At 68.4% G+C, this 56,874-nt stretch carries 50 protein-coding genes and 6 tRNA genes (1 of these 56 only partly in view); 17 read left to right on the top strand and 39 right to left on the bottom strand.

Translation table 11 applies throughout. The features are described from left to right. The 26 genes from tgl to D7V80_RS07690 form a co-directional block, all read right to left on the bottom strand. On the bottom strand, window positions 1-600 hold the 5' portion of the coding sequence (gene tgl, locus D7V80_RS07815) for a social motility TPR repeat lipoprotein Tgl (RefSeq protein WP_120587551.1). It extends 159 nt beyond the left edge of the window; the window shows 600 of its 759 coding nt (coding positions 1-600); its start codon is at window positions 598-600; the stop codon falls past the left edge of the window. A gap of 23 nt (window positions 601-623) precedes the next feature. After that, window positions 624-1,088, bottom strand: a complete 465-nt coding sequence (locus tag D7V80_RS07810) for a hypothetical protein (RefSeq protein WP_014397761.1) — start codon at window positions 1,086-1,088, stop codon at window positions 624-626. A gap of 23 nt (window positions 1,089-1,111) precedes the next feature. Continuing rightward, a complete protein-coding gene (locus D7V80_RS07805) occupies window positions 1,112-1,795 on the bottom strand; it encodes a hypothetical protein (protein WP_120587550.1) in 684 nt (227 codons plus the stop codon). Between the two features lie 161 nt (window positions 1,796-1,956). After that, complete coding sequence (locus D7V80_RS07800; RefSeq protein WP_120587549.1) at window positions 1,957-2,718, bottom strand: lytic transglycosylase domain-containing protein; 762 nt, start codon at window positions 2,716-2,718, stop codon at window positions 1,957-1,959. After that, entirely contained in the window at window positions 2,715-3,065 is a 351-nt protein-coding gene (locus tag D7V80_RS07795; RefSeq protein ID WP_120587548.1) for a phasin family protein, read from the bottom strand. The genes D7V80_RS07800 and D7V80_RS07795 overlap by 4 nt, the downstream gene beginning before the upstream one ends. A 104-nt stretch (window positions 3,066-3,169) precedes the next feature. Then, a complete protein-coding gene (locus D7V80_RS07790) occupies window positions 3,170-3,631 on the bottom strand; it encodes a hypothetical protein (RefSeq protein WP_120587547.1) in 462 nt (153 codons plus the stop codon). A gap of 176 nt (window positions 3,632-3,807) precedes the next feature. After that, the gene (gene rpoC / locus D7V80_RS07785) at window positions 3,808-8,019 is read right to left on the bottom strand and encodes a DNA-directed RNA polymerase subunit beta' (RefSeq protein ID WP_014397766.1); all 4,212 of its coding nucleotides are present in this window, start codon (window positions 8,017-8,019) and stop codon (window positions 3,808-3,810) included. Window positions 8,020-8,151: 132 nt separating this feature from the next. Next, a complete protein-coding gene (gene rpoB / locus D7V80_RS07780) occupies window positions 8,152-12,378 on the bottom strand; it encodes a DNA-directed RNA polymerase subunit beta (RefSeq protein ID WP_120587546.1) in 4,227 nt (1,408 codons plus the stop codon). A 181-nt stretch (window positions 12,379-12,559) separates the two neighbouring features. Next, window positions 12,560-12,931, bottom strand: a complete 372-nt coding sequence (rplL, locus tag D7V80_RS07775) for a 50S ribosomal protein L7/L12 (RefSeq protein WP_120587545.1) — start codon at window positions 12,929-12,931, stop codon at window positions 12,560-12,562. Window positions 12,932-13,020: 89 nt separating this feature from the next. Continuing rightward, complete coding sequence (rplJ, locus tag D7V80_RS07770; RefSeq protein WP_120587544.1) at window positions 13,021-13,542, bottom strand: 50S ribosomal protein L10; 522 nt, start codon at window positions 13,540-13,542, stop codon at window positions 13,021-13,023. Window positions 13,543-13,938: 396 nt separating this feature from the next. Continuing rightward, window positions 13,939-14,652, bottom strand: a complete 714-nt coding sequence (gene rplA, locus D7V80_RS07765; RefSeq protein ID WP_120587543.1) for a 50S ribosomal protein L1 — start codon at window positions 14,650-14,652, stop codon at window positions 13,939-13,941. A gap of 28 nt (window positions 14,653-14,680) precedes the next feature. Beyond that, the gene (rplK, locus tag D7V80_RS07760; RefSeq protein ID WP_120577859.1) at window positions 14,681-15,127 is read right to left on the bottom strand and encodes a 50S ribosomal protein L11; all 447 of its coding nucleotides are present in this window, start codon (window positions 15,125-15,127) and stop codon (window positions 14,681-14,683) included. A 108-nt stretch (window positions 15,128-15,235) separates the two neighbouring features. Further along, window positions 15,236-15,784 (bottom strand): transcription termination/antitermination protein NusG, encoded by a 549-nt coding sequence (gene nusG, locus D7V80_RS07755; protein WP_014397772.1) that lies wholly within the window; start codon window positions 15,782-15,784, stop codon window positions 15,236-15,238. Then, window positions 15,784-16,227 (bottom strand): preprotein translocase subunit SecE, encoded by a 444-nt coding sequence (secE, locus tag D7V80_RS07750; RefSeq protein ID WP_120587542.1) that lies wholly within the window; start codon window positions 16,225-16,227, stop codon window positions 15,784-15,786. The genes nusG and secE overlap by 1 nt, the downstream gene beginning before the upstream one ends. Window positions 16,228-16,315: 88 nt before the next feature. After that, window positions 16,316-16,391: transfer RNA gene (locus tag D7V80_RS07745), tRNA-Trp, on the bottom strand. Window positions 16,392-16,413: 22 nt separating this feature from the next. Continuing rightward, window positions 16,414-16,578 (bottom strand): 50S ribosomal protein L33, encoded by a 165-nt coding sequence (rpmG, locus tag D7V80_RS07740; RefSeq protein WP_002617522.1) that lies wholly within the window; start codon window positions 16,576-16,578, stop codon window positions 16,414-16,416. Between the two features lie 94 nt (window positions 16,579-16,672). Next, window positions 16,673-17,863 (bottom strand): elongation factor Tu, encoded by a 1,191-nt coding sequence (gene tuf, locus D7V80_RS07735; RefSeq protein WP_120587541.1) that lies wholly within the window; start codon window positions 17,861-17,863, stop codon window positions 16,673-16,675. Window positions 17,864-17,879: 16 nt separating this feature from the next. Beyond that, window positions 17,880-17,955: transfer RNA gene (locus tag D7V80_RS07730), tRNA-Thr, on the bottom strand. Window positions 17,956-17,976: 21 nt separating this feature from the next. After that, window positions 17,977-18,052, bottom strand: a tRNA-Gly gene (locus D7V80_RS07725). A gap of 9 nt (window positions 18,053-18,061) precedes the next feature. Next, window positions 18,062-18,145, bottom strand: a tRNA-Tyr gene (locus D7V80_RS07720). A gap of 82 nt (window positions 18,146-18,227) precedes the next feature. Continuing rightward, window positions 18,228-18,300: transfer RNA gene (locus D7V80_RS07715), tRNA-Thr, on the bottom strand. 126 nt (window positions 18,301-18,426) lie between these two features. Then, a complete protein-coding gene (gene rlmB, locus D7V80_RS07710; protein ID WP_120587540.1) occupies window positions 18,427-19,227 on the bottom strand; it encodes a 23S rRNA (guanosine(2251)-2'-O)-methyltransferase RlmB in 801 nt (266 codons plus the stop codon). Window positions 19,228-19,232: 5 nt separating this feature from the next. Beyond that, window positions 19,233-19,679, bottom strand: a complete 447-nt coding sequence (locus tag D7V80_RS07705) for a hypothetical protein (protein WP_014397775.1) — start codon at window positions 19,677-19,679, stop codon at window positions 19,233-19,235. Between the two features lie 65 nt (window positions 19,680-19,744). Beyond that, window positions 19,745-20,722 carry a RimK family alpha-L-glutamate ligase gene (locus D7V80_RS07700; protein WP_120587539.1) on the bottom strand — a complete coding sequence of 326 codons (978 nt, stop codon included), beginning with the start codon at window positions 20,720-20,722 and terminating at the stop codon, window positions 19,745-19,747. Between the two features lie 77 nt (window positions 20,723-20,799). Continuing rightward, the gene (cglB, locus tag D7V80_RS07695) at window positions 20,800-22,125 is read right to left on the bottom strand and encodes an adventurous gliding motility lipoprotein CglB (RefSeq protein WP_120587538.1); all 1,326 of its coding nucleotides are present in this window, start codon (window positions 22,123-22,125) and stop codon (window positions 20,800-20,802) included. Between the two features lie 218 nt (window positions 22,126-22,343). Continuing rightward, window positions 22,344-22,736 carry a DsrE family protein gene (locus D7V80_RS07690; protein WP_120587537.1) on the bottom strand — a complete coding sequence of 131 codons (393 nt, stop codon included), beginning with the start codon at window positions 22,734-22,736 and terminating at the stop codon, window positions 22,344-22,346. Between the two features lie 198 nt (window positions 22,737-22,934). On the opposite strand from D7V80_RS07690, the gene D7V80_RS07685 reads away from it, so the two are divergent. The 4 genes from D7V80_RS07685 to hrpB all read left to right on the top strand — a co-directional run bounded on the left by D7V80_RS07685 (window position 22,935) and on the right by hrpB (window position 28,024). After that, window positions 22,935-23,474, top strand: coding sequence for a HEAT repeat domain-containing protein (locus D7V80_RS07685; RefSeq protein ID WP_120587565.1), 540 nt, complete (start codon window positions 22,935-22,937; stop codon window positions 23,472-23,474). Between the two features lie 80 nt (window positions 23,475-23,554). Then, a complete protein-coding gene (locus D7V80_RS07680) occupies window positions 23,555-24,250 on the top strand; it encodes an HAD family hydrolase (protein WP_120587536.1) in 696 nt (231 codons plus the stop codon). A gap of 42 nt (window positions 24,251-24,292) precedes the next feature. After that, window positions 24,293-25,414, top strand: a complete 1,122-nt coding sequence (locus tag D7V80_RS07675) for a hypothetical protein (protein WP_120587535.1) — start codon at window positions 24,293-24,295, stop codon at window positions 25,412-25,414. Window positions 25,415-25,459: 45 nt separating this feature from the next. Beyond that, entirely contained in the window at window positions 25,460-28,024 is a 2,565-nt protein-coding gene (gene hrpB / locus D7V80_RS07670) for an ATP-dependent helicase HrpB (protein WP_120587534.1), read from the top strand. 17 nt (window positions 28,025-28,041) lie between these two features. On the opposite strand, the gene D7V80_RS07665 is transcribed toward hrpB, so the two are convergent. Next, window positions 28,042-28,521, bottom strand: a complete 480-nt coding sequence (locus tag D7V80_RS07665; RefSeq protein ID WP_120587533.1) for a GNAT family N-acetyltransferase — start codon at window positions 28,519-28,521, stop codon at window positions 28,042-28,044. Between the two features lie 263 nt (window positions 28,522-28,784). Here D7V80_RS07665 and D7V80_RS07660 point away from each other — a divergent pair, with 263 nt between their 5' ends. Continuing rightward, complete coding sequence (locus tag D7V80_RS07660) at window positions 28,785-29,834, top strand: hypothetical protein (protein ID WP_120587532.1); 1,050 nt, start codon at window positions 28,785-28,787, stop codon at window positions 29,832-29,834. Window positions 29,835-29,983: 149 nt separating this feature from the next. Further along, window positions 29,984-30,808: a hypothetical protein gene (locus D7V80_RS07655; protein ID WP_120587531.1), complete on the top strand. Its 825-nt coding sequence runs from the start codon at window positions 29,984-29,986 to the stop codon at window positions 30,806-30,808. A 112-nt stretch (window positions 30,809-30,920) separates the two neighbouring features. Here D7V80_RS07655 and fdxA read toward each other — a convergent pair whose 3' ends face one another. From fdxA to D7V80_RS07635, 4 genes are all read right to left on the bottom strand, one after another. Beyond that, window positions 30,921-31,256 (bottom strand): ferredoxin FdxA, encoded by a 336-nt coding sequence (fdxA, locus tag D7V80_RS07650; protein WP_014397786.1) that lies wholly within the window; start codon window positions 31,254-31,256, stop codon window positions 30,921-30,923. Window positions 31,257-31,367: 111 nt separating this feature from the next. Then, complete coding sequence (gene asd, locus D7V80_RS07645) at window positions 31,368-32,456, bottom strand: aspartate-semialdehyde dehydrogenase (protein ID WP_120587530.1); 1,089 nt, start codon at window positions 32,454-32,456, stop codon at window positions 31,368-31,370. A gap of 69 nt (window positions 32,457-32,525) precedes the next feature. Further along, a complete protein-coding gene (locus D7V80_RS07640; RefSeq protein ID WP_120587529.1) occupies window positions 32,526-32,876 on the bottom strand; it encodes a rhodanese-like domain-containing protein in 351 nt (116 codons plus the stop codon). 102 nt (window positions 32,877-32,978) lie between these two features. After that, window positions 32,979-34,130, bottom strand: a complete 1,152-nt coding sequence (locus tag D7V80_RS07635; RefSeq protein WP_120587528.1) for an acyl-CoA dehydrogenase family protein — start codon at window positions 34,128-34,130, stop codon at window positions 32,979-32,981. A gap of 132 nt (window positions 34,131-34,262) precedes the next feature. Here D7V80_RS07635 and D7V80_RS07630 point away from each other — a divergent pair. Continuing rightward, window positions 34,263-34,334, top strand: a tRNA-Cys gene (locus tag D7V80_RS07630). A gap of 79 nt (window positions 34,335-34,413) precedes the next feature. Here D7V80_RS07630 and D7V80_RS07625 read toward each other — a convergent pair. Further along, a complete protein-coding gene (locus D7V80_RS07625; protein WP_120587564.1) occupies window positions 34,414-36,093 on the bottom strand; it encodes a nitrous oxide reductase family maturation protein NosD in 1,680 nt (559 codons plus the stop codon). Here D7V80_RS07625 and D7V80_RS07620 point away from each other — a divergent pair. From D7V80_RS07620 to D7V80_RS07610, 3 genes are all read left to right on the top strand, one after another. Continuing rightward, window positions 36,092-37,957 carry a SpoIID/LytB domain-containing protein gene (locus D7V80_RS07620; RefSeq protein ID WP_233585204.1) on the top strand — a complete coding sequence of 622 codons (1,866 nt, stop codon included), beginning with the start codon at window positions 36,092-36,094 and terminating at the stop codon, window positions 37,955-37,957. The genes D7V80_RS07625 and D7V80_RS07620 overlap by 2 nt on opposite strands. Window positions 37,958-38,076: 119 nt before the next feature. Further along, entirely contained in the window at window positions 38,077-39,321 is a 1,245-nt protein-coding gene (locus tag D7V80_RS07615; RefSeq protein ID WP_120587527.1) for an energy transducer TonB, read from the top strand. Between the two features lie 52 nt (window positions 39,322-39,373). After that, window positions 39,374-40,273, top strand: coding sequence for a cation diffusion facilitator family transporter (locus D7V80_RS07610; RefSeq protein ID WP_120587526.1), 900 nt, complete (start codon window positions 39,374-39,376; stop codon window positions 40,271-40,273). A 67-nt stretch (window positions 40,274-40,340) separates the two neighbouring features. Here the strand turns inward: D7V80_RS07610 and gcvP are convergent, their stop codons facing one another. The 3 genes from gcvP to gcvT form a co-directional block, all read right to left on the bottom strand. Then, window positions 40,341-43,244 (bottom strand): aminomethyl-transferring glycine dehydrogenase, encoded by a 2,904-nt coding sequence (gene gcvP / locus D7V80_RS07605; RefSeq protein ID WP_120587525.1) that lies wholly within the window; start codon window positions 43,242-43,244, stop codon window positions 40,341-40,343. A 111-nt stretch (window positions 43,245-43,355) separates the two neighbouring features. Beyond that, window positions 43,356-43,739, bottom strand: coding sequence for a glycine cleavage system protein GcvH (gene gcvH / locus D7V80_RS07600; RefSeq protein WP_014397795.1), 384 nt, complete (start codon window positions 43,737-43,739; stop codon window positions 43,356-43,358). Between the two features lie 38 nt (window positions 43,740-43,777). Further along, window positions 43,778-44,863, bottom strand: a complete 1,086-nt coding sequence (gene gcvT, locus D7V80_RS07595; protein WP_120587524.1) for a glycine cleavage system aminomethyltransferase GcvT — start codon at window positions 44,861-44,863, stop codon at window positions 43,778-43,780. A gap of 102 nt (window positions 44,864-44,965) precedes the next feature. Here gcvT and metF point away from each other — a divergent pair, with 102 nt between their 5' ends. Genes metF through D7V80_RS07580 form a run of 3 tightly spaced genes read left to right on the top strand, consistent with a single transcriptional unit; the run spans window position 44,966 to window position 47,309 of the window. Continuing rightward, window positions 44,966-45,838, top strand: a complete 873-nt coding sequence (gene metF / locus D7V80_RS07590; RefSeq protein WP_120587523.1) for a methylenetetrahydrofolate reductase [NAD(P)H] — start codon at window positions 44,966-44,968, stop codon at window positions 45,836-45,838. Next, window positions 45,835-46,257 (top strand): hypothetical protein, encoded by a 423-nt coding sequence (locus D7V80_RS07585; protein ID WP_014397798.1) that lies wholly within the window; start codon window positions 45,835-45,837, stop codon window positions 46,255-46,257. Before metF ends, D7V80_RS07585 begins: the two co-directional genes overlap by 4 nt. Next, window positions 46,254-47,309 carry a homoserine dehydrogenase gene (locus tag D7V80_RS07580; RefSeq protein WP_120587522.1) on the top strand — a complete coding sequence of 352 codons (1,056 nt, stop codon included), beginning with the start codon at window positions 46,254-46,256 and terminating at the stop codon, window positions 47,307-47,309. The genes D7V80_RS07585 and D7V80_RS07580 overlap by 4 nt, the downstream gene beginning before the upstream one ends. A 3-nt stretch (window positions 47,310-47,312) precedes the next feature. Here D7V80_RS07580 and D7V80_RS07575 read toward each other — a convergent pair whose 3' ends face one another. Next, on the bottom strand, window positions 47,313-48,248 hold the full coding sequence (locus tag D7V80_RS07575; protein WP_120587562.1) for an ADP-ribosylglycohydrolase family protein: 936 nt from the start codon (window positions 48,246-48,248) through the stop codon (window positions 47,313-47,315). A gap of 275 nt (window positions 48,249-48,523) precedes the next feature. Between D7V80_RS07575 and D7V80_RS07570 the strand changes: the two genes are divergently transcribed. Beyond that, window positions 48,524-51,541, top strand: a complete 3,018-nt coding sequence (locus D7V80_RS07570; RefSeq protein ID WP_158616574.1) for a choice-of-anchor D domain-containing protein — start codon at window positions 48,524-48,526, stop codon at window positions 51,539-51,541. Between the two features lie 120 nt (window positions 51,542-51,661). Here the strand turns inward: D7V80_RS07570 and D7V80_RS07565 are convergent, their stop codons facing one another. Beyond that, complete coding sequence (locus D7V80_RS07565) at window positions 51,662-53,173, bottom strand: OmpA family protein (protein ID WP_158616573.1); 1,512 nt, start codon at window positions 53,171-53,173, stop codon at window positions 51,662-51,664. A gap of 277 nt (window positions 53,174-53,450) precedes the next feature. Here D7V80_RS07565 and D7V80_RS41315 point away from each other — a divergent pair, with 277 nt between their 5' ends. Both D7V80_RS41315 and D7V80_RS07555 read left to right on the top strand, forming a co-directional pair. Then, window positions 53,451-53,885 carry a hypothetical protein gene (locus D7V80_RS41315; protein ID WP_147447011.1) on the top strand — a complete coding sequence of 145 codons (435 nt, stop codon included), beginning with the start codon at window positions 53,451-53,453 and terminating at the stop codon, window positions 53,883-53,885. Window positions 53,886-53,890: 5 nt separating this feature from the next. Continuing rightward, entirely contained in the window at window positions 53,891-54,184 is a 294-nt protein-coding gene (locus D7V80_RS07555; protein ID WP_147447010.1) for a hypothetical protein, read from the top strand. 370 nt (window positions 54,185-54,554) lie between these two features. On the opposite strand, the gene D7V80_RS07550 is transcribed toward D7V80_RS07555, so the two are convergent. Continuing rightward, on the bottom strand, window positions 54,555-55,421 hold the full coding sequence (locus D7V80_RS07550) for an HNH endonuclease (protein ID WP_120587561.1): 867 nt from the start codon (window positions 55,419-55,421) through the stop codon (window positions 54,555-54,557). Between the two features lie 109 nt (window positions 55,422-55,530). Next, a complete protein-coding gene (gene folD / locus D7V80_RS07545) occupies window positions 55,531-56,382 on the bottom strand; it encodes a bifunctional methylenetetrahydrofolate dehydrogenase/methenyltetrahydrofolate cyclohydrolase FolD (RefSeq protein ID WP_120587517.1) in 852 nt (283 codons plus the stop codon). Between the two features lie 90 nt (window positions 56,383-56,472). Between folD and D7V80_RS07540 the strand changes: the two genes are divergently transcribed. Further along, the coding region (locus tag D7V80_RS07540) for a TerB family tellurite resistance protein (RefSeq protein ID WP_233585203.1) at window positions 56,473-56,874 on the top strand (402 nt) is incomplete at its 3' end.

Below are 56,874 nucleotides of genomic sequence, written 5' to 3'. Positions count from 1 at the left end.
GCACTTCTCACGGTAGTTCCCGAACTGCCGGCACGCCTCCTCCGTCTTGCCCGTCTCGTCGTAGATGATGCCCAGGTTCTTGTAGCCCAGGCAGAAGTCCGGGTTGGTGGTGACGGCGGACTTGATGTTCTGCAGCGCGTTCGCCGTGTCGCCCTTCTTGTAGAGCGCCCAGCCCAGGTTCCCCTGCGCGGAGTAGCCGTTGCGGTACTGCATGTCGTTGAGCGACTCTTCGTACAGCTTGATGGCCTCGTCGTAGCGGCCCTGATCCAGGCGCAGGTTGCCCAGGTTGGTGCGCGCGTCGGAGAAGGACGGCCGCAGCGTCAGCGCCTTCTCGTAGTGGGCCGACGCCTCGTCGAGCCGACGGAAGGACAGGTGCAGCAGCACGCCCACCGCGTTGTGGGCCTCCGGGTTGCCCGGGTTCTGCTCCAGCGCCTTCTGGTACTCCTGGAGCGCGTCCTGCACGTGGCCGTGCTGCTGCGCCTGGATGCCCAGGTCGTAGTGGATCTCCGAGCTCTGGCGCTCCTTCTCCGTGGGGACGTGCGCACAGCCCGCCGACGCGAGCGCGAACGCGAGGAAGCAGGAGGAATTGATGCGGGACATGGGTGCCAATCCAGGTTGGAGGGTCAGAACGCGGCCAGGAAGCGGCCCAGGGTGGTGGCGACGTTGCGCTTCTCTTCGGCGCGGGCCTTCACGGCGGGCACGAGCGTGGGCTCCCGGAAGAACACGGGCAGCGTCTTCAGCCACTCGTCCTGCTGCTCGGGGGCCGCGGCGCGCCAGTTCGCGTTGTCCATCATGAAGCCCAGCGACTCCACGAACGCGAGCGCGTCATCCTCGTCCTCGCGCAGCTCATCCGCGGACTGGATGCGCCGGCCGGACACGTACACCGCGCAGTCCCCCGCCTCCACGAGGTACAGGTACACGAAGACGCCCGCGCCCTGCCCGCCGCGCAGCCCCACCACGAAGGCCTGCGCCGGCCCGGCCTGCTTGCCCGGGATGGCCACGTGCGGCGTGTTGAGGGCCAGGTGCAGCGCGAGCACCTGGTCGCGGTTGGCGGGAAGGCCCCGGTAGCGCTCGTCGATGGTGAACACCGTCGTCTCCCTTCCCGCGCACCCTAACGGGTGGTGAGCGTGAACTCCTCGGTCGCGTCCTGCACGTCCGCAGCCGTCTTCTGGAAGCGGATGAGGGGCGTGTCAATCATCACGTTGCCGCCGCCCTCGTTCCCCTCGCCGATGATCACCTTGAAGACGTTCCCAGGCGACGTGCTGCGGCGGCTGCCCGTGTTCTGCTTGCGGGCAATCAGCGTCACCGCGTTCGCGCCAGGACGCAACTGGCTGGTGATGTCCACCACCACCTGGTCCTCGTTGTTGCGCAAACGGCGCAGCCAGCGCGAGTTCACGTACACGTCGATGTCGAAGTCCGTCATGCCCGGCGTCGTCTGCTCCGTCACCAGCCAGTAGCGCTGGGTGATGCGTCCCGGCACGGTCGGGGAAGCCGCGGGAGCGGCCGGCGCGGGCGCCTGCGCGACGACACCCGCGTCCACCGGCGCGGCGGCCGGAGGCGTGGCGGTGGGAGGCGTCGCGGGCGTGGGCGTCACGTTCGTCACGCGGGCGGCGTACCCCGGCGCGTCGATGTGGACGTTCCCTTCCGCATCAATGCGGACGGTGGCCTTCTCGAAGCGCGTGTTCGTCACTCCGTCGATCTTCACGCCGTTCAGGAAGACCGAGCCGGCCAGGGCCAGCATGGGGACGAGCGAGGCCGCGACGGTGATGGCAATGCGGGCGGACGGACGGGGCATGGGGGCATTCCTCCTCAGGAATCCTCAACAGTCCCGGGAGCTTGCGAACGACTTAGCGCACCCGGGGGAGCGGGACAAGGCGGGGACGGCCCTCCTTGGAGCGCTCCGCCGCCCCGAACATTCACCCGGGGGCCCGTCTTCCAGTCCGGCCGCGAAGCCCCTCAGGGCGTCGCGGTCGGCGTCTCGTTGGGCGCCGGTGGCGGCAGCTCGCGCTGCGCGAGCGCCCAGTCCCCGCCCAGGCCATGGCCCTCGCGGAAGCGGCGGAAGTCGCGCCGCACGGCCCGGGGGTAGCGGCGGAACTTCTCCAGCTCCCCGGCCTTCATGGCGTCCCGGATGCGCGTGGGGCCCGCGTTGTAGGCCATCAGCGCCAGGTCCAGGTCGCCGCCGAAGCGGCCCTGCAGGTTGCGCAGGTAGCGAATGCCCAGGCGCACGCAGACGGCGGGATCCGCCACCACCTCCTCGCGCGACAGCTTCAGGCCTTCCTTCTCCGCCAGGAAATGCAGCGTGCTGGGCTTGATCTGCATCAGGCCCCGGGCGCCCTTCTCGGAGACGGACTCCTCCTCGAAGTCGGACTCCACGTCGATGAGGGCCAGCACCAGCAGCGGGTCATACCCCGTGCGGCGCGACTCCTCGTCGATGGCCTGCCCCAGCCGCCGGCGCAGCGTGAGCCCCAGGTCCGGGGCGCGCTTGGCCAGCACGGCGTCGATGAGGGCCGCCTCCTCGGAGACGACCTCCTGCGCCACCATCTCGGGGACCACGGACTGGGGGGCGGACTCCTCCAGGAGGGGCACCACCCGAGCGGACACCACGAGCGCCACGCCCGCGAGCAGCGGGAGCCGGGAGCACCCACTGCTCAGGGCATGAAGCCCCGCGAAGAACCGCGTTCCCAACGACCTGCCGCCCGAGGCGGCGGGTCCACTCACTTCCGGTGCTCCAGGGCCTGGATGCGTTCGCTCAGACGCTCCAGGCGGGCACCGAATGCCTGCAGCTCCTCGCGGCGCGGCAGCTTCAGGAGGGACAGGGCCGTGCGGACCCGCTCCTCCACGTTGTGCTCCAGGTCCTTGCGGTGCCCCGTCAGCCGCTCCGCGAACTCACGGGCCTGGCGCTTCACCTCGTCCTGGCTCCAGCCCGCGACGGACGCCACGCGCTGCACGGCGCGGGAAGCCTCCTCCTCCGCCGTGTTCACCGCCAGGAGCGCCTGGCTCCAGATCCGCTCGAATGCCTCCGCCACGGAGGTCTTCTCTCGGGGGGCCTCGGTGTTGTTGTCCATGAAGTCGCTCCGGGAGTTACCCCGGGCCCTTCCCGTGGAAGGAACCCTGGGCATTCAAAGGGGTTTGCGACCTAAGCACACCCCATGGGTGATGAAAACGCTGCTCAGGCCCGCGGAGAAGACGCCGCGCCGCCTGAATTCTTGGTCGAAGCGTGGGCGCGCCGGGTGGGCTTCAGGAGCACATCCAGCTTCTTCGACAGGCGGCCCAGCTCCTGGGTGATCTGCTGCACCTGGGACTGGCTGGCAACTCCCACCGCCTCCACGACCTTCGTCTGGAGCCCATCCAGCCGCTTGCGAAGCTCCACGCCCGCCTCGTCCACCTTCTTGGTCAGCTCCTGGACGCGGGGGTCGGCGCGCAGCTCACCGGCCTGCACCTTCGTCCACAGGGCCTGGACCTCCTTCGCCGCCACCTGGCTTCGCGTCTCCAGTGCACGGAAGGCCTTGTTCGCCTCCCCTTCCAGGCCCTGGAACCGCTTCTGCGCCTCGGAGAACCGCCCCTTCAGGTAGGCCTCCACGTTCTGCGTCATGCCCGTCTTCGCGTCAGCCTTCTCAGTCGTCGTCGCCATGTCGCGCTCCCCCCCGGGTGTTCCGGGTCTCACAACGTGATGCGTCAAAATAACGCACCGCGACATACTGTCAAGCGAACAGGTAGCGGAGTGTGCAAAACGAGAAAGCCGCCGCCCCGGTATGACACCAGGACGGCGGCTGACTCACGGAGCGTCAGGGACGCTCCGGGGAAGCACTAGGCGACGTCGGTGGACCGGGTGTCCGGCCGCGACGGCGGAGGGGCCAGCGGGCCGGTGTCGCCGTGGGTGGCGGCCAGGGCGGCCTCCATCTCGTTGACCTCGTCCGTGGGGCTCTCCACCTCGATGTCGAGGTGCTTGTAGTTCGGCAGGCCCGTGCCGGCGGGGATGAGCCGGCCCATGATGACGTTCTCCTTGAGGCCGCGCAGGTAGTCCACCTTGCCGTTGATGGCGGCCTCGGTGAGCACCTTCGTGGTCTCCTGGAACGACGCCGAGGAGATGAACGACTCGGTGGAGAGCGACGCCTTGGTGATGCCGAGCAGCAGGGGCTCGCCCACGGCCGGGCGCTTCCCTTCGGACATGACCTTCTCGTTCTCCTCCTCGAACACCCACTTCTCGACCTGCTCGTCGACCAGGAAGTTGGTGTCGCCCACGTCGGTGACGCGCACCCGGCGCAGCATCTGCCGGACGATCGTCTCGATGTGCTTGTCGTTGATCTTCACGCCCTGCAGTCGGTAGACCTCCTGCACTTCGTCCACCAGGTAGCGCGCGAGTTCCTTCTCGCCCAGCACCTTGAGGATGTCGTGCGGGTTGGCCGCGCCGTCCATCATCGCCTCGCCGGCCTTCACGCGGTCGCCGGAGTGGACGTTGATGCTCTTGCCCTTGGAGATCAGGTACTCCTTGGCCAGGTCCGCGCGCTGCTCGCCGCTCACCTCGGGGGTGATGATGAGCTTGCGCTTGCCCTTGGTGTCCTTGCCGAAGGACACCACGCCGTCGATCTCCGCGATCGCCGCCGCGTCCTTGGGCTTGCGCGCCTCGAAGAGCTCGGCCACGCGGGGCAGACCGCCCGTGATGTCCTTGGTCTTCGTCGTCTCGCGCGGCACCTTGGCGATGACCTCACCCGCGGAGATCTCATCCTGGTCGTTGACCGTGATGATCGCGCCCTGGGGCAGGAAGTAGCTCGCCTGGTTCTTGGAGGACGGCAGATCCTTCACGTTGCCGGCCGCGTCGCGGATGGTGACGCGCGGACGCGCCTCCGGGTCCTTGGACTCGATGACCGTCTTGCGCGACAGGCCCGTGACCTCGTCGAGCGTCTCGGACATCGTCACGCCTTCGATGATGTCCTCGTAGCGCACGACACCGCCCACTTCCGTGAGCAGCGGGATGGCGAACGGGTCCCACTCGGCCACCAGCACGCCTGGCTCCAGCTTCTGGCCTTCCTTCACCAGGATGCGGGCGCCGTAGATGATCTGGTAGCGCTCACGCTCGCGGCCGGACTCGTCGACGATGACGATCTCGCCGTTGCGGTTCATGGCCACCAGCGTGCCGTCCGCCTTCTGCACCGTGTTCAGGCCCGCGAACTTCACGGAACCCGCGTAGCGGTTCTCCAGGCTGGACTGCTCCGCGCGACGGGTCGCCGCGCCACCGATGTGGAAGGTGCGCATGGTCAGCTGCGTACCCGGCTCACCGATGGACTGCGCCGCGATGACGCCCACGGCCTCGCCCACGGACACCTTGCGGCCACGCGCCAGGTCACGGCCGTAGCACTCCACGCAGATGCCGCGCTTGGCCTGGCAGGTGAGCACCGAGCGGATCTTCACCTTGTCCAGACCGCTGTTCTCGATGCGGCGGACGCGCTCCTCGTCGATCTCCTCGTTGGCGCGCACCAGCACCTCGCCCGTCACCGGGTCGAGGATGTCGTCCAGGGCCACGCGGCCCAGGATGCGCTCACCCAGCGGCTCGATGATCTCGCCGCCCTCGACCAGGGCGCCGATGAACAGACCGTCCATGGTGCCGCAGTCGTACTCGTTGATGATGGCGTCCTGCGCCACGTCCACGAGACGGCGGGTGAGGTAACCGGAGTTGGCCGTCTTGAGCGCCGTGTCCGCCAGGCCCTTGCGGGCGCCGTGCGTGGAGATGAAGTACTGGAGCACGGAGAGGCCTTCACGGAAGTTGGCCGTGATGGGCGTCTCGATGATTTCGCCGGAGGGCTTCGCCATCAGGCCGCGCATACCCGCCAGCTGGCGGATCTGCTGGGCGCTGCCGCGGGCGCCGGAGTCGGCCATGATGTAGATGGGGTTGAACGACGGCTGCTTGCGCGTCACGCGCTTGCCGTCCACGTCCCCGGAAGCCTCGTCCTGGGAGATCTGCTGCATCATCTCCTGGGCGACCTTCTCGGTGATCTCCGCCCAGATATCGATGACCTTGTTGTAGCGCTCACCGTCGGTGATGAGGCCTTCCAGGTACTGGTTCTCGATCTCCGCCACTTCCTTGCGCGCGTAGTCCAGGAACTCCTGCTTCTTCGCAGGGATGATCATGTCCTTGAGCGCGATGGAGATACCGGCGCGGGTCGCGTGGAAGTAGCCCGCGCTGCGGACGCGGTCCGCCAGCAGCACCGTCTCCTTCTCGCCCGTGAGGCGGTAGCAGAGGTCGATGAGGTTACCGAGCGACTTCTTGTCGAGCACCTTGTTGATGGCGTCGAAGCCCACGCGGCGCGGAACGACTTCCCACAGCAGCACGCGGCCGACCGTGGTCTCCTTGCGCTTGCCGTCGATGCGGCACACCACCTTGGCCTGCAGGTGGACCTCACCGTGGTCGTACGCGGCGCGCACCTCGTCCGGCGACGCGAACACGCGGCCTTCGCCGTTGGCGAACTCGCGGGCGCGCGTCATGTAGTAGATGCCGAGCACCATGTCCTGCGTCGGGACGATGATGGGCTTGCCGTTCGCGGGGCTGAGGATGTTGTTCGTCGACATCATCAGCACGCGCGCTTCCATCTGGGCCTCGATGGACAGCGGCACGTGCACGGCCATCTGGTCGCCGTCGAAGTCCGCGTTGAACGCGGCGCAGACCAGCGGGTGCAGCTGGATGGCCTTGCCTTCGATGAGCACGGGCTCGAAGGCCTGCATGCCCAGGCGGTGCAGCGTGGGGGCGCGGTTGAGGAGCACCGGGTGCTCGCGGATCACGTCCTCGAGGATGTCCCAGACCTCCGGACGCTCCTTCTCCACCATCTTCTTCGCGGACTTGATGGTGGTGACGTAGCCCTTCTCTTCAAGCTTGTTGTAGATGAACGGCTTGAAGAGCTCGAGCGCCATGATCTTCGGCAGGCCGCACTGGTGCAGGCGCAGCTCGGGACCAACGACGATGACGGAGCGGCCCGAGTAGTCCACGCGCTTGCCGAGCAGGTTCTGGCGGAACCGGCCCTGCTTGCCCTTGAGCATGTCGGACAGCGACTTCAGCGGCCGCTTGTTCGGGCCGGTGATGGTCTTTCCGCGGCGGCCGTTGTCGAACAGCGCGTCCACGGCCTCCTGGAGCATCCGCTTCTCGTTGCGGATGATGATGTCCGGCGCGTTCAGCTCCTGCAGCCGCTTGAGGCGGTTGTTGCGGTTGATGACGCGGCGGTACAGGTCGTTGAGGTCGGAGGTCGCGAAGCGGCCGCCGTCCAGGGGCACCAGCGGACGCAGGTCGGGCGGGATGACCGGGATGACGTCCAGCATCATCCACTCCGGCTTGTTGCCGGACGAGCGGAACGCCTCGGCCACCTTCAGGCGCTTGGCGTACTTCTTCCGCTTCGCCTCGCTGGTGGTCTCGCGCATGTCCTTGCGCAGTTCCTCGGACAGCTTCTCCACGTCCAGGGACTTGAGCATCTCGCGGACGGCCTCGCCGCCCATGCCCGCGCTGAACGAGTCCTCACCGTGCTCCTGGAAGAGCCGGTGCATCTTCTCCTCGGAGATCAGCTCGCCCCTCTGGAGCGGCGTCGCCTTGGGGTCGATGACCATGTAGCTCTCGCAGTACAGCACCTTCTCCATCTCCTTGAGGGTGATGTCGAGCAGGTTGCCGATGCGGCTGGGCAGCGACTTGAGGAACCAGATGTGGGCCACGGGCGTGGCCAGCGTGATGTGTCCCAGGCGCTCACGGCGCACCTTGGACTGGATGACCTCCACGCCGCACTTCTCGCACACGACGCCACGGTGCTTCATGCGCTTGTACTTGCCGCAGTTGCACTCGTAGTCCTTCACCGGCCCGAAGATGCGGGCGCAGAACAGGCCGTCCCGCTCCGGCTTGAAGGTGCGGTAGTTGATCGTCTCCGGCTTCTTCACCTCGCCGTGCGACCACTGACGGATCTTGTCGGGCGACGCCAGCGCGATGCGGATGGCGTTGAACGACAGCGGGTCCTTCGGCTTCTCGAAGAAGTTGAAAATGTCCTTCACGTTGCCTCCGAAAACTTATGAGCGCTCAGGGCGCCAAACGTTTCGGGCCCCCGCCCTGCGCCCGGCCAGCCGCTCCCTCCACGAGGAAGCAGCCAGCCGGTCAGGCGGGCGCACCGGCTTCTTTGAAAAGGCCTAGGCCTCGGTCCCTGACTTCCGGTCCTCGCCGTCGCCGCCGCCCAGGAAGTCACCGCCGAAGCTGCGCTGCCGCTCCGGGGGCGCGCTCTCCAGCAGCTCCACGTCCAGGGCCAGCGACTGGAGCTCCTTGAGGAGCACGTTGAACGACTCGGGCAGGCCGGACTCCAGGACGTTGTCGCCCTTGACGATCGCCTCGTACATGCGCGTGCGGCCCACCACGTCGTCCGACTTGACCGTGAGGAACTCCTGCAGCGTGTACGCCGCGCCGTAGGCCTCCATCGCCCAGACTTCCATCTCGCCCAGACGCTGACCGCCGAACTGGGCCTTGCCGCCCAGGGGCTGCTGCGTGACGAGCGAGTAGGGCCCGATGGAACGGGCGTGGATCTTCTCGTCCACCAGGTGGTGCAGCTTGAGCATGTACATCACGCCCACGGTGACGTTCTGGTCGAACGGCTCACCCGTGCGGCCGTCGAAGAGCACCATCTGACCGGAGCGCGGCAGCCGGCCCTCGTCGAAGAGGGCGTGCAGCTCCGTCTCACGAGCGCCGTCGAACACCGGCGTCGCCACGTGGATGCCCTTCTTCAGGCGGCGGCAGAGGTCCTGGACCTCCTGGTCGGACAGGCCGTCCACGAAGTCGCCGAAGGCCTTGTCGTCGTAGACGGTCTTCAGCTGCTTCTTGAGCTGCTCGCCGCTGAAGTTCTCTTCGATGTAGCGCTGCAGCTGCTCGCCCACGCCCTTCGCGGCCCAGCCCAGGTGGACCTCGAGGATCTGCCCGATGTTCATGCGGGAAGGAACGCCGAGCGGGTTGAGGACGATGTCCACCGGACGCCCGTCCTCCAGGTACGGCATGTCCTCCTCGGGGAGGACGCGGGACACGACGCCCTTGTTGCCGTGGCGGCCGGCCATCTTGTCGCCCACCGCCAGCTTGCGCTTGATGGCGACGTACACCTTCACCATCTTGATGACGCCCGGGGGGAGCTCGTCGCCCTTCTTGATGCGGGCGATCTTCTCGCCGAAGGCCAGCTTCACGGCCTCCTTCGTCTCCTCCAGGTTGCGCAGGATGTCGCGCAGGCGCGCATCCAGCGGATCACCGACGGAGATCTCGCCCCAGTACTTGTACGGCACCGTGGCCAGCAGCTCGTCGTTGAGGATGTCCCCCTTCTTCAGGAGGATCTTCCCCTTGTCGTCCACGAGCTTGCCCTGGACCTCCTTGCCGCGGACCAGCCCGCGGAGGCGGCTGTACGCGGAGTCCTGGAGGACCTTGATCTCGTCGTTCTGGTCCTTGAGGAGCTTCGCCTCCTCCATGGACTCGATCTGCTTGGCGCGCTCGTCCTTCTCCACACCCTTGCGGCTGAACACCTTGGCGTTGATGACGGTGCCGACCACGCCCGGGGGCACGCGCAGGGAGCTGTCGCGCACGTCGCCGGCCTTCTCACCGAAGATGGCGCGCAGCAGCTTCTCTTCGGGAGAGAGCTGGGTCTCGCCCTTCGGGGTGATCTTGCCCACCAGCACGTCGCCGGGCTTCACCTCGGCGCCGATGCGGATGATGCCGCTCTCGTCCAGGTCCTTGAGGGCTTCCTCACCCACGTTCGGAATGTCGCGGGTGATCTCCTCCTTACCCAGCTTGGTGTCGCGCGCGATGCACTCGAACTCCTCGATGTGGATGGACGTGAAGACGTCCTCCTTGAGGATGCGCTCGCTGAGCAGGATGGAGTCTTCGAAGTTGTAGCCCTGCCACGGCATGAACGCGACGACCACGTTCTGCCCCAGCGCCAGCTCACCGGTCTCGGTGGCCGGACCGTCCGCGATCACGTCGCCCTTCTTCACCCGGTCACCCTTGCGGATGATGGGCTTCTGGTTGAGGCACGTGTTCTGGTTGGAGCGCTGGTACTTGAGCAGGTTGTAGATGTCGACCTCGCTCGACACGTCGCTCAGGGCCGCGTTGGAGTCCGCCTTCACCACGATGCGGCTGGCGTCCACCGACTCCACGATGCCGTCACGGCGGGCCACGCACGTCACGCCCGAGTCGCGCGCGACGATGGCCTCGATGCCCGTGCCCACGAGCGGGGCCGCGGTGCGCAGGAGCGGCACCGCCTGGCGCTGCATGTTGGAGCCCATGAGCGCGCGGTTCGCGTCGTCGTTCTCCAGGAACGGGATGAGGGAGGCGGCCACCGACACCAGCTGGTTCGGGGACACGTCCATCAGGTCCACGTCCTCGGCCTTGACCTGGACGAACTCGCCGCTGCGGCGGCTCTGCACCAGCGCGTTGACGAACTTGCCCTTCTTGTCCGTCTCCGCGTTCGCCTGGGCGATGGTGTGCTTCTCCTCCTCGAGCGCCGAGTAGAAGGCCACGTCCCCCGTCACGCTGCCCGCGTCCACCTTGCGATACGGCGTCTCCACGAAGCCGAACTCGTTGACGCGCGCGTAGGTCGACAGCGACGCGATGAGGCCGATGTTCGGGCCTTCCGGCGTCTCGATGGGGCAGATGCGGCCGTAGTGCGTCGGGTGCACGTCGCGGACTTCGAAGCCCGCGCGCTCACGCGTGAGGCCGCCAGGCCCGAGCGCGGACAGACGGCGCTTGTGCGTGACTTCCGAGAGCGGGTTCGTCTGGTCCATGAACTGCGACAGCTGGCTGGATCCGAAGAACTCCTTGATCACCGCCGTCACCGGCTTGGCGTTGATCAGGTCGTGCGGCATGAGCGTCTCGATCTCCTGGAGGCTCATGCGCTCCTTGATCGCGCGCTCCATGCGGACGAGGCCGATGCGGTACTGGTTCTCCAAGAGCTCGCCCACCGCGCGGACGCGGCGGTTGCCCAGGTGGTCGATGTCGTCGATCGTGCCCTTGCCGTTCTTCAGGTCGATCAGGTAGCGGATGACCTCCAGGATGTCGCGCTTGGTCAGGATCTGACCGTCGAGGGGCTCCTCGAGGCTGAACTTGAAGTTCAGCTTGAGGCGGCCGACCTTGGACAGGTCGTAGCGCTCCGGGTTGAAGAACAGGTTGCTGAACAGGTTCGTCGCCGTCTCCGGCGTCGGGGGATCGCCCGGGCGCAGACGCCGGTAGATCTCCATGATGGCCTGCTCGGGCGACTCGATCTTGTCCAGCATCAACGTCTCACGCAGGTACGGACCCACGTTGAGGTTGTCGATGAAGAGGACCTTGAACTCCTTGATGTCGCGCTTGAGGAGTTCGTCCACCTTCTCCTGGGACACCTCCTCGTTGCACTCGAGGATGACCTCACCGGTGTTCTCGTCCACCACGTCGTAGGCGGACACCTTGGTGAAGAGCTCGTCCGCGTCGATGGGCAGCTTGGTCATCTTCGCCGCCTCAAGCTTCTTGATGGCGGCGCGCGTGAACTTGCGGTTCTTCTTGACGATCAGCTCACCGGCCTTGGTCTTGATGTCGCGCGTGGCGCGCTGACCCGGCAGGAGCTCCAGCTCGACGGACTTCTCGAAGTCCGCGGCGCTCTGCAGGTAGATGGTCTCGGTGGCGTAGTAGTAGTTGAGGATTTCCTCGGTGGAACCCTTGAAGTCGAGCGGGTTCTTCTTCGCCGTGTCACCGACGGCGCCCAGGGCGCGGATGAGCACGGTGGCCGGCAGCTTGCGGCGCCGGTCGATGCGCACGTACAGCAGGTCCTTGTGGTCGAACTCGAAGTCGATCCACGAGCCGCGGTACGGGATGATGCGGGCGTTGTAGAGCAGCTTGCCCGACGAGTGGCTCTTGCCCTTGTCGTGGTCGAAGAACGCACCCGGGCTGCGGTGCAGCTGGCTCACCACGACGCGCTCGGTGCCGTTGATGATGAACGTGCCGTTCTGGGTCATCAGCGGGATTTCGCCGAAGTAGACCTCTTGCTCCTTCACGTCGCGGATGGACTGGGCGCCGGTCTCCTCGTCCTTGTCCCAGACGACCAGGCGCACGACGACCTTGATAGGCGCCGAGTAGGTCATTCCACGCTGGTGGCACTCATCGACGTCGTACTTCGGCTTCTCCAGGTGATAGCTGACAAACTCCAGCGAGGAGGTCTCGTTGAAGTCCCGGATCGGGAAGACGGACTTGAAGACACCCTGAAGGCCAAGGTCCTCACGCTTCTCCGGGGCGATGTCGGCCTGGAGGAACTTCTCGTAGGATTGCTTCTGGATGTTGATGAGATTGGGAATGTCGATGATCTTCGCGATTTTCGCGAAGGTCTTCCGCACGCGGAAATTGTTCTGGATCTGCGTCGGCATTCGGTCTCCGGGGACGGCTGCTCGGGCGGGGCAAACTTCAGTAACGCGCGGCGGCGCCGGGAAATTTGGCAAATGTCAAATGGGCAAAGCCGGCGCCCCAGCAAAGGGAGCGCCGGCCTGCTCATCCGATCAGGCGGCTACCCGGGATTTCCCGGAAGAACAGGGTAGCCCCTGTACAGAACTACTTGATCTCGACGGTGGCGCCAGCCGCGGTGAGCTGGTCCTTGATCTTCTTGGCGTCGTCCTTGTTGACGCCTTCCTTGACCGTCTTGGGCGCGCCCTCGACCAGGTCCTTGGCCTCCTTCAGGCCCAGGCCGGTGATCGCGCGGATCTCCTTGATGACGTTGATCTTGTTGGCGCCGGCGTTCGCCAGCACCACGTTGAACTCCGTCTTCTCCTCAACAGGAGCGGCGGCGGCGGCGGGGCCCGCGGCGGCAACGGCCACGGCGGCGGCGGAAACGCCCCACTTGTTCTCCAGCAGCTTCACGAGCTCGCCCGCCTCGAGGACGGTGAGCTTCGAGAGTTCTTCAGCAATCGCGTTCAAATCGGCCATGGAACTGTTCCTTCTGGTTGACTAACGGCCGGCGACCCATTTGGGCGGCTCGGCCGAAGAGGTTGCGGTAGAAATACTTCTCGGGACGATTACTGTCCCTGCGCCTTGTCCGCGTGCGCCTGGATGACGCGCGCGAGCTGCGACCCGGGGGCCGCGATGGTCCGGACCAGCTTGCCTGCAGGCTGGTTGAGCATGCCGAGCAACATCCCGCGCAGCTCATTGAGGCCCGGCAGCTTCGCCAGTGCCTTCACGCCGTTGGCGTCGACCTTGTTACCGGCGACGACGGCGCTACGGACCTTGATGGTCTCCATGTCCTTGATGAAATCCATCAGGATCTTCGCAGGAGCCACCTCGTCGTCGTAGCTGATGCACAGGGCCACGGGACCCGTGAAGTCATCAGAAATCGCGGAGACGGTCGTACCCTGAGCGGCACGGCGCGCCAGCGTGTTCTTGATGACCTTGTACTCGACCTTGCCCTCGCGGAACTTGCGACGCAGCTTGGTGACGGTTTCGACGTTCACCTTGGAGGACTCCACGAGCACCGCGGTCTTGGTCCGCGAAAACTTCTCGTGAAGGTCCTTGATCATCTCTTCCTTCTCGCTCTTCAGCACCTTGACTCACCTCCTTCATGGCCCGACCTGACGGTCGGGCGTGATGCCTGGGCCAAAGTGGCAGAGCGAGGGAGGAGCCTCCGAGAGGCACCACACCGCACCTCCAGTCTCGGCAGGGCTGACCTTGCGGTCGTTTGAACCAGGAGCGGATGGACGGCCCGACCGGTTGCCCGGTTCCCAACGGACGCGTCTTCTCCAATCCAGGTCCCTGCTGTCATGAACCAGGTCGGAACGCCGCGTCTCTCGACATGGCGCCCCAATTGCAAAAGCCGGGGGCCTATACCCCCGGCTTTCGCAAAGATCCAGCACTTTCTAACGGACCGACGTTCGCGGGCGACGGGACTGACGCTCCCCGTCAGGGAGCGCACCCTTCCCTGCCCGCCCTGGCACCCGCGATTAGCGGTGACGCGCCAGGATTTCCGTGGTGTCGAGCTTGATGCCCGGCCCCATGGTCGTCGAGATGGCGATGCCCTTCAGGTACACGCCCTTGGCGGTGGCCGGCTTGAGCTTCATCACCAGGTCCACCAGCGCGTTGAAGTTCGCCTCGAGCTTGTCCGCGTCGAAGGAGGCCTTGCCCATCTTGGCGTGGACGATGCCCGCCTTCTCAGCGCGGAAGTCGACCTTACCGCCCTTGGAGTCACGGATGGCCTTGGCGACGTCCATGGTCACCGTGCCGACCTTCGGGTTCGGCATGAGGCCACGGGGACCGAGCACCTTACCGAGGCGGCCGACGATACCCATCATGTCCGGCGTCGCGATGACGGTGTCGAAGTCGAGGAAGCCTTCCTCGATGCGCTTCTGGAGGTCCTCGGCGCCGACGATGTCCGCGCCGGCGTTGGTGGCCTCGGTGGCGCGCTCGCCCTTGGCGAACACGGCCACGCGCACGGTGGCGCCGGTGCCGTGCGGGAGCACCACGGCGCCACGGACCATCTGGTCCGCGTGCTTCGGGTCCACGCCCAGGTTGATGGCGACGTCGACCGTCTGGTCGTACTTCGTCGCGCGGGCATCCACCGTCTTCTTCAGCAGCGCGAAGCCCTCGGCGACGGCGTAGCGCTTGTTGCGGTCCACCAGCTCGTTGGACGCGCGGAACTTCTTTCCATTGGTAGCCATGGCAGGAATCCTTGAGAGGTAGGGCGGGCTAGCCGACGACGTCGATGCCCATGGAGCGCGCGGTGCCGGCAATGGTGTTCATGCAGGCTTCGAGGGACGCGGCGGTGGTGTCCTGGATCTTCTTGTTGGCGATCTCCTCAAGCTGCTTGCGGGTGATCTGCCCCACCTTCTCCTTGCCCGGCTTCTTCGCGCCCGAACCCTTCTTCTTCTCCGTGTGGAGACCCGCGGCCTTCTTGATGAGGATCGCGGCGGGAGGGGTCTTCAGGATGAAGGTGAAGGAGCGGTCCTGATACACGGTGATGATCACCGGGATGATCAGACCCTCCTTGGCCTCCGCCTGCGTCTTGGCGTTGAACTGCTTGCAGAACTCCATGATGTTCACGCCCTGCTGACCGAGCGCGGGACCAATCGGCGGGGCGGGGTTCGCCTTGCCGGCGGGGATCTGCAACTTGACCTGACCTGTGACCTTCTTCATCGGCGGACTGCTGCCTTTCGAGAGGGTGGTTCCGACGGGCCGCCAGACGGGGCGGCCCTCCCACCCGTTGATCCGCGCCCGTCACCCGGGCACGGAAGACTTGTGAAACTAGCCGGTGGTCTTCTCCACCTGCATGAAGTCGAGCTCCACGGGGGTCGCACGGCCGAAGATGCTGACGAGCACGCGCACGCGGCCCTTCTCCGGGTTGACCTCTTCCACGGTGCCATTGAAGTTGGCGAACGGGCCGTCGATGACGCGCACCGTGTCGCTGGTCTCGAACTGGACCTTGGGCTTGGCCTTGTGGGCGCCCTCGGTGACCTGCGCGGTGAGGCGCTCGACCTCGCGGTCCGACATGGGCCGGGGCTGCTCGTTCTGGCCGACGCCCGGGAACCCCGTCACCTTGGAGGTGTTCTTCACCAGGTGGACGGTGGTGTCGCTGAGCTCCATCTGGACGAAGATGTAGCCCGGAAACAGCTTGCGGCGGGTGGTCTTCTTCTCGCCGTTCACCATCTCCACGACCTGCTCCATGGGGATGAGGATCTCACCAATCAGATCCTGGTCCTGCAGGCCCTTGAGGCGCACCTGCTCTTCCAGGTTCTTCTTCGCCTGGTTCTCGTAGTTCGAGTAGGTCTGGACCGTGAACCATTTCTTCGCCATTACAGCTTCCCCCACAGGGCAGGCAGCCACTCCACCATCAAGTTGTAGGCGACGGTGTCGATGCAGAAGAGCAGAACGGCCGCCACCAGCGAGGCGACGACCACGGCCATGGTCGATGCGCGGGTCTCCGACCAGGTAGGCCAGGTGACCTTCATCAATTCGGCCGCCACGTCGATGGAGAGGGCGTGCGTGCGAGGGTGGAAGTAGGCCGCCAGCACCAGGGCCAGGGCGACCCCATAGCCCGCGAGCGTCGACACGCGCCAGCCGAGGCCTTCGAAGAGCTCCACGTCGCTCCAGCCGAACCGGCTCCAGAGCAACCCGAAGACGTGCTCCAGGAAGAGGGCCAGGACGATGCCGGAGACGAGATAGAAGATGACCACGAGCCGCTTGGGGTCGATGCCCGAGCGGTTAGCCTGCTGGCTGGCCTCAGATGCCGTCGCCATGGTGCCTCACGAGGGACTGCGGAAGCGGGACTGCGAAAAGGCAGGGACCCCCGGCACCGCTCGGTACCGGGGGTCCCTGTACTGAAGCTGGCAGGCCAGGAGGGATTCGAACCCCCAACACGCGGATTTGGAGACCGCTGCTCTACCGTTGGAGCTACTGGCCTAAACCTTCATGGAACGGACGACCTAGACCTTGCCTTCCTTGTGGTCCGTATGCTTGCGGCACCGAGGGCAGAACTTGCTCAGCTCGAGCTTGTCCTGGCTCTTCCGCTTGTTCTTCGTGGTCGTGTAGTTCCGCTCTTTGCACGTGGTGCACTCGAGCGAGATGATGGAACGGTTACCCTTAGGCATGGTTCATTTCACCAGATGCGAGAAGGGAAGGCTACAAAAGCAGCCCTCCCCTCCGCAACTCAGTGCCCGTGAAAGCCGGTCGGCGGGAAGCCGACTAGGCGATGATCTCCGCAACGACGCCGGCGCCCACCGTACGGCCACCCTCGCGGACGGCGAACCGGAGCTCCTTCTCCATCGCGACCGGGGTGATGAGCTCCACCTCGATGGCGATGTTGTCGCCCGGCATGACCATCTCGACGTTGTCCGGCAGCTTCACCGTGCCCGTCACGTCCGTGGTGCGGAAGTAGAACTGCGGACGGTACCCCTTGAAGAACGGGGTGTGGCGGCCGCCCTCTTCCTTCGACAGCACGTAAATCTGCGCCTTGAACTTCGTGTGCGGCGTGATGCTGCCCGGCTTCGCCAGCACCTGGCCGCGCTCCATGTCCTCGCGCTTGAGGCCACGGACCAGCGCGCCGATGTTATCGCCCGCCCGGCCCTCGTCCAGCAGCTTGCGGAACATCTCCACGCCCGTCACCACCGTCTTCTGCGTCGCGCGCAGACCGACGACTTCCACTTCCTCGCCGACCTTGATGATGCCGCGCTCCACGCGACCAGTCGCCACCGTGCCACGGCCGGCGATGGAGAAGACGTCTTCCACCGGCATCAGGAAGGGCTTGTCCGTCGCGCGCTGCGGGGTCGGGATGTAGGCGTCCACCGCCTCCATCAGCTTCAGGATGGCCGGCTCGCCGATGTCGCTGGTGTCACCCTCCAGCGCCTTCATCGCGGAGCCGGGGATGATGGGGATGGTGTCGCCCGGGAACTCGTACTTCTTGAGCAGGTCGCGGACTTCCATCTCCACGAGCTCGCGCAGCTCGGGGTCGTCCAGCAGGTCCACCTTGTTCAGGAAGACCACGATGTAGGGCACGCCCACCTGGCGCGCCAGCAGGATGTGCTCGCGCGTCTGGGGCATCGGGCCGTCCGCCGCCGACACCACCAGGATGGCGCCGTCCATCTGCGCCGCGCCCGTGATCATGTTCTTCACGTAGTCGGCGTGCCCCGGGCAGTCGACGTGCGCGTAGTGACGGTTCTTCGTCTTGTACTCCACGTGCGCCGTGGAGATGGTGATGCCGCGCTCGCGCTCTTCCGGCGCCTTGTCAATCTGGTCGTACGCCAGGAACGTGGCGCCGCCCGTCTTGGCCAGCACCTTCGTGATGGCGGCCGTCAGCGACGTCTTGCCGTGGTCCACGTGCCCAATCGTTCCGATGTTCACGTGGGGCAGGCTGCGATCGAACTTTTCCTTGGACATGACACTCCTCGAAAAATGGAGCCCTGAACCAGGATTGAACTGGTGACCTCATCCTTACCAAGGATGCGCTCTGCCAACTGAGCTATCAGGGCTTGGCGATTCACTACAACGGTTGGAGCGGGAAATGGGATTCGAACCCACGACATTCAGCTTGGAAGGCTGACGCTCTACCAACTGAGCTATTCCCGCATTGCCGAGTGGAGAGAGGTGGATTCGAACCACCGTAGGCGTTGAGCCGGCAGATTTACAGTCTGCTCCCTTTGGCCGCTCGGGCATCTCTCCAGATATTCGCTTGTGGTGCTGCGCGCTGCTCTCTACACCATCCTGCTGCGTCCCGGGCCCTTATCCGCGGCCCGTCCTACCTGGCCGGCGGCGGGATTTGAACCCGCGACCTACTGATTACAAATCAGTTGCTCTACCGACTGAGCTACACCGGCATCCATCCAGCAACTGCCCCGCCCTACCTCATCCCGAGCGGACCGTCAACCCCTCGGCAGCGGCTTGAGAGGCGCGACCTTTTAAAAGCCCCCACTCTCCAAGTCAAGGAGATTGATCCGGAGTCGTCAGCGGGAAGGACGGCCCCGCTGGCGGGCGACCTCGTATAGCAGAATCGCGGCGGAAACCGACGCATTCAATGAACCGACCTGACCGCCCATGGGAATCCGGAGGCGGAAGTCGCAGTGCTTGAGGACGCCTTCCCTCACGCCCGCCCCCTCTGCCCCCACCACCAGCGCCAGGGGCCCGTCCAGACGGGCGCTCCACAGAGGCTCGGCGCCCTCCACGTCCGCGGCCGCCACCCAGAGGCCCGCTTCCTTCAGCTGCTCCAGGGCACGGGAGATGTTGGTGACACGCGCGATGGGGCAGTACTCGACGGCGCCCGCGGAGGCCTTGGCCACCGTGCCCGTCACCTGCACGGCGCGGTCCTTGGCCAGGACGACGCCGTGGGCCCCGAGTGCGTGGGCCGAGCGGATGATGGCGCCCAGGTTGTGCGGATCCTGGATGCCGTCGAGCACGACGACGAGCGCGGGCTGCTTCTTGGCCTTCGCCGCGTCCAGCACGTCCTCCAGTTCGACGTACTGGAAGCCGCGCAGTTCGGCGACGACGCCCTGGTGCACGCCGCCCTCGGCCATGGAGGACAGCCGCTCGCGGCCGACCTTCTCCACCCGGACGCCCGCGTCACGCGCGCGACTGAGCAGCTCGCCCGCGGCCTTGGCGCCGACCTGCCCGTCGACGATGAAGAGGCGCTCCACCGCGTCGGGATGGGCCCGCAGGGCCTCCAGCACGGGGTTGACGCCATGGACGTAGCGCGGGGCTTCGTGGCCGCCGCGTTCACCACTGGAAGGCTTGGGGGAGCGCTCGCGCATGGGGGCTACTGGACCTCCACGGGCAGCGAGAAGGTCTTCTTCTGACGGGCGCAGATCTTCTCCGTGCAGATGAAGAAGGTCAGCGTCGCGTCCAGCGTGCCCTTGCCGGCGGACACCGCGGTGAAGGGGACCTCGAAGCGCGGATCCACGAACTGCTGGCCGTCCGCCTTCTTCGCCACCGACTGTTCACGGGTCAGCGTCTTCTGGGCGGGCGTCAGCTGCTTGCCCGTCAGCTCCAGCTTCAGCGGGGCCTCGTCGGAGACGTGGGCGCCGGGCTTCGACTTGATGGCGAGCACGAACGTGCCCTGCCCTCCGGCCTTCACCTGCGTCGACGTCCCCTCGGTGGTGACTTCGTAGAGGGTGGCGGGGTCCACGTCCTGGGCCAGCACCGGCGCGCCGACGAGCGTCAGCAGCAGGGGGGCCAGGGTCGGGAGGCGGCGGGTGCTGGGCATGGGTGTCTCCAGGAAGGCGGCGTTCGTATACCGGGGCTTCGGACGCGCGGGGAGCGCTTTCTCTTCTAACTCCGCGGCGCGTTCACCTTCACGGCGCCCTTGCGCCCCGGAGGCGGCGGGGGCAGGGCCTGGGGCGTCTCCAGGGCAGCGGTCCAGACGGGGGCGGCGCCGGCGATGAGGGCCTCCGCCCGCTGGATGATGGGCGTGGCCAGGTCCAGGCCCGTCGCGGCCTCCATCTCCAGGAGCGCGGGCGAGCTGTTCACTTCGAAGACCTTGGGGTGCCCCTGGACGTCCAGGATGTCCACCGCGGCGACCTCCAGGCCCACGAGCCGGGCGACCTTCTCCGCCGTGGCGCGATGGCCGGGGGACAGCGGCAGGGCTTCCAGGCGGGCGCCCCGGTTCAGCGTGTGAGACAGGCGCCCGGGGCGCGGCTTGCGCAGCACGCAGGCGATGGCCTCACCACCCACCACGAGCACGCGCACGTCCTGGCCGGTGCTGCGCACGTACTCCTGCATCACGAGGTTGTGCCCCAGACCGAGCACCGCCTCGAGCGCGGCCTCCAGTGACTGGAGGCTCTCGCAGACCATCACGCCGTGCTTCTCCTGGCCCTGGAGGAGCTTCACCAGCACGGGCACCCCGCCCACCAGGCCGACCATCTCCTTGAGGTGGGCCGCGTCCCGGGCCATCACCGTGGCGGGGATGTCGATGCCGTGGGCGGACAGGAGCTGGAGCGCGCGCATCTTGTTGCGCGACTGCGCGATGGCCTGGGCGTGGTTCACCAGGGGCACGCGCGCCAGACCGAACTGGTTCACCACCGCGAGCCCGTAGGTGCTGATGGACAGGGCGATGCGCGGGATGACGACGTCGGTGGGCGTGAGCTTCTTGCGGTCGTAGAACAGGGTCGCCTGGCTGCCCCCGTCCAGATGCATCTGCACCCGGAGCGGGTTGAGCACGCGGACCCGATGTCCCCTCGCGCGGCCTGCTTCGACGATCCGCCGCGTGGACGAGATGGAAGCGGAGCGCGAGAGGACAGTGATTTTCATGGCGGAGGCGACCGGCCGGCGAGGACCCTATAATCCCCGCCTCCGCCCGCGTAAAGCCGCCTCCGCCTGCCTGCCAGCTACAGCTGGCGGATGGCGCGCACTTCGACGCTGACCGGGTCTTCCGGCCGCGACGCTTCAAGCTTCGTGCAGGTGCTGCCCGTGAACCGCACGCCACCGCTCTCCAGCGACCAGGTGTCGGGGCCCGCGAGCGTGCGCTCGCCGTCGATGTAGACGACGATGAGCTTCTCATTGGAGGGCAGCTGGCTCTGCTCGAGCGGCGTGAAGCACGGCTCGCCCGGCTGGATCGCCTCGCTGATCGACTTCAGCGCGTCCGCCAGCTCTTCGCGGTTGCCCGCCTGGTAGAAGGAGCGGCCGCAGAAGCCGGTGCTGACGTCGCAGGTGTCACCCTCGCCGCAGTCGATGCTGGCCTTGCACGTGCGCGCGAAGCCGCCCGCGCGAGCCATCTCGTTGAGGACGCTGGGGCCGTCACCCGCCGACGTCTCCGCGCCGAAGCCGATGACGATGGTGGAGATCCTGTTCGCCTTCAGCGTCGACACCGCGGTCACGGAGGCGTTCTTGTCGAGGCAGCCACGATGGAAGTACGGGCTGAAGCTGTCCACGCACAACGACGGCGTTTCGAGCGTGCAGCGGCACTCCGCGCTGGTGCCATCGTAGGGGTTGCCTTCGTTGCAGTTGGGGAGACCATCGGTCAGCAGGATGATGATCTGATCGCGATCCTCGGAGTTGGCCCTCAGCTGCGTGCCGACGAACTCCAGGCTCGCGCTCGTCGGCGTACCGCCCCGGGGCCGGTTGGCGCCGCCATTGGGGATCCCCTGAAGCTGGTCATTGACCAGGCTCGCATAGTTCTGGAGGTCCTCGTCTGAATCCAGATCGAACGGAACAGCGGCGCGGACGCTCAGACTGCCAGGGGCAGCGCTGGCAGGCGCGCACAATTCAGGCACGGTGTTGTTCTGCGGCGGCGGCTTGATGGGAGGAGGCTCGGGGTAGGTCGTCAGGCCGAAACGGACCAGCTTGCCGCTCTCCGCGAGGAACGGGCCCATGGCGCCCTGGAGCTCCGACCAGCGCGTGGGGCACTTCGAGGTGTCGCAGGGATTGAGGTCCTCACACGTGTAGAACTTGCCGTCAGGGCCCCGGAAGTCACACACGCGCGTGCCGTTGACGACCAAGTCGGCGTTGACCGGCTTCGTCATCGAACCGGAGATGTCCACGAGGAGCATCACGTCCGGCTTGCTCTTGCGAGCGGTGATCACCGTCTCCTTCGTCGTCTGGGCGATCGCGAGCGGATCCACCGGCTCGAAGTCATAGGTCTGGCAGCCGGCCATCACGGCAACACCGAGGGTGCCGGCCAGCAGTGCGCTCAGGGGGGTCAACGTGGCGCGCATAGGCTTTGAGGGTTTCCTTCCAGGGGGGAACAACGAACTGCGAATGCCCCAGCGTAACGCGTGGACGCCCACCGAGGCTACAGCGACGCGCGGCAGGCAGGTTCCATTCAGGTAATGCTGCCAAGTTGCAACGACAGGCGATCCGCGAGGGCAGGTTCGGTTCTCCTGTCGGACATCCGTCTCCTTCCGGAGGGTGGGGGCCCGGCTCGGGTGTCCGCTCAGAGCGTGAGGACGCGCGCGCCGTCGGTCAGCCTCCAGATGGAGGCCAGGCCCATGACTTCGTCCAGCGTGCCGTGCAGTTCCTGCGGAGAGAGACCACAGATGCGCACCGTGGTGTCGCAGGCCACGAGCTTCGCGCCCAGGGCGCGCGCCTCCTCCAGCATCCGGGCAGGTGTAGGGACATTGAGCCCTTCGGCCCGGGCCGCCTCGGTGCGCTCCCGCTCGCTGTGCGCCAGGCCGAAGCCGCCGCGGACCAGCTGGCGCAGGGCCTCGAAGGCGAAGACGAAGTAGACGTCGTCGCCCATCGCGGCGGCGGTGATGCCCATGGAGGCCGCCTGATAGGCGGGCTCGTACGTGGCGTGTTGGAGGAAGAAGAAGACGCGTCCGGCCATGGTGGGCCGACCTTAGCGTTATCGAGTCCGGACCGGCAGCCGTCGTATAACGGGGCTCCCCTTCCCCACCGGGAGCCCCGCATGCCGAGCCAGCCGTCCCGCCCCCGCGGTGTTCGTCCCTCGCCGGTTCCGTTCCGTTCCGCCTCCTCGCGATGGGTGGCGCTGGCCGGTCTCGCCTTGCTCGCGGGCGTGGGGCCCATGTCCGAAGCGGCGCCTGTCCCCACGAAGGGCCCGACCGCGGCATCCGTGTCCCCCGCCGCCGTCGTTCCCGGGCCGCTGCGCACGGAGGCGCTGGGGTTGCTCTCTCAGCCGACCGTGGCGCCCGAGGCCGCGTGGCGCAGGTTCGGGCCAGAGGTCGTGCCCGTGCTCGCGGCGCTGGCGGAGGACACGAGCGTCCCGGATGCGCAGCGGATGCGGGCCGTGACGGCGTTGGCTCGCGTGGAGTCGCCCGAGGCGGGCCAGACGCTCCAGGCGATGCTGGAGGATCCGCACCGGCCTTCGGATGTCCGCTCGCAGGCCGCGGCGGCGCTGAGCCAGCGGCTGGGGTTCGAAGCAGTGAAGACGCTGCAGGCCCGGCTGGTGGACCGCGACCTGCGGTTGCGTGAGGCCGTCGCCCAGGCGCTTGGCCGGCTGGGCGGTCAGCGGGTGCGCGAGGTGCTGGAGGAGCGGCTCCCCCTGGAGGACATTCCCCAGGTGCGTGAAGCGCTCCAGCAGGGTCTCACGCTCGCGGAGCCCTGAGCCGGGCATGGCGGGGGCAGCCACCCTGATGGACTGCTCAGGGCTCGCGTCGGGCGGGACCTTCCGTTAGATGGGAGGCCATGCGCCCCACCGTCCTCCTTTTCGATATCGATGGCACCCTCGTCACCACCGGCGGTGCCGGCCGCCGAGCCATGGGCCTGGCCTTCGAGCAGCTTCACGGGCGGCGCGACGCGTGCGACGGCTTCAGCATGTCCGGCATGACGGACCGGGCCATCGTCCGCAAGGGGCTGGGCATCATCGGTCAGCCCGATACCGAGGACACCATCAGCGCGGTCATCGACGCGTACGTCGCCCACCTGGGACTGGAGGTTCCCAAGGTCGATGCGCGCGAGTACCGGCTGCACCCGGGCATGCGTGAGGCCGTGATGGAGGCTCGCTCGAGGCAGGGCTTCGCGGTGGGCCTGGGCACCGGCAACGTGCGCGCGGGCGCCAAGGTGAAGCTGGACCGCGTGAACATCCACGACCAGTTCGCCTTCGGTGGGTTTGGCTGCGACTTCGAGGACCGCGTGGCGCTCATCCGGCACGGCGCCCAGGCCGGAGCGGCGCAGCTGGGTCACCCCCTGGAGGCGTGCCGGGTGGTGATCATCGGCGACACGCCGAAGGACGTCGCGGCCGCCAAGGGCATTGGCGCGGAGACGATTGGCGTGGGCACGGGCAACTTCACGCCCCAGGCGCTGCGCGACGCTGGCGCCGAGTGGGCCTTCGCGGATTTCGCCGCCCCTGGAGCCATGGAGGCCCTGCTCGTCGGACGGTGAAGGTGTGGTATCTCCGCCGCCCCTCCGAGGAGTCGTCCACCCATGTCGTCCACGCTCGAATCCTATGAGCTGATCCGCTTCGCCGAGGCCTTCGAGGCCCGACTCGCCACGGCGGAGGAGATGGTCGTCGGCAGGCCGGGGTTGGAGGCCGAGAAGCAGTGGCTGGCCTCCGCGCTGGAGCGCCTGCGCGAGGCCCGTGAGCCCGCGGGCGGCCTGCTGGAACAGGTGAAGGACCTGCCGGAGCTCGACGAGGCCCGCGAGGAGTTCTCGTTCGATCAGCAGGGCCGCTGGGTGGATGCGCTGGAGAAGCTGCACGCCGGCATCACCTTCACCGCCAGCAGCCGCGCCCCCGTCATCGAGGCCCTTTTCCCGCACCTCAAGTTCCCGCAGCTGCGCCGGGCGCCCGTGGAGCTGGTCAACGAGTACGCCACATCGTACGAGCGGCGGCTCAAGAGCGCCTACGTCACGCGCATCTTCTCCCGCGACGACTTCGCCATGGTCCGCCCCGTCGTGGATCAGGTCGCCGCGACGTTCGCCGCGTGGACCGCGAGCCTGTCCCCCACTCCCCTGCCCCCGGATCAGGAGGCGGTCCTGCGCGAGGCGCTGGTGTCCCTGGGACGGCGCCTGGACGTGGCGCTGCGGCAGGGACGGCTGCTCGCCGAGGCCGCGCTCGTTCCCGTACCCGGGGTCTTCGAGGCCGCGGGCCTCACCCTCAAGCCCCGGAAGCGCGCGGGCAAGTCGCTCGCGCTCTCCGCCGAGGACGGGGCTTCGGACCTCTTCGGTGAAGAGGGTGACGCCGGCCAGGAGGAGGAAGGGTTCGAGGGGTCCGAGGAGGCTTCCGGGGACGACTCGATGGAGGCGGCTCCCGACGCGTCGGAAGCCGAGGCTCCCCTGGAGGAGACCGTGGCGGAGGCTGGCGGCTCCGAGCCCCAGGCTTCGGACAGTGGCTCCGAGGAGGGCACCGCTGCTTCCGAGCCCGTCGCCCCGGAGGCTCCCGTCGCGGCGCGTCCCGCTCGGCGGGGCCGGCCTCCGAAGAACGCCGCTCCGGCCTCCGAACCCGCGCAGTCCGATGCTCCTGCGGACGCTCCGGCTTCTGGTGCTCCGGAGGCCGTGCGCCCCAAGCGACGCAAGAAGAACGACCCGTCCGAGGCTGGCACGCCTTGAGACCCGACGCGCGGTGAGTCTCCCGCCGTGAAGAGGAACCCGGACATGGCGGACGTCGCCCTTCCCATCGATCCCCTCCTGCCCGACATCGTCTCCACGCTCCGGAGCACGCGGTCGCTCGTGCTGGAGGCGCCGCCTGGCGCGGGCAAGACGACCCGTGTTCCCCGCGCGCTGCTGGAGGCAGGGCTGGGCGCGGGCAAGGAGATCGTCGTCCTCCAGCCCCGGCGGCTGCCCACCCGGCTCGCCGCACAGCGCGTGTCCGAGGAGATTGGCGAGCGCGTGGGCGAGACCGTTGGCTACCAGGTCCGCTTCGAGGACGTCCGCGGTCCCAAGACGCGCATGTCCTTCGTCACCGAAGGCGTGCTCGGACGCCGCCTGCTCACCGACCCCACCCTGCGCGACGTGGGCATCGTCGTGCTCGACGAGTTCCATGAGCGGCACCTGTCCGCGGACATCTCGCTCGCGCTCCTGCGGCGGCTGCAGGAGACGGCCCGCCCGGACCTCAAGCTCGTGGTGATGTCCGCCACCCTGGAGGCCGAGCCGGTCCGCGCGTACCTGGGCGGCGCCCCCTCCCTGCGCTCCGAGGGCCGCCGCTTCGACGTCAGCGTCGAATACCTTTCCGCTCCGGATGAGCGGCACCTGGATCAACAGGTGCTCTCCGCGCTCAAGCGCCTGTTCACCCAGGGCGTCGACGGCGACGTGCTCGTGTTCCTTCCCGGGGCCGGGGAGATCCGCCGCGCGCGCGACACCTGCGCGGAGTTCGCTGAGCGCCACGACGCCGACGTGCTCCCGCTCCATGGCGACCTCTCTCCCGCGGAACAGGACCGCGCCGTGCGCCGCAGCTCGCGCAGGAAGATCATCCTGTCCACCAACGTCGCGGAGACGTCCGTCACCATCGACGGCGTCGCGGTCGTCATCGACAGCGGGCTTGCTCGCGTGGCGTCCCACTCGCCCTGGTCCGGGCTGCCGCAGCTCAAGCTGGGCAAGGTGAGCCGGGCCTCCGCCGTCCAGCGCGCGGGCCGCGCGGGCCGCACCCGCGCCGGGCACTGCGTGCGCCTCTACACCCAGCACGACTTCGACGGCCGGCCTGATCAGGAGGCCCCGGAGATCCGCCGCACCGACCTGGCCGAAACGGTGCTCTCCCTGCGCGCGTCGGGCGTGAAGGACCTGACGGCGTTCCCGTTCTTCGAGCCGCCCCCCGCCCCTGCCCTGGAGGCCGCGGAGACGCTGCTGCGCCGGCTGGGCGCGGTGGACGCGAAGGGCCAGGTGACGGACGTGGGCCAGCGGCTCCTGCGCTTCCCCGTCCATCCGCGACAGGCGCGCGTCATCGTCGAGGGCGAGCGCCGGGGCGTGGGCGGGGATGCCGCAGTGCTCGCGGCCCTCATGGGCGAACGCGACATCCGCCGCGAGGCCCGCGCCAACCTGGGCGGTGGAGGCCGCGCGTCCGCGCTCGTCAGCGGACCTTCCGACCTGCTGGAGCTCCTGGAGCGCTTCCGCGAAGCCGGCCGTTCGGGCTTCACCTCCGGCCGCATGCAGTCGCTGTCGCTGGACGCGGGCGCGGTGCAGTCCGTGGAGCGCGTGCAGAAGCAGCTGCGCCGCTCGGTCCGCGAACAGGGCGCTCGTCCCGGGCGCCCCGAGGACGTGGAGCAGGCCCTGATGCTCAGCGTGCTCGCGGGCTACCCGGACCGCGTGGCCCGCAGGCGGCGGCCCCGCTCTCCGGAGCTGCTCATGTTCGGCGGCGGCACCACCAGCCTTTCCGAGTTCAGCGTCGTTCAGGACGCGGAGCTGATGGTCGCCGTGGACGCGGAGGAGCGCCCCGGCCGAGGCGCCGTCGTGCGGCTCGCCAGCACCGTGGAGGCCGAGTGGCTGCTGGATCTCTACCCGGAGACGCTGGAGGAGGTGGACACCCTCCAGTGGAACGCGGACTCGCGCCGCGTGGAGCGCCTCACCCGGCTGGCGTACGGCAACCTCGTGCTGGAGGAGACGCGCACGCCCGCGCCACCGTCCGAGGAGGCCGCGCGCGTGCTGGCCGAGGCGGCGCTGGCCGCGGGCCCGGAGCGCTTCGCGGAACCCGAGGCGCTGGAGCAGTGGCGCACCCGCGTGGAGCTCCTGGGCAAGGCGTTCCCCGAGGCGGGCTTCCCCACCGTGGACGCGGGCTTCATGCGCGACGCGCTGGCGTCCCTGTGCGTGGGCGCGCGCAGCTTCTCCGACCTGGAGGGCGTGTCACTGCTGGACGCGCTCTACGCGCGGCTCACCTCCGAGCAGCAGCGGCTGCTGGCGAACCACGCCCCCGAGCGCGTCACCCTGCCCGGCGGGCGCGGCGTGAAGGTGCACTACGAGCCCAACAAGCCACCCTGGGTGGAGTCACGGCTGCAGGACTTCTTCGGGATGGCGCAGGGGCCCAGCGTGGGCGCGGGCCGCGTGCCGCTGGTGCTGCACCTGCTGGCCCCCAACATGCGCGCCGTGCAGGTGACGACCGACCTGGCGGGCTTCTGGGAGCGTCACTACCCGGCCATCCGCAAGGAGCTGTGCCGCAAGTACCCCCGGCACTCATGGCCGGAGGATCCGCGCCACGCCGCGCCGCCCGCGCCCCGTCCTCCGAGGCGCTGACGGAAAGCGGCGCGGGACTACAGCCGCTTGTGCATCTCCAGGTGGTCGATGCCGGCCTCGTCGAAGACAGCGCCGACGGGCTGGTAGCCGTGCTTCTTGTAGAAGTCGAGCGCGTAGAGCTGGGCGTGCAGCATGATGCCGTTCACGTTGCGGCGGCGCGCCTCCTCCTCCAGCGACGTGAGGAGCAGCGAACCCACGCGGGCCTTGCGGTGCGCCTGGAGCACCGCCATGCGGCCAATCTGGCCCCACGCTCCGCTCTGCCCCGCGGGCGGCTCCGGCAGCTTCACCAGCCGGCCGGTGCCAATGGCGTGGCCGCCCTGGTAGGCGATGACGTGGTAGGCGTGGGCGTCCTCGGCGTCGCGCTCGATGCCCTCGGGCACGTGCTGCTCCTCGATGAACACCACCTCGCGGATGGCGAGGGCCTGCATGAGCTCCGCCTCGTCCTTGATGTGGGCGATGGTGACGGGTGCCGGGGAAGTCTCTGGAGGCGTCGGCATGGCTGTGGGCAAGGTACACAAAAGCCCGCGCCGCCAACAGGCGGAAAAAACCACCGCCTGCCGACCCGGCATGCCTCCCGCGCGGTCGGCCCGTCCCCTGCCCCCTGTCCTCGAAAGGGCCTGTCGCGAAAGCCCCGCCGCATCGGGTCATCCGGTTGCAATTGCCCTCTCACGTTGGGCCTCTTGTCGGGTTCCACTCCGCGCATGGGCGGGTCCGCTCGGAGGAGGATCACCCCGGGGAGGGCATGGTAGGGTTCAGGCCGATGCGTACCCGTGCCCTCTTCGCCCTGTCCGTGGGCCTGCTGTCGACGCCCGCGCTCGCCCAGAAGGAGTTCTTTTTTGGAACGGGAGAGCCGCCCGTGTTCCGCGAAGCGGACATGGACAAGCGGTTCCTCCGCTCCCGCGTCAATCAGGCCCTGGTACAGGGGACGAGCGACGCGAACTGCGCGCAGCTCGTGGGCGCGCTGCTCACCATCGTGGGCGAGTCCGCGCCGTACCTGCACAAGCGCGACGAGAACTTCTACCTGGACCCCGTGCTGATCCAGGCGCTGGGCACGCAGCTGTCCACGCCGCGCTTCCCCGCCAACATGTACCTGGTGTCGATGATGCGCCGGGTGCTCATCGACAAGCGGCTGCCGCCCGAGTGGATGCAGACGGCGGTGGCGCTCGCGCCGTACTACCCGCCGTTGGATTTGAGCAAGCTGCGCTTCATCGCGGATGGCGTGAAGCCCGTGGACAGCTTCTTCTTCACGCTGCCCGCGATGATGGAGCGCTACGACATGGAGGTCCTCAAGGCCAACACCACCGCGGCCAGCGTGGCGGACGCGAAGTTCCGCGACGACTACCTCGACAAGGAGGTGGCCTTCGCGGGGCTGGAGTTCATCGACGCGAAGCTGGAGAAGCCCAAGAAGAAGAGCAAGAAGGGCCCTCCGCCCGAGCCCCCCGCGCTGGTGGCCCGGCTCGTCTACTACCTGCCGGACCCGGGCAATGACGGCCTGCTCACGGGGCTCACCTACGGAAAGCCCAAGGTGCGGCCCGCCATCACCATCACGGCGCGCCTGAAGGAAGACCAGTACACGCCGCTGACGCAGCTGCCGAAGGGCGCGCGCGTGCTCCTGCGCGGCCGCTTCTGGGAGTACCGCAAGCAGCTCAAGGAGCTGGAGGTGCGCGACGCGTACCTCTTCCAGGACCGCGACTGGGCCCAGAACCCCGCGCTCGCGGATCCCAACGCCGTGGCGTCCTGTCCGCTCGCGTTCAACGACCTGACGGGCACCGCGCCCGTGCAGCCGGGCGGCTTCGGCGGCAAGCGCTGAAACGCGCCGTCCCGCGTTCCGCACGCCCATCCCGGAGGCGGCACCCCGCCGTGCCGCCTCCGTTGCGCGCCCTCCTCCCGGGAGCGCGCCCCGCCTGACTGGCACGGCCGCTGCTCATGCCCGCGCATCCCTTGCGCGCGAGGCATGCCATGAAGGTCGAAGGTCAGGACGCCCCTTCCGGAAACGAGAAGGTCCCCCCGGAGAAGGACGCGTTCAAACAGGTCCTCCAGCGGACCTCCGAACGGCCCGCCACCCCACCCCGTCCCGGGGCCCGCCGCGAGCCGGTGGCGCCAGGGGCCCTTCCCAAACCCGGCCTGCTCCGTGCCGGTGGACAGGGGCTGGGGCCAGCGACGCGGGCCACTCCGGCGCTCCCCGGCGTCCGTGCGGCGGGAGCCATCTTCGCGACGACGCGCAGCGCGCTGGGGAGCCCGGAGACGCTCCGCCAGGCCCGGCAGGGCATGCACGTGGAGGCGCAGCGGCTGGGGTCGGTGCGCCAGGAGGCGCTCGTGGAAGGCGGGACGCAGGCCTCCCACCGTGCGACGGAGCTGCTGGCCCGCGAGGTGGAGCGCTCCTACCGCGCGGAACCCCGTCCGGCGCCGGGTCCCCTCCCCTCGCCCACGCGTGAGGACCGTTCCTTGGAAGGCCTGTCGCGCGGCTCCCCGCCCGAAGGGGCTCGCTCGGCGGGCGGCTCCACGGAGGGTGCCACACCGGCCGGCCCTCCCGTCGCGCAGGTCGAGTCCACCCTGGCGCTCATCGAGAAGATCGAGGTCTTCGTGAAGTCACAACGGCCGGCGCTGGGCCTCAGCCTGCGCGGTCCGCTGGAGGCCACCGTGGAGGTAGAGCGCACGGGGCCCCGGGAGGTGGCCCTGCGCATCCAGGGCCGCCATGGGCCCGTTCCCTCCGAGGACGTGGCGCGGTTGCGCGACGCGTTGGAGGCCCGGGGGCTGCGCCTCAGCGTCCTCCAGGCGGGGTGAACGTCCGACGATGCCCTTCTCCCGCCTGACTCCCGGAACGACGAAGGCCCTCACGCCAGGGGGCGCAAGGGCCTGCATCACGACGGGCGCGCTTGGGGGATACGGCCCCCGATTACTTCCCGGGCGCGGTGCTCAGCTCGCCGCGCTTGCCCTTCTTGTCCTTGTACTCCTCGGCCTCGGGCAGGGCGGCCTTCTTCTCCGCGATGTTGGGCCACTTGGAGGCGTAGTCGGTGTTGAGCTTCTTGTACTCCGACCACTCCGAGGGCAGCTCGGTCTCGGGGAAGATTGCCTTGGTCGGGCAGACGGGCTCGCAAGCGCCACAGTCGATGCACTCGTCCGGGTGGATCACGAGGAAGTTCGCACCCTCGTAGAAGCAGTTGACCGGGCACACCTCGACACAGTCGGTGTACTTGCACTTGATGCAAGGCTCGGCGACGACGTAGGCCATGTTGATGTCTCCTCTGTGCGGAAATCCGCGCGTCCGTGGCCGCGCACAGTAGATGGTTGCGGCCAGGGTTGGCACCCTGAATTTAGGGCCCCACCCGGCCCGCTTCCCCGGTCAGCCCAGCAAGCCCTGCGCCCGAAGCAGCTCGGCGACGAGGATGGCGCCCTTCGCGGCCCCCATCTTCGTGTTGTGGGAGACGAGCACGTACTTGAAGCCGTTCTCCAGCACCCCGTCCTCGCGGATGCGGCCCACCGTGGTGGCCATACCACCGTGGGTGTCCCGGTCCATGCGGGGCTGGGGGCGGAACGGGTCGTCCAGCACTTCAATCCACCGGGGCGGAGCGGACGGCAGGTCCTTCGCCACCTGGGCGCCCTGCCACTCACGCATCGCCTGGGCGACCTCCGCCACGGTGGCCTTCTTCCCGAGCGACACGAAGACGGACTCGGTGTGGCCTTCCAGGACGGCGACACGGGTGCAGGTGCAGGAGACGCGCACGTCGTGCGGGGTGAGCGCCGCGCCCGCAGGGTTGAGCGCCCCGAGGATCTTCTTCGTCTCCACCTCGACCTTGTGCTCCTCCTTGGGGATGTAGGGCACGACGTTGTCGAGGATGTCCAGGCCGATGACGCCGGGCGAACGTCCGGCGCCGGACATGGCCTGGAGGCTGGTCATCAGCACGGCCTTCACGCCGAAGCGCTCGGCCAGGGGGGCCAGCGTCACGGCGAGGCCGGTGGTGGTGCAGTTCGGGATGGGGACGATGAAGCCCTTCCACCCGCGCTGCCGGCGCTGCTCGTTGATGAGCGGGGCGTGGGCGGCGTTCACGGGGGGGATGAGCAGGGGCACGTCCGCGTCGTAGCGGAAGGCGCTCGCGGCGGAGAACACCGGGATGTCCCGGGCCAGGCGCGGCTCGATTTCACGGGCGACGTCCGCCTCCACGGCGGAGAAGGCGATGTCGTAGTCCTTCGCCTGGACGGCCTCGCCGCTGACCACCGTCATGCGGGCGATGGACTCCGGGAGCGGCTCCGGGACGAACCAGGCCAGCATGCCGTTGGAGGCGCGCAGGGCGTCCGCGTACGTTTTTCCAGCGGAGCGGGGCGAAGCGGCGAGCCCGGTCAGCTCGATGAACGGGTGGTCCTTCAGGGCAGCGATGAACTGCTGGCCCGCGAGTCCGGTGGCGCCAATGAGCACGGCGCGAAGCTTGGCCATCGTGGGGAGTCTCCGGTGGGAGCGGCAGGGCGCTCCTTACACCGTTTCACGACGCGCTGCATCCGCCGCTCAACGGTGGGCGTGGGAGGGGGCGCGTGCGTGGCGCTCCGTGGGGTAGCCCCCCGTCACCCAGGCGTGGAGCCCCCCGGCGAGGCACACGGCGTTGCGCCCCCTCAGGCGCAACACCCGGCAGATGCGGCGGATGTCCGCGCAGTCCTGGGTGGTGCCGCACAGGACGATGAGCTCGTCGTCCGGCAGCATTGCCAGGTCCCGCGCGATCTCCGAGGCCGTCATGCGCAGCGCGCCGGGGATGTGGATCTCGAACCGCTCCCAGTCCATCGCGTCGCGGCAATCCAGGACGAGCACCTCCTCGTCCCCCAGACGCATGAACAGCTCATCACAGATGATGGTGGGCTCCACCGGGACCTCCCCCAGGCGACTGGCTCCATCGAACCTGAACCAGGGGGCTTTTTTCCCTCTTCCCGCCTGTCCGCCCGCCTGCTCCCGGAAGCCGCCGGGGCTTTAGAGCCCCAGCTGCTTGGCGATGATTTCGTTCATCACCTCACTGGTGCCGCCGCCGATGGGCCCCAGCCGCGCGTCGCGCCAGTGACGCTGGATGTCGTACTCCATCATGTAGCCCGCGCCGCCGTGGAGCTGGAGGCACTCGTCGGCCACGCGGCAGCAGGTCTCCGTGGCGACCTTCTTGGCCATGGAGGTCTGCGCGATGGCGTACTCGCCGGCCACGTGCAGCCGCAGCGCGTGGTAGGTGAGCTGCCGCGCGCATTCACGGGCGGTGTGCAGATCCGCCAGCTTGTGGCGCACCACCTGGAAGCCGGCCAGCGTCTGATTGAAGGCGCGGCGCTGCTTCACGTGCTCGAGCACCGTCTCCAGCATGTCGTCCATGGCGCCCACCGCGCCCAGCGCGAGCGACAGGCGCTCCCACTGGAAGTTGCCCATGATCTGCGAGAAGCCCTGGTTCTCCACGCCCAGCAGGTTCTCCGCGGGCACGCGGCAGTCCTCGAAGAAGAGCTCCGCCGTGTCGGACGCGCGCCAGCCCACCTTCTGGAGCTTGCGCCCCACGCTGAAGCCCGGCGTGCCCCGCTCCACCACCAGCATGGACAGGCCCTTGTGGCCGCGCGACGGGTCGGTCTTCACCGCCAGCACCACGAAGTCCGCCCGCACCCCGTTGGTGATGTACGTCTTGGAGCCGTTGACGACGTAGTGGTCGCCGTCGCGGCGGGCGGTGGTGCGCAGCCCCGCCACGTCCGAGCCGGCGTCCGGTTCGGTGATGCCCAGGGCGCCAATCTTCTCCCCCCGGATGGCGGGGGCCAGCCAGCGCTGCTTCTGGGCCTCCGTGCCGAACAGGTGCACGGGGCCGGTGGCGATGGTGAACTGCCCTGCCAGCCCCGCGGCCACGCCTCCGGAGCCGCAGCGGCCCAGCTCCTCCAGGAGCACCGCCTCGTACAGCTCCCCGGCCGCCGTGCCCCCGTAGGCCTCCGGGTACTTCAGGCCCAGGAAGCCCAGCTCGCCGAAGCGGGTGAAGAGCTCCCGGGGGAACTCCTCCCGGGACTCCCAGTCCGCCGCGAACGGGCGCAGCTCCTTGTCCACCACCGCCCGGACGGTGCGGCGGAAGGCTTCGTGCTCCTCTTGGAAGACGCCATGGCCGTGCAACATCGTTTGCTCCCTCGCTAGTCAGGGCCTGACACCCCGCACCGTATGGTACCGGGACGAGAAGCGGGGCCGGATGGTGTTGCTTCCTTGACCGGCTCCTGCCGGGCTGCGTATAACCCCGGCCCCAATCGCTGCGGCGCCATAGCCAAGTGGTAAGGCAAAGGTCTGCAAAACCTTCATTCCCCGGTTCGAATCCGGGTGGCGCCTCATAGACAAAAGGCCCGATGCGGAAAGTCTCCGCATCGGGCCTTCTGCTTTTCCGGGGGGTTGCTTTCCCGGGTGGGGCCTAGCAGCCCAGCTCCACCGCGCCAATGTCCGGGGCCGCGCCGCAGAAGGGCTGGCCCTGGTCCAGGCCCTTGTCCTGGGCGGCCACGGTCGGGGCGAAGGTGTCCGACACCGTCACGTCACCGCCGTTGGAGGTGGTGTCGTTCGTGGCGGCCTTGAAGGCGTCCAGGGCCTGGAGCTGGCCGTTGGTCTTGAACTGCGCGCCGGCCGGATAGAGGTTGCTGCTCATCTTGAGGCCGGGGGCCTGGCCGCCCACGTCCACGCTGACGGGCGCGTCCACGATGTTGTTCTCCACGCGCAGCGACTCCGTGGGGCCGCCCGTGCCGTGGCCCAGGATGATGCCGGACTTGGCGCGGGTGATGGTGTTGTTCACCACCACGGTGCCCTTGGAGTTCTCCAGGCGGATGGCGGTGCCTTCGCCGCCGCCCGCGTCGGTGATGTCGTGCACGCGGTTGCGGCGCACGACGATGGACTGGGGCACGGGGCCCTCGTGGTTGCCGCCCACGGAGATGCCCTTGGCGGCGTCATACACCTCGTTGTCCTCCACCAGCACGTTGTTGGCGGAGTAGTGGATGACGAGCGCATCGCCCTTCGCCGTCTCCGACGGCTGGAACTTGTGCATCCGGTTGTTGCGGATGACGACGTCGTGGCACGTCTTGATGTCCACGGCGTTCTCCCGGTTGTTGAAGAAGTGGTTGTTCTCCACCAGCAGGCCCGTGGCGGGCGGCAGGGTGCTGAAGCCCTCGGGCCCCAGGCACTGCACGGAGTCACCCGAGTTGTCGTGGATGTCGTTGTTGCGCACCGTCACGTCGTAGGACGCGGGCTGCATCACGATGCCGTGCGAGTCCTTGTTGCCGGTGGTCCGCACGAAGTCGTGGATGTTGTTGTTCTCGATGGTGGCGCCCTTGGCGTTGTTGAACATGGTGACGCCCGCGCCGCCGGTGCCGTTGTGCAGGTCCGAGTTGGCCAGCACCGAGCCCTGCACGTCGCCCTCGAAGGCGACGCCGAAGATGGGCTGTCCCTCCACGTCGATGTCGAACCCGTCGATGACCCAGTTCGCGCGGCGCACCTGCACCGCCGCGCCGGAGCCGCTGCCCGGGGTGAGCTTGGGACGGCCCTCGCCCTGGAGGGTGATCTTCGCCTCGGGCGTGCCGGCCTGGGTGTTGTCGCCCAGCACCACGCGCTCGGCGTAGGTGCCCGCGAGCACGCGGATGCGGTCGCCGGGACCGGCCTTGCTCACCGCCATGGCGATGGAGCGCAGCGGCGCGGCCTCCGTGCCCTGGGCGCCGTCGTCGCCGTTGGGCGACACCACCCACTCATGGGCGGGCGTGGTGGCGGGGGTCTCCTGCATCGCCTGCGCGCTGACGGCGGGCTGGGGACCGGGCTCCGCGATGGGCGCGTGGTCCGCGTGCTCCGGCATCTGCGCGGCGGGCGTGTTCTCCACCGGCTGCACGCCGATGGGAGGCGCCTTGCCCGGCGCGGTGGGGGTCTTCTCGACCTTGGGGGTGCTCCCTGTGCTCGTCGCGGGGGGCTGGGTACCGCCGCCCGAAGAACCGCCGGTGCCTCCGCCAGAACCACCGCCGCCGCCACAAGCGGTCAGTCCAAGAGCCAGGGAGCAGGCAGCCAGGGAGGCCACCAAGGTGTGTCGCGTCTTCAATCCGTTGCCTCCAAGAATTCGCATGAGCAGGGGCAACGCGCGGCGTTGGGCGTTCTATTCACTGCCGGTCATCCAGGGCGAGACGCGCCGCAGCGGGAGGGAGAACCGTGACGCTCGGCCCCATGGCGGCTACGGTGCCGCCGCCGTGTCCAAAGCCGTCCTGCTCCTGACCGCCCTGCTGCTCGCCTCCTGCGCCACGCCGGCGCCCTCACCTGCCCCAGTGACCCGGGGCCTGGGCGAGCCGGAGGTCTCCGTCCCCGCGAAGCCCGCTGACGCGGGGGTGACGCCCCCCGCCCCGAGTGGCCTGGAGGATCCGCTCACGTCGGGCCTGCCCGGGCCGCAGGACCTGAAGCGCCTGGACTTCCGCAACGGCGAGCCGCGCCTCCCCATCAAGCTGATGGAGGGACGCGAGGTGGTGACGTTCTCGCCGCGCGCGCGGATGCGGCTGCGCTTTGGCGGGCCGGGAGACAAGGTGCTGGATGCGCCCGCGGGCTCGCGCTGGACGGTGCGGGTGACGCAGGGCGAACCGGCCCAGTGGAGCGCGCGGGTGCAGTTGGGCGAGTTCCGCTTCGCGGACAAGGCGGGGCTCGCGGAGGCGCAGGAGACGTGGCGCGCGCGGGGGCTCGCGGTGCGCACGCACACGCTGGGTTCCGTGTACGGCATCGCGGGGAAGGTCATCGACAACCGGCGCTACCTCCTTTTGGGTGAGGAGGCGCTGACGCCCGAGGCCGCGGCGAAGCAGCAGGCGGAGCTGATGCGCCGCTACGGCCTGCGCACCACGCTCTTCGAGGAGGTCCGCAAGCCTTCCCGCGCCATCCTGGAGCTGAAGGACGAGAACGACGCCGTGGTGGGCCTGGCGCAGGACCGGCTGGACGCGGAGACGCCGGACGGCACCGGCTTCGACGTGCGGCAGGTGGAGTACGGCGTGGGCTACGACTTCCACGCCTTCGAGGACCGCAGCTTCCGGGGCGCGCTCCAGTTCGCGGTGGACCGGAGCGGCAAGCTCGCGGTGGTGAACGTGGTGGGCCTGGAGGACCTGCTCAAGGGGCTGGTGCCGTCCGAAATCTTCGCGCGCGCGCACCCGGAGGCGCTCAAGGCCCAGGCCGTGACGGCTCGGGGCGAGGTGCTGGCGAAGGTGGGCATCAAGCACCTGGCGGATCCGTACCTCCTCTGTTCGGAGCAGCACTGCGCGGTGTACCGGGGCCGCACCGGCGAGGCGGCCAGCACCACCGCCGCGGTGGAGGCCACCCGGGGACAGGCCCTCTTCAGCCAGGATGGCCGGCTGGTGGACTCCGTCTACAGCGCCGTGTGCGGCGGCCACACCGAGGACAACGACGTGGTGTGGGGCGGCCCGCCGGACCCGAGCCTGCGCGGGCGGCCGGACCTGCTGGAGCCCGCGCCGGACGTGCCCGGCCCGTCCAACCTCAAGGCCTGGCTGGCGACGTCGGACGTGCCCGCCGCGTGCAAGCTGTCCAGCTTCGCGCAGCCCACGAAGTTCCGGTGGGAGAAGCGCTTCACGCAGGGCCAGGTGGACGCGCTCACGGAGAAGCTGGGCGTGGGCGCCATCCAGGGGCTCGCCCTGTCCGAGCGCGGGGTGTCCGGGCGCGCCCGGCTGCTCACCGTGTCGGGCACGAAGGGCGCCACCCAGGTGCGCGGGGAGCTGAACATCCGGCGGCTCTTCGGGATGCTCAACAGCAGCATGGCCACGGTGGAGGCCGAGCGGGACGCCGAGGGCCGGCTCACCGGATGGCTGTTCCGGGGCGGCGGCTGGGGCCACGGCGTGGGCATGTGTCAGACAGGCGCCATCGGCCGAGCGGAGGCCGGGCAGCGCTATCCGGAGATCCTGCGCTTCTACTTCAACGGGGCGGAGGTGGCCCCCATCTACTGAGATGAAGCGGACATTTCGAGCGCACCAACGCACGTGCTCGTGAATCTCTTCCATGTCCCGGCTGTTACGGGCCGCACGTTCGGGACTGTAGAAGCGGTCCGGAGGTTTATCATCAGGCCGTGGGCACGGGTTCCTCGACAGACTGGCGTCAGCGGCGCGCGCGCAAGCAGCGTGGGCCCTTGCGCTACCTGGTGGCGGGCATCCTGGCGCTCCTGGCCCAGGCCGCCTTCGTGGGCTTCGTGCTCCTGGTGTCGGCCGTGCAGGCGAACCTCCCGCACGAGAAGCGCCCCGCGCGGCCCACGTCCGTGGCGGTGAGGCCGCTCACGTCGGACCAGTGGGCGAAGAACCGGGGGCCGGTGTCCCCGCAGCAGACGAAGCCCCGCCCCACGGAGAAGCGCGAGCCGAAGGAAGAGAAGAAGCCGGACGAGACGAAGCCCCAGGGCCAGGTGGTGGACGTGGCGCCGGGGAATGATCAGCAGTCCCCGGACGCGAAGTACCTGGCCGAGCACAACAACACGGTGGAGAAGGAGACGCGCGCGCGCGACCAGACGGCCTTCTACCGCAACGCCATGCCCCAGAAGACCGCGCCCCAGAAGCAGGAGGGCGCGGCGCAAGAGCAGGTGCAGCCCCCGCGCGTGTCCGGCAACAACGGCACGGGCGCGGACGACCGGGCCCAGTCCCAGGGAGGCAAGAAGCCCGTCTTCGAGATGCCGGAGACGCGCCGCAAGCAGGAGATCGCCATGAAGACGGATCCGCGCGAGCGCGGCCCGGGCATGGCGGTGAAGAACCAGTCGGAGAGCGACGCCACGCAAGGCAACGCCAAGCGCCTGCGCATCCAACCCGGTCAGGGCGAGGAAAGTGAGCAGGAGGGCTCCACGGGCCGCGTGGGTTCTCCGGGCCTGGCCACGCTGATGCCGTCGCAGGCGGCCATGGACAAGGTGATAGGCGCGGCGCCCAACGACATGCTCCAGGACCAGGAGGAGGGCGACGGCACCTTCCTCAACACGCGCGAGTGGAAGTACGCCAGCTTCTTCAACCGCGTGAAGCAGAGCGTGGGCATGCACTGGAACCCCAACGAGCAGCTGCGCATGCGCGACCCGACGGGGAACATCTACTCCGGGCGCGACCGGCAGACGCTGCTGACCATCACCCTGGACGAGCGCGGCGCGGTGAAGGACATCCAGGTGGAGAAGAGCAGCGGCCTGGACTTCCTGGACATGGAGGCCGTGGCGTCCTTCAAGCGCGCGCAGCCCTTCCCCAACCCGCCGTCCGGTCTGCTGAGCCAGGACGCGACGGTGCGCTTCCAGTTCGGCTTCTTCCTGGAGATGGGCGGCGGCCCCCGGATGCGGCTGTTCCGACAGTAGGCCCCACGAGGGCCTCGCGGTGGACGGCGCGGAGGCACTACCCTGCCCCGCCGTGGAAGCCTCTCTTCTCGACCGTGGCGCCGCGCTCCAGGAGCGCAACCGGAAGATCCGCTTCGTCCTCTTGGCCATCCTCGTGGCCAACTGGGTGGTGGCCGCGGCCAAGCTCGTCTTCGGCCTCATGGCCCAGTCCGCGTCGGTGACGGCGGACGGGTTGCACTCGTTCATCGACGGCAGCTCCAACGTGCTGGGCCTGGTCGCCATGGGCGTCGCGTCACAGCCGGCGGACGCGGACCACCCCTACGGCCACGGCAAGTTCGAGGCGCTCGCGTCGCTGGGCATCGGCGCGATGATTGGCGTGGGCATGCTGGAGCTGGGGCGCATGGCGTTCGACTCGCTCCTGCATGACAAGCACCCCACGGTGTCGGTGACGATGGCGGCGGTGATGGTCTTCACCCTCGTCATCAACCTCATCGTCACCCGCGTGGAGCGGCACTACGGGCAGAAGTACAAGAGCTCCCTCCTGCTCGCGGACGCGCAGCACACGCTGTCCGACGTGTTCGTGACCATCGCCGTGCTCGTCTCCATTGGACTGGTGGCGCTGGGCTTCCCGCGCGCGGACGGGCTGGTGGCGCTGGCCGTGATGGTCTTCGTGGCGCGGGTGGCCTACGGCATCGTCCGGCAGGCGGTGGGCATCCTCTCCGACACCGCGCGCCTGGACCCGGCGCAGGTGTCCCAGCACACGCTGGCGGTGGCAGGCGTGCGCTCCTGCCGCGACGTGCGCAGCCGGGGCATGGAGGAGAGCGTCTACGTGGACCTGAAGATTGAAGTCGACCCGCAGCTGACCACCGCGCAGGCCCACGAAGTGGCCGACAAGGTGGAGGAGATTCTTCACGGCGCCTATCCGCAGGTGGTGGACGTGGTGGTCCACGTGGAGCCCGCGCGGGCCCGCTAGAAACACGAGGGCCGCCTTCCGATGCGCTGGAAGACGGCCCCGGTGATGGCTGCTGTCGAAGACGGCTTTAAGCGACCTTCTGCTCGGGCGTGTCGTAGTCCTCGATGGGAGGGCACGAGCACACGAGCTTGCGGTCACCCAGCACGTTGTTCAGGCGTCCCACGGACGGCCAGAACTTGTTGTCGCGGACCCACGGCGTGGGGAACACGGCCTGCTCGCGGGTGTACGGGCGGTTCCACTCCGGCGCGGTGAGCGTGCGCGCGGTGTGCGGCGCGTTCTTCAGGACGTTGTTGTCCTTGGGCGCGCGGCCCTCCTCCACGTCGCGGATCTCCTGGCGGATGGCGATCATCGCGTCGCAGAAGCGGTCCAGCTCCGCCTTGGACTCGGACTCCGTGGGTTCAATCATCAGCGTGCCCGCCACCGGGAACGACACGGTGGGCGCGTGGAAGCCGTAGTCCATCAGGCGCTTGGCCACGTCCTCCACCTCCACGCCCGCGGTCTTCTTGAGCGGGCGCAGGTCCACGATGCACTCGTGGGCCACCCGGCCGCGCTTGCCCCGGTAGAGCACCGGGTAGTGCGGCTGGAGCCGCTCCGCGACGTAGTTGGCGTTGAGGATGGCCATCTTCGTGGCCTGCGTCAGGCCCTCGCCGCCCATCATCTGGATGTACATCCAGGAGATGAGCAGGATGCTCGCGCTGCCCCACGGCGCCGCGGAGATGGCGCCGATGGCGTCCGCCCCGCCCGTCTGGATGACGGGGTGTCCGGGGAGGAACTTCACCAGGTGGGAGGCCACGCAGATGGGGCCCATGCCCGGGCCGCCACCGCCGTGCGGGATGCAGAACGTCTTGTGCAGGTTGATGTGGCAGACGTCCGCGCCCACCAGGCCCGGCGCGGTGAGGCCCACCTGCGCGTTGAGGTTGGCGCCGTCCATGTACACCTGGCCGCCGCGCTCGTGGATGGTGGAGCAGATCTCGCGGATCTCCTCCTCGAACACGCCGTGCGTGGAGGGGTACGTCACCATCAGCGCGGCCAGGTTGTCCTTGTGCTGGTCCGCCTTGGCGCGCAGGTCGCTCAGGTCGATGTTGCCGTTCTCGTCGCACTTGGTGACGACGACGCGGTATCCGGCCATCACCGCGGAAGCCGGGTTGGTGCCGTGCGCGGAGGACGGGATGAGGCACACGTCGCGGTGCCCCTGACCGCGCGCCTGGTGGTAGGCGCGAATCACGAGCAGGCCCGCGTACTCACCCTGGCTGCCCGCGTTGGGCTGCAGCGAGCACCCGGCGAAGCCCGTCACCTGCGACAGCGCGTTCTCCAGCTGCTCGAAGACGACCTTGTAGCCGGCCGCCTGCGAGGTGGGCGCGAACGGGTGCAGCTTGCTGAACTGGGGCCACGTCACCGGGATCATCTCCGCGGTGGCGTTGAGCTTCATGGTGCAGCTGCCCAGCGGAATCATGGAGTGCGTGAGGGACAGGTCCTTCGCCTCCAGCCGGCGCACGTACCGCAGCATCTCCGTCTCGGAGTGGTAGCGGTTGAAGACCGGGTGCGTGAGGTACGCGCTCGTGCGGCGCAGCTCGGGAGCGAGCGGGCTCTCCAGGCCTTCGGCGACCTCGTCCAGGTTCACCGGGGACGCGGACTTGTTCGCGCCCTGGATGAAGGCCGCGAGGATGTCCTCCACGTCCTTGGCGCGCGTCGTCTCGTCCAGCGACAGGCCGAGCGTCTTCTCGTCGATGCGACGGAAGTTCATCTTCGCGGCTTCCGCGGAGGACAGCACGGCCCGCACCTGCGCGGGCAGCAGCTCCACGCGCAGCGTGTCGAAGAACTGCTCGTGCTTCGGCTTGAAGCCCAGCTTCGCCAGGCCCCGCGACAGCACCACCGTGAGCCCGTGCACGCGCTCGGCGATGGCCTTGAGCCCCTCCGGCCCGTGGTAGACGGCGTACATGCCGGCCATCACGGCCAGCAGCACCTGCGCGGTGCAGATGTTGCTCGTGGCCTTCTCACGGCGGATGTGCTGCTCGCGCGTCTGGAGCGCCATGCGCAGCGCGGGCCGGCCGCCCGAGTCCTCGGACACGCCGATGAGGCGGCCCGGCATCACGCGGGTGTACGCGTGCTTCGTGGCGAAGTAGGCGGCGTGCGGGCCGCCGTAGCCCAGCGGCACGCCGAAGCGCTGCGCGCTGCCCACCACCACGTCCGCGCCGAACTCGCCGGGCGCCGTGAGCAGCGTCAGGGCCAGCAGGTCCGCCGCGACGACGAGCAGGCCGCCCGCCGCGTGCACCTTCTCACCGAAGGCGCGGTAGTCGTGCACCACGCCGTCCGTCGCCGGGTACTGCACCAGCGCGCCGAAGAACTTCTTCTGGGACAGGTCCACCGTGCGGTGGTCGCCCACGACGACCTCCACGCCCAGCGGGATGGCGCGCGTGCGCACCACGTCCACCGTCTGCGGGTGGCAGCCGTCGGAGACGAAGAACGCGCCCCCGTCGCCTTCGCTCTTGGCGTGCAGCGCGAGCGCCATGGCCTCCGCCGCGGCGGTGCCTTCATCCAGCATGGAGGCGTTGGCCACCTCCATGCCGGTGAGGTCCGTCACCATCGTCTGGTAGTTGAGCAGCGCTTCCAGCCGGCCCTGGGCGATCTCCGCCTGGTAGGGCGTGTACTGGGTGTACCAGCCCGGGTTCTGGAAGATGTTGCGCAGAATGACGTTGGGGACGTGGGTGTCGCTGTAGCCCATGCCGATGAAGGACCGGAACACCTGGTTCTTCGCGGCGATGGCCTCCAGCTGCGCCAGCACCTCGTTCTCGCCGCGGCCGGCGGGCAGGCGCAGGGGCTCCTGGGAGCGGATGGCGGGAGGCACGGCGCTCTCGATGAAGGCATCGAGCGAGGTGACGCCCAGAGAGGACAGCATCTGCTTCACTTCAGGGGTCTCCGGACCGATGTGACGGCCAGCGAAGGACTCCTGGTACTTCCAGTTGAGGGACATGGTCGGAAGAGCTCGCGTGAGGTGCGTCAGAAGGTCGGCGTCCGAGCGGGCCCGGCGCCTCATGGAGCGTCACTAACAACCGGGACGCCCGACTTCTTGCGCGCGCGGTGACTACTTGGTGAGCGGCTCGTAGGCGGCGGCGTCCAGGAGCTTGCCCACCTGGCCTGCGTCCGAGGGTTCGATCTCCACGATCCACCCCTGCCCGTACGGGTCGGAGTTGATGAGCGCCGGGCTGTTCGTGAGCTCGTCGTTCACCTTCACCACGGTGCCGGAGATGGGCGCGAACAGGTCCGACACGGCCTTGGTGGACTCGATGACGCCGAAGTTCTTGCCCTCGGTGAGGGTGGCGCCCAGCTTCGGCAGCTCCACGTACACGACGTCGCCCAGCGACTCCTGGGCGTGGTGCGTGACGCCCACCACGACGGTCTTGCCCGTGATGCGGGCCCACTCGTGTTCCTTCGTGTACTTCAGGTCCTGCGGGATGTTGTCAGACATGGAGGCGGCTCCTCGCAAAGGGTGCGAACGGGAGGGATTCAGGACTTCTTGAGGAAGGGGGTCTTCACGACGACCGCGGGCACGGCGCGGCCGCGGATCTCCACGTCGAAGGTGGAGCCTTCGGTGGCCAGTTTCGCGGGCACGTAGCCCATGCCGATGGGCTTCTTCACGGTGGGGCCCTGCGTGCCGCTGGTGACCTCACCCACGCGCTCGCCATCCTTGAGGATGGGGTAGCCATGGCGCGGGATGCCGGCGCCGGTGAGCTCGAAGCCCACGAGCTTGCGAGGCACGCCCGCGGCCTTCTGCGCGGCGAGCGCGTCCTTGCCGATGAAGCCGCCCGCCTTGTCCAGCTTGACGATCCAGCCCAGGCCCGCCTCCAGGGCGGTGTGCGCGTCGTCGATGTCGTTGCCGTACAGCGCGTACTTCATCTCCGTGCGCAGCGAGTCGCGCGCGCCCAGGCCGCAGGGCTTCACGCCGTCCGGCTGCCCGGCCTCCAGGAGCGCGTCCCAGAGCTTCACGGCGTCGCCGGCGGCGCAGTACAGCTCGAAGCCGTCCTCGCCGGTGTAGCCCGTGCGGGAGATGATGGCCTTCACGCCGGCCACCTCCCCTTCCGTGAAGCGGTAGGTGCCCACCTGGGACAGGTCCGCCTTCGTCAGGCGCTGCACCAGGCCCACGGCCTTGGGGCCCTGGACGGCGATCTGCGCGTAGTCGTCGCTCTTGTCCACGGGCTTGACGCCCTCGGCGCGCGCGCTCATCCAGGTGAAGTCCTTCTCGCGGTTGCTGGAGTTGACGCAGATGAGGATGCGCTCGGGGCTGAAGCGGTAGGCGACGACGTCATCCACGAAGCCGCCCAGGTCGTTGAGCAGGCCCGCGTAGACGGCCTGGCCGTCCTGGATACGGCCGAGGTCGTTGGAGATGAGCCGGTTCACGGTCTCCAGGGCGCCCGGGCCGGTGAACTCGATTTCCCCCATGTGGGAGACGTCGAAGAGGCCGACGGCGGTGCGCACGGCCTCGTGCTCGCCGATGACGGACGAGTACTGCACCGGCATGTCCCAGCCGGCGAAGTCGACCATGCGGGCCCCCAGCTTGCGGTGGGCCTCGTTGAGGGGCGTACGCCGGGTCATTGACTTCTCCAGGGTGGGAAGGGGGTGGCGAAACGGCGCGGACTATAGCGGCGCACCTTCTTCAATCAAGGCCGACGCGGAAGGGACTAAACTCCTCCCGACATGAAGATTCGCAACTGCCTCAACCCTTCCAAGCCGAGCTTCTCCTTCGAGTTTTTTCCTCCCAAGACGGACGCGGGCGTGGCCTCGCTCCTGCGCACGGTGGAGGAGCTTGCGCCGCTGGAGCCGGGGTTCGTGTCGGTGACGTACGGGGCGGGCGGGAGCACGCGCGACCGGACGGTGGACCTGGTCACGCACATCAAGGAGAAGACCGGCATCGAGGCCATGGCGCACCTGACGTGTGTGGGACACACCCGCGACGAGCTTCGTGACGTGCTGCGCCGGCTCGACGCGGCAGGCATCGAGAACGTGCTCCTTCTGCGCGGGGACCCGCCGCAGGGGCAGACGACGTTCGAGCCGGTGCCCGGGGGCTTCCGCTACGCGGAGGAGTTGGTCCGATTCGTCCGAGAAGAGGATTTCAACTTCTGCCTGGGGGGTGCGTGCTATCCGGAGGGGCACGTGGAGACGGTGTCGCGCGAGGACGACCTCAAGCACCTGAAGGCCAAGGTGGATGCGGGGATGGACTTCGTGGTGACGCAGCTCTTCTTCGACAACGCCTTCTATTTCGACTTCGTGGAGCGGGCGCGGCGGGTGGGCATCAACGTCCCCATCGTCCCCGGCATCATGCCCATCACCAACTACGAGCAGGTCCAGCGCTTCACGCGCATGTGTGGCGCGACAGTGCCCATGCGTCTGGCGTTGCAGATGGAGCGCGTGAAGGATCAGCCGGACGCCGTCGTGCAACTGGGCGTGGCGCACGCCACGGTGCAGTGCATGGAGCTGCTCGCGCGCGGCGTGCCGGGCATCCACTTCTACACACTGAACAAGTCTCCCGCGACGCGGATGATCGTGGGCGCGCTGAAGGGGCGGTCATGAGCGGTCCTGGTCCTCAGCTGGCGCCGGGTGACCCGCGCCTCAAGATCTTCCAGATCGTGCGCTTCCCGGCGTTCTTCCTGCTCATCGTCGGCGTGCTGCACGTCACCTTCAGCCTGCTGGGCGGGGTGCTGGCGGCGCTGAAGGTGGCGTCGCCCTTCTCCACGCCGGGGCAGGCGCCGGTGGTGCTGGAGTTCACGATGGGCTTCTCGCTGGCCATCCTGGGCGGGATCCTCTGCGGGCTGCTCGCCATCTGGGGTGCGTGGAACGCGATGAACCTCAAGGGCTACGGCCTGGCGACGGTGGGCGCCATCTGCGCGATGTACACGCTGACGCCCGGCTGTTTCATTGGCGTGCCGGTGGCGGTGTGGATGCTCTTCACGCTGCGCCGTGACGGCGTGCGCGAGGCCTTCGCACCATGAACCCGCGCGCCGTCCGCACGGTGCGCTTCCTGCTCACGGGCCTGGGCAACGTGGGCGTGCCGCTGCTGGAGATCCTCCAGTCGCGCGCGTCGCTGTTGATGGAGCGCTACCGGCTGGAGCTGCTGCCGGTGGGGCTGGCCGACTCGGGCGGCGCGGCGGTGTCGCCGAACGGGTTGGACATCGGCGCGGTGCTGGCGGTGAAGCGGGCGCGGCATTCCGTGGCGTCCCTGCCGGTGGTGGGGCGTCCGGGGATGAGCGGGCGCGACCTGGTGCGCGAGGTGAAGGCGGACCTCCTGCTGGAGGCCACGCCCACGAGCTTCCAGGACGGACAGCCCGGGCTGGACATCACGCGGGACGCGCTGTCGCGGGGCATGGCGGCGGTGCTCGCGAGCAAGGGGCCGCTGGTGCTGGGGTTCCAGGAGCTGGCGGGCTTGAGCGACCTGGAGTCGCCGGGCCGCCCTCCCCTGCGCTTCAGCGCGGCGGTGGGCGCGTCCATGCCGCTGGTGAACGTGGGCCGCCGGGACCTGGCGCTGGGGAAGCTGGGCCGCTTCGAGGGCGTGCTCAACAGCACCAGCCACCTGCTGCTGTGCCGCATGGCGGAGGGCCGGACGTACGAGGCCGCGCTGGCGGAGGCGCAGGCGCTGGGCATCGCGGAGACGGACCCCACGCTGGACGTGGACGGCTGGGACACCGCGGGCAAGCTGGTCATCCTGGCCAACGCGGTGATGCGCGTGCCCACGACGCTGAAGGACGTGTCCGTGACGGGCATGCGCGGCGTGACGCGCGAGGAGCTGGACGCGGCGAAGGCGAAGGGCGGCCAGGTGCTGCTCCTGGCGCGCGGCGAGCCCGTGGGCGCGGAGCAGTGGGAGTGGAGCGTGCGGCCCACCGCCGTGGACGCGTCCCATCCCCTGGCCCGGCTGGGCGCGATGGAGATGGGCGCGGTGTTCCGCAGCGACCTGCACGGCGTGAACACCGTCATCAACGGTGAGCAGGGCGCCCGGGGCACGGGCGCGGCGATGCTGAAGGACGTGCTCGAAATCTTCCCGGACTGAGTTTCAGCCCAGGGACTTCATGAGCCGTTCCAGGAGCGGCTCCACGAGTTCCTGCCCGCGCAGCTGTGAGCGCCAGCGGTGGGGAATCCCGTTCAGGCCGAAGATGAGTCCCGCGATGCCGCCCGCCACGCAGGCCGTGGTGTCCGTGTCGTGGCCCAGCCGGATGGCGGATTTGACGACCTCTTCGTAGGACTTCCCGTTCGCCACGCAGGCCCGGGCGGAGCGCAGGCAGTCCACGACGTAGCCGCCGCCCGTTCCCGGTGCCGGGTCGTCCGGGCGGATGTGGGCCTCCAGCTCCTCCCGCTGCGGGAAGCCTTCGACATACAGGTCACGGAACGTGGCCACGGCTTCGGCCCACGGGTCCGCCGCGCCTTCCAGGATGCGCCGGGCCCAGAGGCAATACAGCGCGCAGCACACCTGGGCGCGCACGTGGCCATGTGTCACGCGCGACTGAGCCATGGCATCCGAGACGAGCGCCGCGTCCTTGCCCTGGTGCCACAGGGCCAGGGGGAGCACGCGCATCAGCGAGCCATTGCCGTTGTCCATGGTGCCGTTGGGACCGGCGAGCATCGCCGGGGTGCCGTCGCGCAGCCGGCGCAGGGCGGTGCTGGTCTGGATGCCCACGTCGAACACGTCGCCATCCACGGCGAGGTAGCCCCAGTCCTGCCAGTTCACCAGCCGCCGGCCCAGGTCCTCGCAGTCGAGCCGCTTCTGATACGTCAGTGAATCCAGCAGACACAGCGCATGGGCACCGTCGTCCGACCAGGTGCCCGGGGGGACGCGGTCATGCGCGCGGTCGAAGCCCGGCGGCGGGTCGTATTCGATGGCCTCGGGAGACGGAATCCGCTCGGGCCGGTGGAACTCATAGGGGACGCCCAACGCATCACCGATGAGCAACCCATACAGTCCTCCCGCGATGCGTTCCGCGCGTTGCATCATGTCCCCACCTCCCAGGTCCGCGACAGGACCATAGTGTTCATAGAACACCATCCTTGTAAAGGCTGACGGCTCGCGCGGTGTTCACGGTTCATGCGAAGCTCTCGCGCCTTCCCTTTTCGGGACTGGCTTCCCCATCCTCACGAGAGGCGCTCCGGATGCGTCGGCTCCCCCTGCTGCTTGCCCTTGGCTTGTCTGTCCTGACCGCCTGTTCTCCGGTGGAGCCGGAGGCGCCGGCTTCGTCCGAGACGTTTGGCGAAGCCTCGCGGGCGCAATCCGTGCCGGTGGAAAAGGATTACGACATCGAGTTGACCTGGGACGGCGCGACGAAGTGCCCCACCTGCCAGTACCCGTCCTATGCCTGCTCGGACAACACCGGAAACTGGAACGGTGGGGCCCGGAGCTTCAGGGATCCCGTCACGCCCGGTTGGGTGGTGATGTTCTTCTCGGCGGAAGTCTTCGGCCGTGGCTACGACGGTGGGTTCACGACCGTCCTGCTGAACGGCCACGAACTGGGGACCTACAACATGACCCTGGATTCCGCCCGGCTGTGCCGTGGCTGCGAGTCGCCGGAGGTCTGGGCCAAGGCGAATGACGCCATGGGGGTGCCCGGCTATCGATACGGCGGCACCAATACCCTCACGCTGCGGACGGAACGGACCAACTGCTTCGCCGCCGCCAGGATCCAAATGAGGACGGGGAGGCCCCTGCTTAAGGTCAATCCAGAGCGCCTGTCCTTCGGCTCGATCGCCGTGGGCTCATCCGCCTCACAGAAGGTGAAGCTGACCAACGAGGGCGTCGTCCCGCTCCTCATCGACTCCCTGTCGGTTCCCCTCCCCTTCAAGCTGACGCCGGTGTCCCTGCCCTTCACCCTCATGGATGGCGCGAGCCTGGACGTGACCGTGACGTACGCGCCCACGGCCGACCGCGTGGACTCCGGGATCCTGAACGTGCTGAGCCGCGACCCCGACAAGGGCTCCCTGCCGATTCAGCTCGAGGGTTCTGGCGGCGCCCCGAAGCTCCAGCTCACGCCGAGCGCGCTCGACTTCGGCCCCGTACGTGTGGGCACGAGCAGCAGCCTGCTCCTCCAGGTGAAGAACGTGGGGAGCCTGCCGCTCACGATCCCCGCCGTGCTGACACAGGCCCCCTTCTCCGTGAGCGGCCTGCCTCCGGGGGGCAGCGTGGTGCAGCCACAGGCGGTCCTCCCGCTGACGGTGACCTTCACGGCGACGGCGGGCGTGTCGTCCCTGCCGCTGTACATCCAGGCCGAGGGCTCCGCCACGCCGCTCGCGGAGGTCGCGCTGCATGGCGTTGGCATCGAACCCGCCATCGCCGTGGGGGCGACCTCGCTGGACTTCGGTGTGCACACCGCGGGGGTCGACCCTGTTCGCAAGACGCTGGCGGTCAGCAACACCGGCCTGGACGACCTCATCCTCACCGCCTTCGACGTCGAGCCGCCCTTCACGGTGGAGTCCGGTTTCCCGCTGACGATCAAGGCCCGGGAACAGGTGAACCTGACGGTGGCCTACGCCCCGGGGACGGGCCGCGCCGCGAAGGACCTCACCCTGCGAAGCAATGATCCGCGCACCCCGGCCGTGAAGGTGGCGCTCACCGGCACGGGCGTGGAGATCCCCGCGCTCAAGGTCACCACGCCCGATGGCGGCACGACGCTGGAGTTCGGCTCGCGCGAGGTCAACTCCGTGAGCGCGCCCCAGGCGTTGACGCTCAAGAACGAGGGGGCCGGAACACTCGTGGTGGAGCCCATCCAGGCGCCCACGGGCTTCGCCGTGACGCCCTCGGGACGGTTCAGCCTGGCCCCCGGTGCCACGACCCAGGTCCAGGTCACCTTCGAGCCTCCGCATATCGCCCAGTTCGCGCAGGAGCTGGTGCTGAGCGCGGACGGCCCGGGCGGATCGATCCGGACCGTGCCGCTCAGCGGACAAGGCGTCGAGGGAAAGCTGACCGCCACCCCCTCGGCCCTGTCCTTCGCGCGGACTGAGGCGGGGAAGAGCAGCAAGGCGGTGCAGGTGACGATCGTCAATTCGGGGACGGACAAGCTCACCCTCAGCACCATCGCGGTGGCGGGGCCGTTCTCGGTGGTGCTTCCGAAGCTTCCGCTGGAGCTCCCGCCGCGCGACGCCTTCACGATGGATGTCACCTTCAGCCCGCTCGAGGACGGCGCCGTGACCGGCGTGCTCCGCGTGTTTTCGAACGCGCCGTCGTCTCCCACGGTGGTGAAGCTGGACGGCGAGGGGCTCCAGGCTGTCGCCCGGATGGCGAACGACGTGATGGAGTTCGGCGGCCAGCGGTTGGGGGGCCTGAGCCCGCCCCGGGAGCTCACGCTGTTCAACATGGGGAGCGAGTCGCTGAACGTGACGGCGGTGAACGTGAGCGGCCCGTTCCAGGTCTCGGGGCTCAATGTGGGCACCAGCGTGCCGCCGCTCGCGAACCGCACGTTCCAGGTCAGCTACAAGCCGACCGAGGCCACCTCGGAGAACGGTGTACTGGAGGTCCAGAGCAACGCGCCGCGCGCGGCACAGGTGACGCTGCGGGGCACGGGGACCACGGCCTCGATGGAAACCTCCGTGACGGAGCTGACCTTCGGGCCCCAGTTCCTTGGGGAGGTCTCGCAGCGCGTCGTGGAGCTGCGCAACACCGGCACGAGCCCCGTCACCCTCACGGGACTGGATCCGGTGGACGGGTTCTCCGTGTCGGGGCTGCCGCTGCCCCATGTCGTGGCGCCCGGCACCAGCTACCCCTTCTACGTCGTTTTCGAGCCAGCGCGGCCGGGCGATTACGCAGGGTCGCTCGCGGTGCGGCACGATGCGTCCTCCACGCCGCTGATGATTTCGGTGCAGGGATCCGGCGCGCAGCAGATGCTGACGGTGACGCCCGGAGCCATCGTCTTCGGCAACCAGCGGGTGGACGCCACCAGCCAGCCCCTGTCGTTGGAGCTCGTGAACACGGGCACCGTGCCCGTCACCGTGGAGGTGAAGTCCTCGGATGCCGCGTTCCGCGTGGACACGAGCGCGGTGAGCAGTGCCATCGCGGCCGGTGGCCGCGCCTCCATCCCGGTGACGTTCCATCCGACACGCACGGGCACGGTGCGCGGAGAGGTCCGCGTGGTGCCGAGCGGTGGCGGACTGGGCCACACGGTCGTTCCCGTGGAGGGGATTGGCGAGGCCGTCACCGTGGAGGGCAGCGGCTGCTCCGTGGGTGGGGCCGGCGGGGCCTGGGTGCTGGCGGTGTGGTTGTTGGCGAGGCGAAGGGCCCATCGCGGTCAGCAGGCCCGCTAAGCCCCCGGGCCGGTGCTGCCAGAACCTGTCCGACTGTCGGACAGGTTTCCGCGGGCCGCGGCTGTCCGACTGTCGGACAGGTTTCCGCGGGGTGCCTCCGCCGGGGAGACACTCCTGGGCTCAGGGGGCAGGAGGCGCGGGGATGGAGCGGGCCGAAGTGGGCTCGCCCAGGATCAACAGAAGCTCCGCGCGGCGGTTCTCGCCCCGCCCTGCCGGCGTTCCGTTGGAACCCGCGGGCCGGCGTGCACCGAGGCCCCGGGCTTCCAACCGGTGGGCCGGGACGCCCTTTCGCACCAGATAGTCGCGCACGGACTCCGCGCGAGCGAGGGACAGGCGCTGATTGGAGGCGTGGGAGCCTTCCGCGTCCGTGTGCCCTTCGATGACGACGCGCTCCACTTCCGGATGCTCCAGCAGCACCCGCGCCACCTGATCCAGGACGCGAGAGCGGGCCGGCAGCGTCGTCACGCCGACCTCGAAGAAGACCTGGCCATGGAGGACGAGGCGCTCGCGGGTCAGGGTGACGAGCGGGTCTCCGGTTTCCGGGCAGCCACCGTGTTCGCGGGTGCCCTGTTCGTGGATGCAGGCGTCCAACACGTCCACGACACCGTCGCCGTCCGTGTCGGTCTCGGAGAGCGGCACATCCCTGGAGGGCTCGGGAGGTGGCGGTTCGGAAGGCGTGGGCTCGGGTTCGAGCTGGGGCTCGACGGGAGCACGCGGCAGGCCCTGGACGAGCTCGTAGACGATGTCCTCCGGGGGCGGAGGTGGCGGCTTGTCGAAGAGAAGCGCGAAGCCCGCGAGCACCCGGTAACGGGGCGCGCCCGGCTCCGCGCCCAGGCCCGCGCCGCCCAATGCGAAGAACTCCCAGGGCCGGGCCGGTGCGTAGCGCAGGCCGCCCAGCAGTTCGCCGCTGGTGCGTTGCTGCCGCCACGAATACGCGCCGAGCGCCGACACCTCCGCGCGCAGGGCGTACCCTACGGTCAGCCCCACCCCGGCCCGCAGCTCGTTGCCCACGCCGTTGAGGCTGTCCACGCCGGAGTCCGTCGAGACGGCGCGACGCAGGAGCACGCCCACTTCCAGCGCCGGAGCCACGGGCCCCCAGCGCTTGCCCATCATGATCCGTCCCTGTCCACGGACGCCCTGATCACGCGCGAGTGCGCCCGAACCACCCACGGGCAACCGCACGTCCAGGTCGAGCGCCAGATGGAAGGCCTCGGGAGCGGAGGTCCCCAGCAGTCCCAGTCGGGCCGCGAGCCGCGGCGCCCCCAGCCCGCTGCGTGACGGCGGGGAGATGGACAGCACGGTGCTCACGTCCGCGCCGCTCTGATGGATGACGCCAGGGAGCTGGGCCTGAAGCTCCAGCCAGGGCAGCACGCCGACGGCCAGCGACACAGCGCCGGTGGTCCGGGACAGGACGAGCGGGTATTCGTCTGGCCCATTGCGGACCGTCAACGATCTCCGCTGGTAGTGCGCCAGCAGGGAGATCCGCAGCGCCCCAGGCGCCAGCAGCTCCCCGCTCCCCATCGTCAGGGGCCCCAGGCCCGGGTTCGGGTCCAGGCGCTCCAGGGAGAACGTGGGCAGGGGCGTGGCGTCCTGGGCACGCGCGGGGGCTGCGAGCAGCAGCAGCCCCAACACGGCTCCGCCACGCGCACATCGGTGCAAGACCGGACCCATGCGCGCATCTTCCGTCATGTCCCGCCCGGGACGAAGGGGAATGGCGGTTGACCTCGCACCTGCGGCTCCCCTCCCCCTCACGGAAATACGCTCATGCAAAGGCAGTCGTTCATGGGGCGGGCATTCTCACGCGCTCGAAAACCTTCACGCCTGTGATTATTGATGCGGCGGGGTGCCCCGAAGACACCGAGCCAGATATCCTATCAAGGCAGCGCGGACCCAGAACCCAGGAGGGCACATGCGAGTAGCGATCATCGCAGGGCTGATGGCTGTCGGGGTGTTGGCGGGATGCGGACGAGAGGATTCAAACCAAGACGCGCAAGGCATCCTGGCGACGCGTGAGGCCGCCCTGCCATCCGCATCGGAATGCGAAGACACGTGCGAACAACTGCGTGTCGCATGCCTCGACACCGCGGAGAACAGCGCGCAGCGCATGGTGTGTCAGCGCGACTGGCTGGCATGCAACGAGGGCTGTGCATCTTCCAATGCCGCGATGGCTCCGCCCGACAGCTGTGATCCGTTCGAGGACGACGGTTGGTGTCCCGTGTCCAGCAACAAGATCACCTGCTTCAACGGCGTCCAGATGGATGCTCACTGGACTCCGGACGGCTGGTGCATCAACGCGGACGTCTGCAAGAACTACGGCGGCCCCTGGGGCTGCCCGGAATGGTGAGCGCCATGAAACGACAGATGCTCGCATTGGCCTTCAGCGTGGGAATGATGCTCGCCGGCTGTGGACCGGAAGCTGCGCCCGCCACGGAGGCCGAAACGACCGGCGACCGGGTACACGCCATGGCGCCGCCGGACAGCTGCGACCCGAATGTTGATTTCGGCTGGTGCCGGGTTTCCACCGATCGCGTCCGCTGCGCCAACGGCTTCTACATGTATGCCTATTCGACACCGGACGGCTGGTGCATCCGTTACGACGCCTGTAACAGCCAGGGCGGCCCGTACGTTTGCGGTCTGCAATGAGTTCCGCCTCTCTGCCCGATTCACGGGCAGGGAGGCCCGGCCTCTCGGCTCAGTTTCCCAGGGCCGAGAGCCGGACCGGGAGCAAGCAGCCCGTCTTCGAGCCGTCTCCCAATCATCCCGAAGAACGGCGGCGCACTGGTTGCCCATGTCCATCAGCAGCCGCCCAATGTCGATAGCGATGGGTTCACAGCCGAGCTCTTCATGTACGCATATGGAAAGACCGCGCGGGATGCGTACCTCCACCAAAAGAAAGAACAGGAACTCAGAACGGGAGGAACAGTGTCACAAGCCGCCTTCTAAAGATGGACGAAGGTCGAGCGACACCTATCGACTTCCCACTCCGCGGCGCTGACCCGGCAGATCAGCATCCTCATTTCCTGCCGCGAAAACGGTAATCACGGTGATAGCGCATGTACTCTTCTTGCCGCGCACTCAATGGTACGGGCATGGCCAGCAGCAGCCCCCACTGCTGCCATACCTCCTTGGCATCCAGCGAGACGATGACGCCTCCCTCTTGATTGAAGGTGATGAACCCACGATCAAAGAGACGGTCAACGTGAGGGGCCAGCAACAATCCGTTGTGCCCATCAAGCCGCTCGTCGTTGTTTGAAATGGCCCACGGCTTGATATGGCTGGCCACCAGGAAACGTTCGTCCGTAATGCCAGTGAGCCGGCAGGCTGATTCGACGCGAAACACCCTCTTTCTGAAGATGCCCTGGCCGTGCCTGGCCTTGATCAATCTCGCTTTTTCGGTGGCGGATATGTCTGAACGCTTGATTTCTGCTTGAGCAGAGGCCGCAGCAGCTTCAAGACTCTCTGTTTCGGCAGCAGGAGCGTGTGACGAGTGTTGATAGTGCTTCAAGTACCACTTCACCAGGTAGTGGTACCGCTTCGGAATCTCCTCCATTCCGGGGCATGTCGCGCCATTCTTGCCTTGACCATCGTGAGCGGAGTCCGAAGTCTTGTAGAGTCGAAACCTGCCGCGTGGTGACGGAGTGCTGCCGTCATCGGTCCGGAACAGGTAGCGCTTCGGACTGCCTCCCTGCGACGGCCTCGCCCGGTCGACATACCTTTGCTTCCAACTGATGATTGATTGCTCAAGGCTCGGTGTCGGAGCCCGCCCAAACAACTCCTCATACCTGCGGGTTATCTGATCCAAGGAAATCAGTCTGGCGGGCTCGGTCGGCGGATACAGCAAGCTGGCGGCAGCCAACCAGAACCCATCTATTTTCTTCATCGTCAAGCCTGTCCGTCCCGGCACCTGAGTGAACCAGGGTGGCCCATGCGTTCGCAGTCTGCGATTGGGCCCCCTGCCCCAGCATGGGCAGGGAGGTCCAGTCGACTGACTACTTCACGCCGCGCTGAGCCGCTTCCAGCGTGTTCTTCATCAACATGGCAATCGTCATCGGTCCCACGCCACCCGGGACCGGCGTGATGAACGACGCGCGCTCGGCCGCGGCGGCGAACTCCACGTCGCCCACCAGCTTCCCATCCGCCTTGCGGTTCATGCCCACGTCAATCACCACCGCGCCAGGCTTGATCCACGCTCCCTTCACCAGCTCCGGCACGCCCACCGCCACCACCAGGATGTCCGCCTGCGCCACCTCCGACGGCAGGTCGCTCTTGCGGTGGCACACCGTCACCGTCGCGTCCTTCTGGAGCAGCATCAGCGCTTGCGGCTTGCCCACGATGTTGCTGCGGCCCACCACCACCGCGCGCTTGCCGGCCGGATTGCACCCGACTTCTTCCAACAGCCGCATCACCCCGTAGGGCGTGCACGCCCGCGTCGCCGGGCGGCCCAGGAGCAGATTTCCCGCGTTCATCGGGTGGAAGCCGTCCGCGTCCTTCTCCGGCTTCACCGCCGCGATGATGGCGTCCGCGTCGATGTGCTTGGGCAGGGGCAGCTGCACCAGGATGCCGTGCACCGCCGGGTCCTCGTTCAGCCGGTGCACCAGCGCCAGGAGCTCGTCCTGGGTGATGTTCTCGTCCGGGTGGTGCTCCCAGGAGTTGAAGCCCACCTCCTCGGCGGCCTTCTTCTTCCCCGTCACATAAATCTTGGACGCCGGGTCCTCACCCACGCGCACCACGGCGAGCCCCGGGGTGATGCCGCGCTCCGCCTTCAGGCGCGTCACCTCCTCCTTGATCTCCGCCCGCACGCGCGCCGCCACTGCCTTGCCGTCAATCAACTGAGCCGTCATGAGAGCCACCTTATGCAAGACTGGCCCGGCACAAGGGAGCGAAGCGAAGGCATGGGCGCGGGAAAAGTTCTCGGGGCGATGTTGGGTCTCATGGCCGGTCTCCTCATGGGCGGGCCTTGGGCCATCGTGCTCTCCCTCATCCTGGGCACGGCCCTGGGCCACTACTTCGACGAACAGAACGCCGCGCCCCCGGACTTCCCCGAAATCTTCAGCGACTTCCCCGTCACCTTCGAGCCGCCTCCCAAGCCGGCCCCTCTCTCCCAGGGCCCAGGCGAGTTCCCCATCATCCAGGCCCCGGACGAGGACCCGCTCGACCGCGACATCACCGCCCTCTTCGTGGACGTGGCCCGCGCCGACGGCGACATGCGCCGCGAGGAGGTCCGCGAGGTCCGCCGCTACTTCGAGGAGGTCCTCCGCGCCGACGCCCACACCGTCCAGGCCGTGCGCCGCCACCTCAAGGACTTCCTCGCCCACCCCGCCTCCCTGGACGCC

Origin of the sequence: Corallococcus sp. CA054B, assembly GCF_003611625.1 — a bacterium.
Classification (GTDB): Bacteria; Myxococcota; Myxococcia; order Myxococcales; family Myxococcaceae; genus Corallococcus; species Corallococcus coralloides.
This window is presented reverse-complemented; position numbering and strand designations above follow the sequence as displayed.

Coding starts and splice junctions, on each gene's coding strand:
- D7V80_RS07690 (WP_120587537.1), bottom strand. CDS start 22,736: ATGGCCGGACGCGTCTTCTTCTTCCTCCAACACGCCACGTACGAGCCC.
- gcvT (WP_120587524.1), bottom strand. CDS start 44,863: ATGACCCGGCGTACGCCCCTCAACGAGGCCCACCGCAAGCTGGGGGCC.
- D7V80_RS07790 (WP_120587547.1), bottom strand. CDS start 3,631: ATGGCGACGACGACTGAGAAGGCTGACGCGAAGACGGGCATGACGCAG.
- rplK (WP_120577859.1), bottom strand. CDS start 15,127: ATGAAGAAGGTCACAGGTCAGGTCAAGTTGCAGATCCCCGCCGGCAAG.
- D7V80_RS07550 (WP_120587561.1), bottom strand. CDS start 55,421: ATGAAGAAAATAGATGGGTTCTGGTTGGCTGCCGCCAGCTTGCTGTAT.
- D7V80_RS07805 (WP_120587550.1), bottom strand. CDS start 1,795: ATGCCCCGTCCGTCCGCCCGCATTGCCATCACCGTCGCGGCCTCGCTC.
- rplA (WP_120587543.1), bottom strand. CDS start 14,652: ATGGCTACCAATGGAAAGAAGTTCCGCGCGTCCAACGAGCTGGTGGAC.
- D7V80_RS07685 (WP_120587565.1), top strand. CDS start 22,935: ATGTCCGAAGCGGCGCCTGTCCCCACGAAGGGCCCGACCGCGGCATCC.
- metF (WP_120587523.1), top strand. CDS start 44,966: ATGAAGATTCGCAACTGCCTCAACCCTTCCAAGCCGAGCTTCTCCTTC.
- D7V80_RS07665 (WP_120587533.1), bottom strand. CDS start 28,521: ATGCCGACGCCTCCAGAGACTTCCCCGGCACCCGTCACCATCGCCCAC.
- D7V80_RS07625 (WP_120587564.1), bottom strand. CDS start 36,093: ATGCGAATTCTTGGAGGCAACGGATTGAAGACGCGACACACCTTGGTG.
- secE (WP_120587542.1), bottom strand. CDS start 16,227: ATGGCGACGGCATCTGAGGCCAGCCAGCAGGCTAACCGCTCGGGCATC.
- fdxA (WP_014397786.1), bottom strand. CDS start 31,256: ATGGCCTACGTCGTCGCCGAGCCTTGCATCAAGTGCAAGTACACCGAC.
- rplL (WP_120587545.1), bottom strand. CDS start 12,931: ATGGCCGATTTGAACGCGATTGCTGAAGAACTCTCGAAGCTCACCGTC.
- D7V80_RS07795 (WP_120587548.1), bottom strand. CDS start 3,065: ATGGACAACAACACCGAGGCCCCCCGAGAGAAGACCTCCGTGGCGGAG.
- gcvP (WP_120587525.1), bottom strand. CDS start 43,244: ATGTCCCTCAACTGGAAGTACCAGGAGTCCTTCGCTGGCCGTCACATC.
- D7V80_RS07575 (WP_120587562.1), bottom strand. CDS start 48,248: ATGATGCAACGCGCGGAACGCATCGCGGGAGGACTGTATGGGTTGCTC.
- D7V80_RS07585 (WP_014397798.1), top strand. CDS start 45,835: ATGAGCGGTCCTGGTCCTCAGCTGGCGCCGGGTGACCCGCGCCTCAAG.
- folD (WP_120587517.1), bottom strand. CDS start 56,382: ATGACGGCTCAGTTGATTGACGGCAAGGCAGTGGCGGCGCGCGTGCGG.
- rpmG (WP_002617522.1), bottom strand. CDS start 16,578: ATGCCTAAGGGTAACCGTTCCATCATCTCGCTCGAGTGCACCACGTGC.
- D7V80_RS07680 (WP_120587536.1), top strand. CDS start 23,555: ATGCGCCCCACCGTCCTCCTTTTCGATATCGATGGCACCCTCGTCACC.
- D7V80_RS07660 (WP_120587532.1), top strand. CDS start 28,785: ATGCGTACCCGTGCCCTCTTCGCCCTGTCCGTGGGCCTGCTGTCGACG.
- tuf (WP_120587541.1), bottom strand. CDS start 17,863: ATGTCCAAGGAAAAGTTCGATCGCAGCCTGCCCCACGTGAACATCGGA.
- gcvH (WP_014397795.1), bottom strand. CDS start 43,739: ATGTCTGACAACATCCCGCAGGACCTGAAGTACACGAAGGAACACGAG.
- D7V80_RS07675 (WP_120587535.1), top strand. CDS start 24,293: ATGTCGTCCACGCTCGAATCCTATGAGCTGATCCGCTTCGCCGAGGCC.
- D7V80_RS07580 (WP_120587522.1), top strand. CDS start 46,254: ATGAACCCGCGCGCCGTCCGCACGGTGCGCTTCCTGCTCACGGGCCTG.
- asd (WP_120587530.1), bottom strand. CDS start 32,456: ATGGCCAAGCTTCGCGCCGTGCTCATTGGCGCCACCGGACTCGCGGGC.
- hrpB (WP_120587534.1), top strand. CDS start 25,460: ATGGCGGACGTCGCCCTTCCCATCGATCCCCTCCTGCCCGACATCGTC.
- D7V80_RS07700 (WP_120587539.1), bottom strand. CDS start 20,722: ATGAAAATCACTGTCCTCTCGCGCTCCGCTTCCATCTCGTCCACGCGG.
- rlmB (WP_120587540.1), bottom strand. CDS start 19,227: ATGCGCGAGCGCTCCCCCAAGCCTTCCAGTGGTGAACGCGGCGGCCAC.
- D7V80_RS07705 (WP_014397775.1), bottom strand. CDS start 19,679: ATGCCCAGCACCCGCCGCCTCCCGACCCTGGCCCCCCTGCTGCTGACG.
- D7V80_RS07655 (WP_120587531.1), top strand. CDS start 29,984: ATGAAGGTCGAAGGTCAGGACGCCCCTTCCGGAAACGAGAAGGTCCCC.
- D7V80_RS07620 (WP_233585204.1), top strand. CDS start 36,092: ATGAGCAGGGGCAACGCGCGGCGTTGGGCGTTCTATTCACTGCCGGTC.
- D7V80_RS41315 (WP_147447011.1), top strand. CDS start 53,451: ATGCGAGTAGCGATCATCGCAGGGCTGATGGCTGTCGGGGTGTTGGCG.
- D7V80_RS07555 (WP_147447010.1), top strand. CDS start 53,891: ATGAAACGACAGATGCTCGCATTGGCCTTCAGCGTGGGAATGATGCTC.
- cglB (WP_120587538.1), bottom strand. CDS start 22,125: ATGCGCGCCACGTTGACCCCCCTGAGCGCACTGCTGGCCGGCACCCTC.
- nusG (WP_014397772.1), bottom strand. CDS start 15,784: ATGGCGAAGAAATGGTTCACGGTCCAGACCTACTCGAACTACGAGAAC.
- rpoB (WP_120587546.1), bottom strand. CDS start 12,378: ATGCCGACGCAGATCCAGAACAATTTCCGCGTGCGGAAGACCTTCGCG.
- D7V80_RS07635 (WP_120587528.1), bottom strand. CDS start 34,130: ATGTTGCACGGCCATGGCGTCTTCCAAGAGGAGCACGAAGCCTTCCGC.